Origin of the sequence: Streptomyces sp. R44 (assembly GCF_041053105.1) — a bacterium.
Taxonomy (GTDB): Bacteria; Actinomycetota; Actinomycetes; order Streptomycetales; family Streptomycetaceae; genus Streptomyces.
Genome location: NZ_CP163444.1, coordinates 1,069,116 through 1,126,786 on the forward strand (window position 1 = coordinate 1,069,116; position 57,671 = coordinate 1,126,786).

The window sequence follows — 57,671 nt, forward strand, 5'->3', positions numbered from 1 at the left end:
GTTCCGAGCTGGACGTCGACTACTGGTACCGCAACCTGCGCGAACCCGTCGCCTTCGAGCCCGCCGTACGAACGCTGCTCGACGCGGGGCACGAGCTGTTCATCGAGATGAGCCCGCACCCCGTCCTGGCGCTCGCCGTCCAGCAGACCGCGGAGGCCGCCGACCTGCCCGTCGCCGCGCTCGGCACCCTGCGCCGCGGCGAGGGCGGACGGCAGCGCCTGCTGCTCGCGTTCGGCGAGGCGTTCTGCCACGGCGCGGAGGTGGACTGGTCCACGGTCCTGCCCGCCGGCAGCGGCCGCGCCGAGCTGCCGACGTACGCCTTCCAGCGCCGCCGTCACTGGATCTCCGGACAGCCCCACGCCGCCCGGCCCCTGACGCCCCCCGCCACGCCGGCGCAGCAGACCGCGCCGCTCCCGGAGGACACCCCCGAGGCCGAGCCGGACCTCACCCTGACCGGCCCGGCCGCCCTGGAGCTCGTACGGGCCCACACCGCCGCCGTACTCGGTTACGACTCCGTCGCCGACGTCGAGCCCCGGCGGACGTTCAAGGAGCTGGGCATCGACTCGGCGATGGTCGTCGAGCTCCGCAACCGGCTCGTCACCGCCACCGGACGCAAGCTGCCCACGACCGTCGTGTACGACCACCCCAGTCCCGCCCGGCTGGCGGCGCTGCTCGCCGACGCCCCGCACGAGGCCGCGACGGCGCCCGAGGCCCGTACCGACGAGGACGACCCCGTCGTGATCGTCGGCATCGGCTGCCGGTTCCCCGGCGGGGTGGACTCCCCCGAGGCGCTCTGGCGGGTCGTCGCCGAACAGCGCGACGTCATCTCGGGCTTCCCGGCCGACCGGGGCTGGGACCTCGACGGCCTGTACCACCCGGACCCCGCCCACGTGGGCACCACGTACGTCCGCGACGGCGGCTTCCTCGAAGGCGCCGCCGAGTTCGACGCCGAGCTGTTCGGGATCTCGCCGCGCGAGGCGCTGGCGATGGACCCGCAGCAGCGCGCGTACCTGGAGGTGTGCTGGGAGGCCCTGGAGCGGGCGGGAATCGCCCCGGACTCGCTGCGCGGGACGCAGACGGGCGTGTTCGCCGGTGTGATGGCCCAGGAGTACGGTCCGCGGCTGGGCGAGGCGGGTGCGGGTGCCGCCGGGTTCGGCCTGACGGGGACCACGCCGAGCGTCACCTCCGGCCGCGTCGCCTACACCCTCGGTCTGCAGGGCCCGGCCCTGACCGTGGACACGGCGTGCTCGTCGTCGCTGGTCGCGCTGCACCTCGCGGTGCGCGCCATCCGGTCGGGCGAGTGCTCGCTCGCCCTCGCCGGTGGTGTGACGGTCATGTCGACGCCCGGCATCTTCGTCGAGTTCTCGCGGCAGCGGGGCCTCGCCACCGACGGCCGCTGCAAGTCGTTCTCGGCGGACGCGGACGGCACGGCCTGGGCCGAGGGCGTCGGTGTCCTGGTCGTCGAGCGGCTGTCGGACGCCCGCCGTCTGGGCCATGAGGTCCTTGCCGTGGTGGCCGGTTCGGCCGTGAACCAGGACGGCGCCTCCAACGGCCTCACCGCGCCCAGCGGCCCCGCGCAGGAGCGCGTCATCCGGGCCGCCGTCCAGGACGCCGGCGTCACCTTCGCCGGAGTCGACGCCGTCGAGGCGCACGGCACGGGCACGGTGCTCGGCGACCCCATCGAGGCACAGGCCCTCCTCGCCACCTACGGCAGCGAGCGCGACCGGCAGCCCCTCATGCTCGGCTCCCTCAAGTCCAACCTCGGCCACGCCCAGGCCGCCGCCGGAGTCGGCGGCATCATCAAAATGGTCATGGCCCTCCGCAACGCCGAGGTCCCCGCCTCCCTCAACATCAGCAAGCCCACCGAACTCGTCGACTGGGCCGACGGCGGCGTCGAAGTCCTCACCGAACCGCGCCCCTGGCCCGCCCGAGAAGGCAAGGTCCGACGCGCCGGCGTCTCCTCCTTCGGCATCAGCGGCACCAACGCCCACATCATCCTCGCCGAAGCCCCCACCGCGCCCCGCACGCCGGAGACCGGTGCCGGGGACGACGACGCCCAGCCGCTGTGGGTGCTGTCCGGGCGCACCGAACCGGCGCTGCGCGCCCAGGCCACCGCGCTCGTCGACGCCCTCGACACCCTCGACGAGGTGTCGGCCGCCGACCTCGGCCGTGCCCTCGCCACCACCCGTACCGCCCTCGACCACCGCGCGGCCGTCGCCGCCGAGGACCGCACGGAGGCCGTCGCCGCGCTGACCGCGCTCGGCCGCGGCGAACCGCACTCCGCCCTGGCCCTCGGCACGGCACGTACCGACGACGGTCTCGCCTACCTCTTCACCGGGCAGGGCAGTCAGCGCGTCGGCATGGGGCGCGAGCTGTACGAGGCCGAGCCGGTCTTCGCCGCCGCCCTCGACGCGGTCTGCGCCGAACTCGACGCCTGCCGCGCCTCCGTGCCGGGAACGCCGCCGGTCCGCGAGGTGATGTTCCACGACGCCGAGGCGCTCGACCGGACGGAGAACACACAGTGTGCTCTCTTCGCCCTCCAGGTCGCGCTGTACCGCCTCCTTGAGCACCGGGGTCTGGCCCCCGACGCCGTACTCGGACACTCCATCGGCGAGTTCGCCGCCGCTCACGTCGCGGGCATCCTCACGCTGTCCGACGCCTGCACCCTGGTCGCCGCGCGCGGCCGCCTGATGCAGGCGCTGCCCTCCGGTGGCGCGATGACGGCCGTCCAGGCCTCGCAGGACGAGGTGGCCGCGCTGATCGCGGGCCGCGAGCACGAGGTGAGCATCGCCGCCGTCAACGGCCCGCTGGCCGTCGTCGTCTCCGGCGACGTCGAGGCCGTCGAGGAGGTCGCCGCCTCCTTCGCCGCCCTCGGCCGCAAGACGCGCCGGCTCGTCGTCAGCCACGCCTTCCACTCCCACCGCATGGACGGGATGCTCGACGCGTTCGCCGCCGTCACCTCGGGGGTCGACTACGCGGAGCCCCGCGTCCCGATGGTCTCCACCGTCACCGGTGAGCCCGTCGAGGTCACCGCCGACTACTGGGTGCGGCAGGTGCGCCGTGAGGTCCGGATGTCCGACGGCCTGGCCGCCCTGCACGGGCTCGGCATGCGGACCTTCCTCGAACTCGGCCCGGACGGTGTCCTTTCGGCACTGGGCCAGGACTGTCTGGACGACGACGCGCTCGCGTTCGTCCCGGTGCTGCGCCGCGGCCGGTCCGAGCGCCGCACCCTGGTCTCCGCGCTCGGCTCGCTGCACGTCCGGGGCCGCAGCCCCGACTGGCGGGTCGTGTTCGGCGCGGGGCGCACGCCCGCCCTGCCCACGTACGCCTTCCAGCGCGAGCGCTACTGGCTGACCGCGCAGGGCACCGCCGGACCGGCGGGGCACCCGCTGCTCGGACCCGCCGTCGAGCTCGCCGAATCCGGGCAGGCCGTCCTGACCGCCCGGCTCGGCCGCCGCACGCACCCGTGGCTCGCGGACCACGCCGTCCTCGGCCAGGTCCTGCTGCCGGGCACCGCCTTCCTCGAACTCGCCGCCCGCGCGGGCTCGGGGACCGGCGCGCCACGCGTCGCCGAACTCACGCTCGTCGCCCCTCTGGTGATCCCCGAGGACGGCCGCACCGAGGTGCAGGTCGTGGTGGCCGCGCCCGGCGAGGACGGTCAGCGGACGCTGACCGTGCACGCCCGCGCCGAGACACCGGACGGCGCCGTCGAGCCGTGGACCCTGCACGCCACCGGCGCGCTCACCCCGCACGACGGAGCCCCCGCGCCGGCCGCGGCCCGGCCCGACGGCGAGGGCGAGTCCCTGCCCGTCGACGGCTGCTACGAGGACCTGGCCGCCTCGGGCTACGCCTACGGCCCGGTCTTCCAGGGCCTGCGCGCCGCACGGCGGCACGGCACCGACCTGCTCGCCGAGGTCGCCCTGCCGGCGTCCGTCACCGACGCCGCCTCGTACGGGCTGCACCCGGCGCTGCTCGACGCGGCCCTGCACCCGATCGTCATCACGGCGCTCGAAGACGGCGGCCGCCGGCTGCTGCCCTTCTCGTGGCGCGGCGTGACCGTCCACCAGCCGGGCGCCCGTGCCGTACGGGCGCTGATCACCGGCACCGGGCCCGACGCGGTGTCGCTGACGCTGCTCGACGAGTCCCACGCCGTGGTCGCCGAGGTCGAGGAGCTGGTCCTGCGCCCGGTCAGCGAGGAGGTGGCCGTCCCGCGCTCCCTCCACCGCCTGGACTGGAAGCCGGCCACGCCGGACGGGGAGGCGTCCCCGTCGGCCGCCGCGCTCGGCTCCGCCGACCTGGGCGTCGGTCCCCGGTACGACGACCTCACGGCCCTGGGCGAGGCCCTCGACGCGGGGCTTCCCGCCCCCGAGGTGGTTTTCGCCCCGGTCACGGAGCCCGGAGACGGCTCCACGGGCGGCTCGCTGCCCGCCGTGCACCGCGCGCTCGCGCTGCTCCAGGCGTGGCTGGCCGACGACCGGCTCGCCGACTCCCGCCTGGTGCTCGTCACCCGGGCGGCCGTGGCCACGGCGCCGGACGCCGACGCGGACCCCGGCCTCGCGGCCGTGTGGGGTCTGGCGCGCTCGGCGCAGACCGAGAACCCCGGGCGGGTCGGGCTCCTCGACGTGGAGACGGCGGAGGACTGCCGTACCGCACTGCCCTCGGTCGGATCCGAGCCTCAACTCGCCGTACGCGAAGGCGCTCTGCTCGTCCCCCGGCTCGGCCCGGCTTCGGCCGGCGGCGCCCTGGTGCCCCCGGCCGGCACGGCCGCGTGGCGGATGGTGGTGCGCGAGCGCGGAACTCTGGACCACCTGGCACTCGAACCCTTCCCGGAGGCCCTGGCGCCGCTGGGCGACGGTGAGGTGCGCATCGCGATGCGCGCCGCGGGCGTCAACTTCCGCGACGTCCTGGGCACGCTGGGTCTCTACCCCGGCGACCCCGGCCCCCTCGGTCTCGAAGGCGCCGGTGTCGTCACCGAGGTCGGGCCCGGTGTCACGGGTCTCGCCGTCGGCGACCGCGTCATGGGCCTGTTCTCCGGCGCGTTCGGCCCGACGGCCGTCACCGACCACCGGCGGGTCGCCGTCATGCCCGCCGACTGGACGTTCGCCGAGGCGGCGTCCGCGCCCATCGTGTTCCTGACCGCCTACCACGCCCTGGTCGACCTCGCCGGTCTGAGCGAGGGCGAGCGGGTCCTGATCCACGCGGCGGCGGGTGGCGTCGGCATGGCCGCCGTCCAGCTCGCCCGTCACCTGGGTGCGGAGGTGTACGGCACGGCCGGTCCCGGCAAGTGGGACGCGCTGGGCGACCTCGGCCTGGGCGGCGCGCACCTGGCGTCGTCCCGCACCCTGGACTTCGAGGCGGCGTTCGGCGCGGCCACGGAAGGCCGCGGCATGGACGTCGTACTGAACTCGCTCGCCGGCGAGTTCGTGGACGCCTCCCTCAGGCTGCTGCCGCACGGCGGTCGCTTCGTGGAGATGGGCAAGACCGATCTGCGCGACCCGGCGCTCGTCGCGGCCGGCCATCCCGGGGTGGACTACCGCTTCTTCGACCTGCTCCAGGAGCCGACCGAGCGGATCGGCGAGATGCTCACGGCCGTCATGGAGCTGCTGTCCTCGGGGGCTCTGACCCCGCTGCCGGTGAGCAGCTGGGACGTCCGCCGGGCACCGGAGGCCTTCCGGTACGTCAGCCAGGCGCGTCACATCGGCAAGGTCGTCCTCACCCTGCCCCCGGTCCTCGGCCCGGAGGGCACGGTCCTGGTCACCGGCGCCACCGGCGCCCTCGGCGGACTGGTCGCCCGGCATCTGGTCACCGAGCACGGCGCCCGCCGCCTGCTCCTGGTCAGCCGCCGCGGCGCCGACGCGCCGGGAGCGGAGGAACTCTCCGCCGAACTGCACGAGTTGGGTGCCGAGGTGGGCCTCGCGGCCTGCGACACCGCCGACCGTGACGCGCTCGCCCGGCTCCTCGACGGCGTCCGGCTCACCGCCGTCGTCCACGCGGCCGGCGTGCTCGACGACGGCGTGATCACCGCGCTCACCCCCGAGCGCCTGAACACCGTGCTCGCCGCCAAGGCCACCGCGGCCCGGCACCTGCACGAGCTGACCGAGGACCAGGACCTCGCGGCCTTCGTCCTCTTCTCCTCCGTCATGGGCGTCATCGGCGGCGCCGGGCAGGGCAACTACGCCGCGGCCAACGCCTACCTGGACGCCCTGGCCCAGCACCGCAAGGCGCGGGGGCTGCCCGCGGTCTCGCTGGCCTGGGGCATGTGGGCGGACACGGCCGGACGGCCGGGGGCCGCCGGAATGGCGGGCACCCTGTCCGAAGCCGACCGGGTACGCATCGCCCGCACCGGACTCGCGCCCATCGACCGGGCGGAGGGCCTGGCCCTGCTCGACGCGGCCCTGCGCCTGGACTCCCCCGCGCTCGTGCCCGCCCCCCTGGACCGTGCCGCGCTCGGCGCCCTCGGTTCCCAACTGCCCGCCGTCCTGCGGGACCTGGCACCTGCCGCCCCGCGACCGGCCCGGGCCACGGCGGCCACGGCCGCGCCCCGGGCGACGGAGACCCTGAGCGACCGGCTCGCCGCACTGAGCCAGGCCGAGCGGGAGGAACTGCTCCTCGACCTCGTCCGGGTGCAGACCGCCGCCGTACTCGGCCGGTCCTCCGCGACCGGCATCCCCGCCGACCGGCCCTTCAAGGACATGGGCTGCGACTCCCTCACCCTGGTGGAACTGCGCAACAGACTGCAGACCGCCGCCGGTCTGCGGCTGCCGGCCACGTTCCTCTTCAACTACCCGACGCCGCTCGCGGTCGTGGGCCATCTGCACACCGAACTGGCCCCGGCCGAAGCGGAATCCTCCACCGGATCCGGCGACTCCTCGGCCGCGTCCGGCCTGGTCGAACTCGACCGGCTGGAAAAGGCGCTCGTCGAGCTGCCGGACGACACCCAGGACGATGTGCGCGCCGAGATCGTCCAGCGGCTCCAGGCCCTCGCGGCCCGGGTGCCGGCTCAGCGCGCCCCTGCCGAGGACGATCTGTCCGCACGCGTCCAGTCGGCCTCGGTCGACGAACTCCTCGCGTTCATCGACTCCGAACTCTGATCCGACGTCCGCGAAGCCGGACCCTCACCCCTCTCATCCTGTTCGCCGCGGCGCGGCGTGCCCCCGGGCACGCCGCCCGGGCAGCCATGCCCGGAAATCCGCGCGCGCACGGCTCCACCACGTCTACGGGGGCTTCACCACCATGACAACAACGGACAACGACAAGCTCGTCGCCTACCTCAAGCGCCTCACCGTCGACCTCCACCAGTCCCGGCAGCGGGTCCGTGAACTGGAGGCCGGGACCAACGATCCGATCGTGATCGTCGGCATGGGCTGCCGGTTCCCGGGCGGCGTGGACTCGCCCGAGGCGCTGTGGCGCGTCGTCGCCGAGCAGCGCGACGTCATCTCGGGTCTGCCGACCGACCGGGGCTGGGACCTCGACGGCCTCTACCACCCCGACCCGGACCACTCCGGGACGTCGTACGTGCGCGACGGCGGCTTCCTGCACGGCGCCGCCGAGTTCGATCCGGCGTTCTTCGGGATCTCGCCGCGCGAGGCCCTGTCGATGGACCCGCAGCAGCGGCTGCTCCTCGAAGTGTCGTGGGAGGCCCTGGAGCGGGCCGGCATCACGCCCGGTGCGCTGCACGGCACGTCGACGGGCGTGTTCCTCGGAGCCATCGCCCAGGAGTACGGGCCGCGGCTCGGCGAGGCGAGCGCGGCCGCCACCGGGTTCGGGCTCACCGGTACGACGTCGAGCGTGGCCTCGGGCCGCGTCGCCTACACCCTGGGCCTGCAGGGCCCGGCCCTCACGGTCGACACGGCGTGCTCGTCGTCGCTGGTCGCGCTGCACCTGGCGGTCAACGCCCTGCGGTCCGGCGAGTGTTCGCTGGCGCTGGCCGGCGGTGTGACGGTCATGTCGACACCGGGCATCTTCGTCGAGTTCTCCCGCCAGAAGGGGCTCGCTCCCGACGGCCGGTGCAAGTCGTTCTCCGCGGACGCGGACGGCACGGCGTGGGCCGAGGGCGTCGGTGTCCTGGTCGTCGAGCGGCTGTCGGACGCCCGGCGCCTGGGCCACAAGGTCCTTGCCGTGGTGGCCGGTTCGGCCGTGAACCAGGACGGCGCCTCCAACGGCCTCACCGCGCCCAGCGGCCCCGCGCAGGAGCGCGTCATCCGGGCCGCCGTACAGGACGCCGGGGTGCCCTTCTCCGGAGTCGACGCCGTCGAGGCGCACGGCACGGGCACGGTGCTCGGCGACCCGATCGAGGCACAGGCGCTCCTCGCCACGTACGGCAAGGAGCGCGACGGGCAGCCCCTGATGCTGGGCTCCCTCAAGTCCAACCTGGGGCACTCCCAGGCGGCCGCCGGTGTCGGCGGCGTCATCAAGATGGTCATGGCGCTGCGCAACGCCGAACTGCCCGCCTCGCTGAACGTCAGCAGGCCGAGCGAGCTGGTCGACTGGGCCAACGGCGGCGTCGAGGTGCTCACCGCGCCGCGCCCGTGGCCCGCCGAGGAGGGCAGGGTCCGGCGCGCCGGCGTGTCGTCGTTCGGCATCAGCGGCACCAACGCCCACGTCATCCTCGCGGAAGCCCCCGTCGAGCAGCCGGCCGAGGCGGCCGAGGAGGCGACGCCGGACGGCTCCTTGGAGGGTTCGGGACTGCCGTGGATGGTCTCGGCGCGTACGGCGGACGCGCTGGCCGAGGCGGCCGGGCAGCTGGCCGCGTACGTACGGGAACGGCCCGAGCTCACCGCGGCCGACGTGGCGCTCTCCCTCGCCGTCGGCCGCTCCGCCTTCGAGTCCCGGGCCGTGGTCTCCGGCGCCGACGGGCGGGACGGGCTGCTGGCCGGTCTGGACGCCCTGGCCTCCCGGGAGGTCGACGGCGAGAACGGCGTGTCCCCCTCCCGCGCCGTGTTCGTCTTCCCGGGTCAGGGTTCGCAGTGGGTCGGCATGGCCACGGCCCTGCTCGACTCCTCGCCGGAGTTCGCGCGGGTCATCGCCGAGTGCGAGACGGCCCTCGCGCCGTTCGTGGACTGGTCCCTCACCGCCGTCCTGCGCGACGAGGACGGCGCCCCCGGCCTCGACCGGGTCGACGTCGTCCAGCCCGCCTCCTGGGCCATGATGGTCGGCCTCGCCGCCCTCTGGCGTGCCGCCGGTGTGAACCCGGTCGCCGTGGTCGGTCACTCGCAGGGCGAGATCGCCGCCGCGGTCGTCGCGGGCGGCCTGTCCCTGCAGGACGGCGCCCGCGTCGTCGCCCTGCGCTCCAAGGCCCTCCGCGTCCTGTCCGGCGGCGGAGGCATGGCCTCCCTGAAGGTCCCCGAGGACAAGGCCGAGGAACTGCTGGCGCCATGGAACGGGCGCATCTCCGTCGCGGCGGCCAACGGCCCCTCCTCGACCGTGGTCGCCGGCCGGCCCGAGGCCCTGGACGAGCTCCTCGCCCAGTGCGAGGCCTCCGGCCTGTGGGCACGCCGCATCCCCGTGGACTACGCCTCCCACTCCGCCCACGTCGACGAGATCCAGGACACCCTCGCCCACGAGCTGAAGGACGTCCGCCCGCAGTCCGGCCGCATCGCCTTCCACTCCACCGTCACCGGTGGCGTACTCGACACCGCCGAGCTCGACGGGGCCTACTGGTTCCGCAACCTGCGCAGCAAGGTGCGCCTCGCCGAGGTCGTCGAGCAACTGGCCGCCCCCGACGTCGTCTTCGTCGAAGTCAGCGCCCACCCCGTCCTCGTCTCCGGCATCACCGAAACCCTCGCCGACACCGGCGCCGTCGTCGGCACACTCCACCGCAACACCGGCGAACTCACCCGCTTCGTCGAATCCGCCGCCGAGGCCTGGTCCCACGGCGTCACCATCGACTGGCCGACCGTCCTCCAGGCCTACCGCGCCCACGCCGTGGAACTGCCCTCGTACCCCTTCCAGCGGCAGCGCTACTGGCTGGAGCCCGAACCCGCCTCCACCGACGCCCGCGGACTCGGCCTGGCCTCGGCCGGGCACCCGCTGCTCGGCGCCGTGGTCGAGCTGGTCGAGGAGGACCGGCTGGTCTACACGGGCCGTCTCGCGCTCGACACCCAGCCGTGGCTCGCCGATCACGCCGTACAGGGCACCGTCCTGCTGCCCGGCACCGCGTTCCTCGAACTCGCCATGGCCGTGGGCGCGCGGGTGGGCTGGCGACGGCTCGCCGAGCTGACCCTCCAGGCGCCCCTGCTGCTCCCGGCCGACGAAGCCGTACAGCTCCGGGTGACCCTCGAACCGCCGGCCGCGAACGGGCAGCGGGAGCTTGCCGTGCACTCCCGGCCGCAGGACGCCGACACGGGCGTCCCGTGGACGCGGCACGCCGCGGCGACCCTCGAACTCGACGACGAGTCCGCGGACTTCGACCTCGTCGAGTGGCCGCCCCCCGGCGCCCACGAGATCGACGTCGAGAGCCGCTACGACACCCTCTCCGAGGCGGGCTACGACTACGGCCCGGCCTTCCAGGGCCTGCGCGCCGCCTGGCGCTCCGGCCGCGACGTCTACGCCGAGGTCGCCCTGCCGGCCGAGCTGGACGCCACGGCCTTCGGCGTGCACCCGGCGGTCCTCGACGCGGCCCTGCACGCGGTCGGCCTGCTCCGCGAGGACGGCGGCACCGTCCTGCCCTTCTCCTGGTCCGGTGTCCGCCGCTACACCGAGGGCGCCGACGCCCTGCGGGTGTGGCTGAGCCCGCGGGGCGACGGGGTGGCCCTGCGCGTCACCGACGCCTCGGGGAAGCCCGTGCTGTCCGCCGGTTCCGTCACGATGCGGCCGTTCACCGCCGACCTGGCCGCCGGGCGCGGCACCGACTCGCTGTTCCGTGTCGAGTGGCAGCCGGTCCCCGCCGGCACGGCCGACGCCGAGGTGTGCCTGGTCGCTGATCTGGCCGACGTACCGGACGCGGTGCCGCAGGTCGTCGCCGTCCGATGTCCCGGCACCGACCGATGTCCGGACACGTCGCAGGACTCCGACAGCACCGGAGCCGATCTCGCCGGGGCCGCCCATCGGGCGGCGCGCTGGGCGCTCGCACTGGTCCAGGAGTGGCTGGCCGATGCACGCTTCGCCGGCTCCCGCCTGCTGGTGCTGACCGACGGCGCCGCGGGCCCCGAGGTCGACAGCCCCGCCCAGGCCACCGTGTGGGGCCTGATCAGGACCGCCCAGTCCGAACACCCGGACCGTTTCGCCCTGCTGGACACGGACGAGGCGCACGACGCCGGGACCGTGCCCGGGGCCGTGCTCACCGAGCCGCAGCTCGCCCTGCGAGCGGGCGCGCTCCTCGCCCCGCGGCTCGTCCGGCACACGTCCGTCGCCGATCCGACCGGTGGCACCCCGCTCGACCCGGACGGCACCGTGCTCGTCACCGGCGGCACCGGCGTGCTCGGCGCCTCGGTCGCCCGGCACCTGGTCACCGAGCACGGCGCCCGACGCCTGCTCCTGGTCAGCCGGCGCGGCGCCGACGCACCCGGAGCCGAGGAACTCGCCGCCGAACTGTCGGAGTCGGGTGCCGAGGTCACTCTCGCCGCCTGTGACACCGCCGACCGTGACGCGCTCGCCCGGCTCCTGGACGGCGTCCGGCTCACGGCCGTCGTCCACACCGCGGGTCTGCTCGACGACGGCGTCGTCGAGTCGCTGACCGCGGACCGGCTCGCGGCGGTCCTCCGCCCCAAGGTGGACGCCGCCGCGCACCTCGACGAACTGACCGCCGACCACGACCTCGCGGCCTTCGTCCTCTTCTCCTCGGTGGCGGGCGTGCTCGGCAACCCGGGCCAGGCCAACTACGCCGCCGGCAACGTCTTCCTCGACGCGCTCGCCGCGCGCCGCCGGGCCGCCGGCCGCCCCGCGACCTCGCTCGCCTGGGGCCTGTGGGCCGAACGCACCGGCCTGACCGGCCACTTGGACGACGACACCCTCTCGACGCGCGGCATCGCGCCGCTCTCCACCGAGCAGGGCCTCGAACTCCTCGACCGGGCGCTCGCCGACGACCACGCCGTGCTCGTACCGGCCCGCCTCGACCCGGCCTCGCTGCGCTCCGACGCCCTCGCCGGAACCCTGTCCCCGCTGCTCCGCTCCCTGGTACGGGTCCCCCAGCGGCGCTCCGGCGAGTCCGGCATGCGCCGCAAGCTCGGCAGGATGTCCGAGGACGAGGGCCGCCGCCTGCTGCTCGACGTCGTGCGCGCCCAGCTCGCCGCGGTCATCGGCAGCCAGTCGACGGACGGGATCGACCCGGACCAGCCGTTCAAGAGCTTCGGCATCGACTCGCTCCTCGCGGTGCAGCTGCGCAACCGCCTCAACTCCGCGACCGGTCTCCGGCTCCCGGCCACGCTGGTCTTCGACCACCCGACGCCGGCCGCCGTCGTGGACTTCACGCTCGCGCTCGCCCGGGAACGTGCCGAGAGCGCCCCCGCGCAGCCCGTCACGGCCGTCGCCCCTCGGACGGACGACGACCCGATCGTGATCGTCGGCATGGGGTGCCGCTTCCCCGGCGGGGTGGACTCGCCCGAGGCACTGTGGCGCGTCGTCGCCGAACAGCGCGATGTGATCTCGGAGTTCCCGGCCGACCGCGGCTGGGACCTGGACGGCCTCTTCCACCCCGACCCGGACCACTCCGGGACCTCGTACGTCCGGCACGGCGGGTTCCTCCACGAGGCCGCCGAGTTCGACCCCGCCTTCTTCGGGATCTCGCCGCGCGAGGCGCTCGCGATGGACCCGCAGCAGCGACTGCTGCTCGAAGTGTCGTGGGAGGCCCTGGAGCGGGCGGGCATCACGCCCGGCTCGCTGCACGGCAGTGACACCGGGGTGTTCGCCGGGGTGATGTACCACGACTACGGCGGTGGCGGCCGGCTTCCGGAGGAGGCCGAGGGCCACTTCCTGACCGGCACCGCCGGCAGTGTCGCCACCGGCCGGGTGGCCTACACGCTCGGCCTCCACGGCCCGGCCCTGACGGTCGACACGGCGTGCTCGTCGTCGCTCGTGGCGCTGCACCTCGCGGTCCGTGCCCTGCGGTCGGGCGAGTGCTCGCTCGCCCTGGCGGGCGGCGCCGCTGTGATGTCCACGCCCCACACCTTCATCGAGTTCTCGCGGCAGCGGGGCCTCGCCACCGACGGCCGCTGCAAGTCGTTCTCGGCGGACGCGGACGGCACGGCCTGGGCCGAGGGCGTCGGTGTCCTGGTCGTCGAACGGCTGTCGGACGCCCGGCGCCTGGGCCACAAGGTCCTTGCCGTCGTGGCCGGCACCGCCGTGAACCAGGACGGCGCCTCCAACGGACTCACCGCGCCCAGCGGCCCCGCACAGGAGCGCGTCATCCGAGCCGCCGTCCAGGACGCCGGCGTCACCTTCGCCGGAGTCGACGCCGTCGAGGCGCACGGCACAGGCACGGTACTCGGCGACCCCATCGAGGCACAGGCCCTCCTCGCCACCTACGGCAGCGAGCGCGACGGCCGGCCCCTCATGCTCGGCTCCCTCAAGTCCAACCTCGGCCACGCCCAGGCCGCCGCCGGAGTCGGCGGCATCATCAAAATGGTCATGGCCCTCCGCAACAGCGAGGTCCCCGCCTCCCTCAACATCAGCAAGCCCACCGAACTCGTCGACTGGGCCGACGGCGGCGTCGAAGTCCTCACCGAACCGCGCCCCTGGCCCGCCCGAGAAGGCAAGGTCCGACGCGCCGGCATCTCCTCCTTCGGCATCAGCGGCACCAACGCCCACATCATCCTCGCCGAAGCCCCCACCGAGGACCCGGCCGAAGTCCCCTCGGACGCGGACCGGTTGGACGGCGCGGTTCTGCCGTGGCTCGTGTCGGCGCGTACGGCGGACGCACTGGCCCAGGCCGCCGAGCGGCTGGCCGCGTACGTACGGGAACGGCCCGAGCTCACCGCGGCCGACGTGGCGCTCTCCCTGGCCACCGGGCGCTCCGCCTTCGAGTCGCGGGCCGTGCTGCCCGGCGCCGACGGCCGTGACGGGCTGCTCGCCGGCCTGGACGCCCTGGCGTCCGGGGAACTCGACGGCGTGACCGCGGCTGTCTCCGGCGCGAAGCCGGGCCGCACGTCGGGCGCTTCCGTCGTGTTCGTGTTCCCGGGTCAGGGTTCGCAGTGGGTCGGCATGGCCACGGCCCTCCTGGACTCCTCGCCGGAGTTCGCGCGGGTCATCGCCGAGTGCGAGACGGCCCTCGCGCCGTTCGTGGACTGGTCCCTCACCGCCGTCCTGCGCGACGAGGACGGCGCCCCCGGCCTCGACCGGGTCGACGTCGTCCAGCCCGCCTCCTGGGCCATGATGGTCGGCCTCGCCGCCCTCTGGCGTACCGCCGGTGTGAACCCGACGGCGGTCGTCGGTCACTCGCAGGGCGAGATCGCCGCCGCGGTCGTCGCGGGCGGCCTGTCCCTGCAGGACGGCGCCCGCGTCGTCGCCCTGCGCTCCAAGGCCCTCCGCGTCCTGTCCGGCGGCGGAGGCATGGCCTGGCTGAGCGTCCCGGAGACGCAGGCGGAGGAGCTGCTCGCACGCTGGGAAGGCCGTGTCTCCGTCGCGGCGGTCAACGGCCCGTCGTCCACTGTGGTCGCCGGTCAGCCCGAGGCCCTGGACGAGCTCCTCGCCCAGTGCGAGGCCTCCGGCCTGTGGGCACGCCGCATCCCCGTCGACTACGCCTCCCACTCCGCCCACGTCGACGAGATCCAGGACACCCTCGCCCACGAGCTGAAGGACGTCCGCCCGCAGTCCGGCCGCATCGCCTTCCACTCCACCGTCACCGGTGGCGTACTCGACACCGCCGAGCTCGACGGGGCCTACTGGTTCCGCAACCTGCGCAGCAAGGTGCGCCTCGCCGAGGTCGTCGAGCAACTGGCCGCCCCCGACGTCGTCTTCGTCGAAGTCAGCGCCCACCCCGTCCTCGTCTCCGGCATCACCGAAACCCTCGCCGACACCGGCGCCGTCGTCGGCACACTCCACCGCAACACCGGCGAACTCACCCGCTTCGTCGAATCCGCCGCCGAGGCCTGGTCCCACGGCGTCACCATCGACTGGCCCACCCTGCTCGCCCCCTTCGACGCCCGCACCGTCGAACTGCCCTCCTACCCCTTCCAGCGCACGCACTACTGGCTCGTGAACGAGCCCGCCGCGCCTCGCAGCGCACCGCGAACGGTGGCTCAGCCCATGGAGCCGGGCGACCTGTTGGGCGTCCGGATGCCGTCGTCGCCGCTCGCGCAGGCGCAGTTCGCCCCGCGGCTCGACCCGGTGGCGCACCCCTGCCTGGGCGACTTCGTGGTCGGCGGACGGCCGGTGGTCAGCGCCGGTGTGCTCGTCGAGTCGGTGATCGAGGCGGTGACCGAGTTCGCCGGGACCGGGCCGGTATCCGTGGAGGAGCTCGAACTCCCCGTCGACCTGGTGCTCGACCCCGTCGGCGTCGACCCGTCGACGGGCGGTGCCGAGCGCGCCGCGCAGCTCGTCCTGGACGCCGACCAGTTCCGCTACTACGCGCAGGACTCGGCGGGCGGTTGGCAGCTGCACGCGCACGGCCGGGCCAAGGCCGGTGCGCCGGCCGCGCCCACGGTGACGCTCGCCCCGGTGGGTTCGGGCCGCGAGCTGACCGGCGACGAGCTGTACCGGATGCTGTGGCAGCGCGCCCTCTACCTGGGCTCCGCCGCCCGCTGGGTGGAGCGGATCAGGCTCGGCCGGGGCGAGGCCACGGCCGAGCTGCGGTCCGCCCTGCCCGGCGAGGCGGAGCCGTATCTGATCCACCCGGGGCTCGTCGACGCCATGTTCCAGACGGCGCTGGTCTGCTTCCCCGCCGACGGCCCCGCCCTGGTGCCGGCCGGTCTGGACCGCTTCGTCCACTACGACCGCGGCGGCGCTCAGGACGCGCTTCGATGTCATGCCGAACTGTTCGACGACGGCACGCGGGCGCGTATCCGGCTCCTCACGGCGCAGGGCCGTCTCGTCGCGGAGGCCGACGGCGTGCGCTTCGTCCCGGCCCTGAACCGGCCGGCGACCGAGCTCGCCGCCATCCAGGCACCCGCCGCCGCCCAGGCGCCCACGGCCGACCTCGTGGCGCCGGTCGTGTCCGCACCGCGCCGGCCGGCCACGGTCCCGGCGACGCCGGCCCCGGCCGACACCACCGAGGCAGCGCCCGATGCGGTGCGTGCCCTCGTGATCCGCACCGTCGCCCAGGCCCTCGGGACCGTGGCGGCCCGGCTCGACACCGGGCAGTCGCTGCAGGCGCTCGGCCTCGACTCGCTGATCGCGATGAAGATCCGGACGGCCCTGAACCGGGAGTTCGACGTCCTGCTGCCGATGACGGCGTTCCTGAACGGCCGCAGCACCGAGGACATCGCCGGGGACGTACGCGAGAGCCTCGGCGCCGACAGCTCCGAAACAGAAGCGGAGGCCCCGCGGAGCGCCCCCGCCGACGACGACGCGGAGCGTTACGAGCCGTTCGGTCTGACCGATCTCCAGCAGGCGTACCTCGTCGGCCGCGGTGACGCCTTCGAGCTCGGCAACACCTCCACCTACTTCCAGATCGAGATCGACCTGGAGAACGTGGACCTGGACCGGCTCTCCGCGTCCTTCCGGGCGATGGTCGAGCGCCACGACATGCTGCGGGCCGTCTTCACCGCCGAGGGCGAGCAGCGCGTCCAGCGCGAGGTCCCCGCCTATGTGATCCGTGAGACCGATGTGTCCGCCCTGGCTCCGGCCGAGCGCGAGGCCGCGCTGACCGCCGTCCACGAGGAGATGCGGCACCAGGTCTTCGACACCGCGCGCTGGCCGCTGTTCGACGTGCGGGTGACCCGGACCGACGACCGGACGATCCGGCTGCACGCCGGGTTCGACGCCCTGATCATCGACGGTTTCAGCACGTCGATCCTGTTCAAGGAGTGGGCCGCGCACTACCGCGGTGAGGAGCTGCCGGCGCTGGAGCTTCGCTACCGGGACTACGTCCGGCAGGCCCGCGAGCTGGAGGGCGGGCCCGAGTACGACCGGGCGCTCGCCTACTGGCGTGACCGGCTCGACACCCTGCCGGCCGCGCCCCAGCTGCCGCTGGCCGTGGCTCCGTCGAGCCTGGACCGGCCGGTGTTCCACCACCGCGGTGCGACGCTCCCGAAGGAGGAGTGGGCCCGCTTCAAGGAGCACGCGGCGACGGCCGGGGTCAGCCCGTCCGCGGCGCTGTGCACGGCGTACTCGCAGGTGATCGCGGAGTGGAGCGCCACGCCCGACTTCTCGCTGAACCTGCTGTACTTCAACCGGCTGCCGCTGCATCCGCAGGTGAGCGACGTCATCGGCAACTTCTCCACCACGCTGATGCTGGAGATCCGCGACGCGGCCGAGGACACCTTCGCCGCCCGGGCGAGCGAGGTGCAGGCCCGGCTGTGGAGCGACATGGAGCACAGCCAGGTCAGCGGTGTGCAGGTGCTGAGGGAGCTGAACCGGGCCCGTGGCGCCTCGGTGCGTGCCGCGGCGCCGGTCGTCTTCACGAGCCTGGTGAACTTCGCGGGCCGGCAGGACACCGAGGAGCGCGGAGTCGTGCAGTACCTCGCGGGGATCGGTGAGAACGGCCGTCAGGTGAGCAGTTCGGTCCGCACCCCGCAGGTGTGGCTGGACCACCAGGCGGTCGAGGAGGCCGGTGAGCTCGTCCTGAACTGGGACGTGATCGAGGAGCTGTTCCCGGCGGGCTGCGTCGACGCCATGTTCGCCGCGTACCAGCGGATGCTGCACGAGCTGTGCCGCGACCCGGAGGCCTGGCAGCGACCCCGGCCGGCGCTCGTACCGGCGGCCGATCTGGAGGTACGGGCCGAGGCGAACGCCACCGACGGGCCCGTGCCCGACGGTCTGCTGCACGACGCGGTGCTCGCGCAGGCCGAGGCCACGCCCGACGCGCCGGCCGTCATCTCGCAGGCGCTGACCCTGACGTACGGGGAGCTCGACCGCAGGTCGAACCAGGTGGGGCACGCGCTGCGCGCCCAGGGGGCCGGTCCCGGCGACCTGGTGGCGATCGTCATGGACAAGGGCTGGGAGCAGGTCGTCGCGGCGCTCGGCATCCTGCGGTCGGGGGCGGCGTACGTCCCGATCGACGCCCGGGTGCCCGTCGAGCGGCTGCACGTGCTGCTCGACAGTGCCGGGATCAGCCAGGTCGTCACCCAGCCGTGGGTGGACGACACGGCGGACTGGCCGGAGGGCGTGGTCAGGACCGTGGTGCGCGCCGGGGACACGGGTGAGGACAGCCCGCTCGGCGAGTCCGGCGCCAAGCCGGGCGACCTCGCCTACGTGATCTTCACCTCGGGCTCCACGGGGCTGCCGAAGGGCGTGATGATCGAGCACGGCGCGGCCCTGAACACGGTCGTCGACGTCAACGAGCGGTACGGCGTCACCGCGGCGGACCGGGCTCTCGGACTGTCCGCGATGCACTTCGACCTGTCGGTGTACGACGTCTTCGGACTGCTGTCGGTGGGCGGCGCGCTGGTGCTGCCCGAACCGGCTGCGCACCGTGAGCCGGCCCGCTGGGCGGAGCTCGTCGCCGAGCACGGGGTGACGATCTGGAACAGCGTGCCCGCGCTGATGGAGATGTTCACCGAGCACGCCCTGTCGAACGGGCTCACCGGGCTGCCGGTGCGTCTGGTCATGATGAGCGGCGACTGGATACCGGTGTCGCTGCCCGGGCGGATCCGGCTGCTGCTGCCGGACGCCGAGCTGTGGAGCCTCGGCGGTGCCACGGAGGCGTCGATCTGGTCGATCCTGCACCCCATCGGCGAGGTCCCGGACGACTGCGTGAGCATCCCGTACGGCAAGGCGATGCGTAACCAGCGCTTCCACGTCCTCGACGGCACGATGCGGCCCTGCCCGGTGTGGGTGCCGGGCGACCTCTACATCGCGGGCGTCGGACTGGCCCGCGGCTACCTGAACGACGAGGTGAAGACCCGCGCGGCGTTCCTGCACCACCCGGTCACCGGCGAGCGGCTCTACCGCACCGGCGACATGGGTCGCTTCCTGCCGGACGGCACCATCGAGTTCCTCGGCCGTCTCGACTCCCAGGTGAAGATCCAGGGCTACCGGATCGAGCTGGGCGAGGTCGAGGCCGGGCTCACCCAGTGCGAGGGCGTGCGCTGCGCCGCGGTCGTCGCGGCGGGCGAGCAGCACGGGCCCAAGCGGCTCATCGCGTACGTCGTCCTCGACGAGGGCCGCGAGGACACCGAGGAGCAGATCACCGAGGCGCTGCGCCGGGTGGTCCCGGCGCACCTGGTGCCGCAGCGGGTCCTCGTCCTGGACGAGCTGCCGCTCAGCGACAACGGGAAGGTCAACCGGGCGGCCCTGCCCGCGCCGGACGAGGTCGCCGTGGAAGGCTCCGGGTTCGTCGCGCCGCGCGACGAGGTGGAGCGCCGGCTCGCGGAGATCTGGGCGGAGTTCTTCGGCGTCTCCGAGATCGGGGTGACCGCGAGCTTCTTCGACCTCGGCGGGGACTCGCTGCTCGCGGTCCGGCTGATGGCCAGGATCGCGCGCGGCCTCGGCCGCAGCCTGCCGCTGTCGACGCTCTTCGCCCGTCCGACGATCGAGCTGCTCGCCCGGGCGGTGCGTGAGGCCGACGGCGGCGAGACCGGCCGCAGGGCGCTGGTGCCGGTGCGCACGGGCGGGTCGCGGACTCCCCTGGTGTTCGTCCACCCGGTCGGCGGTGATGTGCTCTGTTACGCGGAGCTCGCCGAACTCCTGGGTGAGGAGCAGCCGTTCTACGCGCTCCAGGTGCCGGACACGGAGCTGACCAGCGTGGAGGCGATGGCCGCGCACTACGTCACGGCGGTCCGGGAGGCGCTGCCGGACGGTCCGTACCGGCTCGGCGGCTGGTCGATGGGCGGCGTGATCGCCCTGGAGATGGCGGCCCAGCTCACCGCGGCCGGCGCCGAGGTGGAGCTCCTCGCCGTGATCGACCTGATGGTCGAGCCCGGGCCGGCCGAGGGAGCGCCCGTCTCCGACGAGCAGTTGCTGTCCTGGTTCGCCCGGGACCTGGCGGGTCTCGCCGGGGTCGACTGGGAGCTGCCGGTGGAGGCCTTCGACGGCCGCCCGCCGGTGGAGGTGCTGCACGCCGAGGCGCGGGGAGCGGGGGCGCTGTCCGAGGACATCGACCTCGACACGCTCAGCGCCATCGTGGGCCGGTTCCGGAACAACTACCGGGCCCTGCTGGGCTACGCGCCCAGCGGCTTCGCCGGGCGGGTCGTGTCGCTGCGTGCGGCGGACGGCGGTGCGACGGTCGAGACCGCGAACCGGTGGATGCGGTACTTCCCCGGTGACGCCAGCCTCGTCGACGTACCCGGCGACCACTACACGGTGATGCGCGGCGAGCGGCTGCGCGTCCTGGCCGGCGAGCTGCGCCGGGCCCTCGACGCGCGGTGACCCGAACCGGCCGGGCCGCCCCGCGGGCGGCCCGGCCGGTCCACCCCGGACCGGTTTTCTGCCGGTCCGCCCCCGGACCGGTTTTCTGCCGGTCCGCCCCCGGACCGGTTTTCTGCCGGTCCACCCCCGGACCGGTTCCGCTCCGGTCCGGCCGAACCACCCCGGACCCGTCCCGCGGTTCCGCGGGCTCCAGGTCCACGAAGTGAGGACATTCCGTATGGGAAGAGATCAGGCCGATCCGACGAGGCGGCCGACGAGCGCGCTGCCGGCGACCGTGCCGGTCGCCGTCATCGGGGCGGGGCAGTCCGGCCTCGCCGCCGCCTACCACCTGCGGCAGGCCGGGATCCGGTGTGTGCTGCTCGACGCGGGGAGCGAGGTCGGCGAGACCTGGGCGCGGCGCTGGGACTCGCTGAAGCTGTTCACGTCCGCGCAGTTCTCCGGCCTGCCCGGTCTGCCCTTCCCCGGCGAGGGGGCGCACTACCCCGGCAAGGACGAGGTGGTGGCCTATCTGCGGGAGTACGCCGAGCGGTTCGAACTCCCGGTGCTGACCGACCATCGCGTGCTGTCGCTGCGCGAGGACGGGGACGGCTATCTGGTGACCACCGCGCACGGCGCGTGCCGGGCCGCCCAGGTCGTGATCGCGACCGGTGCGTTCGGTGCGGCGCGGCTCCCGGACTTCGCGGCCGGGCTGAGCCCGGACGTGCCCACGCTGCACACCAGCGAGTACCGGGGCGCCGGGCAGGTGCCGCCGGGGACGGTGGTGGTCGTCGGTGACGGCAACTCCGGGCGGCAGATCGCCGCGGAGCTGTCCGAGACGCACAGCGTGGTGCTCAGCTGCGGCGAGGCCGTCTCTCCGCCCCTGCCGCAGACGGTCGTCGGCCGGGACATGTTCTGGTGGATGAGCGTCCTCGGTGTGATGAGCCTGCCGGTGAACATGCAGGCACCGGACCCGATCGTCGGCGACCGGGTGCCGGAGCTCGTCGCGGCGGGCAGGATGCGCACGGTGGGCCGGATCACCGGGGCCGACGGCGCCGAGCTGCTCGTCGCGGACGGCGAGCGCGTGAAGCCGTCCGCGGTGATCTGGGCGACCGGTTACCGCACCGACTGGAGCTGGCTCGACCCGCGGATGCTGGACGAGGACGGGCAGCCCCGGCACACCGAGGGCACGGGCGTGCTGCCCGGCAGCCACTATCTGGGCCTCTACCGGATGCGTACCCGCGGCTCGGCGCTGATCGGCTTCGTCGGCCGGGACGCGGAGCGCGCGGTGGCGGCGATCACCGCAGGCCCGCAGAGCACCACGACCGACTCCGCCACGGCAGAAGGTGAGCCGTCATGACCACCGCCACCACCACGGAACTCGACGTGCTGGGCGCCCTGTTGGCGTTCGACTTCATCGGGTTCGCGCAGAAGTCCGCCGCGCTCGACCCCGCCGGCCCGCGGTACGGGCGCGCGGTCGGCGCCGCCTTCGGGATCGCGGCCCGTCGCCGCTTCCCGAAGGGCGCGACAGCCGAGGAGATCGACGGGTACGTCGGGGAGTTCCTCGGCTCCCTGGAGGCCGGCGCGGAGGACTTCGATCCCGCGGCCCTCGCCCGCCTGATCGCCGAGGGCCTGAACGAGGCCACGGCGGCGCGCGGCGGTGAGCACCCGGACCCCGAGCGGACGATGCAGGCGCGCCTCGTCCTGACCCTCCGGTGGGTACGGGAGCTGGGTCTCGGCCCCGACGAGCAGCGGCAGCTGCTGGCGGAGGCCGAGCGGCTGTCCGCGGCCTGAGTCACGGACGAGAGGCGGCGCCCCGGGTGGTCCGGGGCGCCGCCTCTCGCTCTCATTCCCGGGCCGCCCCGGGCCCGCCCGGTGTCCAGACGTCCAGCGTCCCGTCCCCGTACAGGGCGCGCACGGCCCGCTTGTCGTACTTGCCGACGCTGGTCTTGGGTACGGCGTCCACGAAGGACCACCGCTCCGGGATCCACCAGCGTGCCACCCGCCCGGCCAGGAACTCCCGCAGCTCGTCCCCGTCGACCCCGGCTCCGGGCACCAACGAGACGCAGGCCAGCGGGCGTTCCTCCCAGCGGGGGTCGGGCACGCCGACCACGACGGCCTCCAGGACGGCGGGGTGCTCGATGATCGCGTTCTCGAGCTCGATGGTGGAGATCCACTCGCCGCCGCTCTTGATGCCGTCCTTGAGCCGGTCGCTGACCACGACCCAGCCGCCCGGTTCGATCACGCCCAGGTCGCCGGTGCGGAGCCAGCCGTCGTGGAACTTCTCCGGGGAGTCCTCGGTGTGGAGGTACGAGCCGGTGACCCACGGTCCGCGGAGTTCGAGTTCGCCCACCGAGGTGCCGTCCCAGGGCTGTTCGCTGCCGTCCTCCGCGATCAGGCGCACCTCGACGAAGGGCATCACGCGGCCGCTCTTGGCCAGCCAGTCGACCTCGTCCTCGTCGGGGGTGTCGTGCGGGGGGACGGCGAAGGTGGCGAGGGGGCTGGTCTCGGTCAGTCCCCAGCCCTGCTTGAGGCGGACCCCGTAGCGGTCCTTGAGCGTTTTGAGCAGGGCGCGCGGCGGGGTCGCGCCGCCGCAGCCGGCGAGCCGTACGGCGCTCAGGTCCAGCGGGTGCTGTTCGCCGTGGTGGACCAGGCCGTTCCAGATCGTGCAGATCGCGGCGACCGCGGTGGGCCGCTCCTCGTTGATGATCCGGGCGAGGTCGGGGGTGTGCAGCTGCCGGCCGTTCATGATCAGGTCGGAGCCGGCCAGCCAGGCGGCGTACGGCCAGCCCCAGGCGTTGGCGTGGAACATGGGGACGATCGGCAGGACGCGGTCGCCGTCGTGCATCGCGAATCCGGCGCCGGCGGAGACGCCGAGCGTGTGCAGGGTGATCGAGCGGTGGCTGTAGGCGACGCCCTTGGGGTCGCCGGTGGTGCCGGTCGTGTAGCAGAGCGCCGCCGCTTCCCGTTCGTCCAGGTCGGGCCAGTCGAATCCGGGGCGTTCGGCCGCGAGGAGCTCGTCCCAGCGGTGGACGGCGATGTGCGCGGGGAGGTCCGGGTCCGGTGCGTCGCCGATGACGACGACGTGCCGTACGCCGCCCAGCCGGTCGCGCAGGGGTCCGAGCATGTCCAGGAGGGTCGCGTCGGCGAGGATGACGGCGTCCTCGGCGTGCTCGACGATGTAGCCCAACTGGTCGGGGTGCAGGCGGAGGTTGAGGGTGTGGAGCACCGCGCCCATGCTGGGAACGGCGAGGTAGGCGACGAGGTGTTCGGGCGTGTTCCAGGCCAGTGTGGCGACCCTTTCGCCGCGTTGCACGCCGAGCCGGGCGAGTGCGGCGGCGAGCTGCTCGGCCTGGCGGGCTATGTCGGCGAAGGACTGTAAGGAGCGTGCGGTCGGCCCGTCGGAACATCGGACCACCCGGCTCTCCCCGTACACGCGCTGCCCGTGCGCGAGGATGTCGCGGACCAGCAGTTCGCGGTCCTGCATCGTGCTCTTCATGGTGTGCGGCCCCTTGGAAGTGCGCGGTGAACAGGACGGGATCAGCCCAGGTACTGGATCTCTCCCAGCAGGGAGCTGCTGACGTGCTCGTGGTCCAGGAGGTTGACGCGGGCGTTCATCTTGCCGCTGCCGGCCGCGAACTCGTAGTTGCCCGAGCCGCCGATGATCTTGAAGGTGCCGGTGGGGTAGACCATGGTGTCCGAGGTCAGCGGGGCGGTGAGCGCGTAGCTGATGTTGAGCCGGTCACCGTTGGGCTGGGTCATCGTCGCCGTCCCCTTGATGTCGTACTTGCCGGGGATGGTCGCGGTGCACACGACTTCCTTCTGGGCCCAGGTGGCGGTGGTGACCGGTCTGCCGGTGGAGGTCCCCGTCCCGGTGACGTTGTAGCCGTTGCAGCCCACGGTGTCGGGATGCGGGGTGGCGACCACCGCGAAGTTGCTGGTGATCTCGACGGTGGGAAGGTACGTCCCGGCGACGATCGCCGAGGGGCCGGTCCCGGCGGCGACGGTGACGCCGGTCGTTCCGCCGGTGATCAGCAGCGCTCCGGCGACGACACCCGCGATGCGCGCGGACCAGTGACGGGCAACTGTTGCCATGTTCTCCCCCGAATGCGTCAGCTCAAGCCCAACTACCCTTTGCAGAAGGGCTGTTGGGCACAGCTTCCCCGATCGGGCACCCCTCCGTCGAGACGTTCGACACGCGCGTCGTGGACAGAAGGGCGGGGCCGGCTCCGACGGTGTCGAAGCCGGCCCCGAGGGCGCCGCACGCGCCCTTTCGCTCGTGGGATCAGATCTGCCAGCGGAAGCCCATGGAGCCGTCCAGGGCAGCGGTGACGTGGGCCTTGTCGAGCAGGTTGACCGTGGCGTTCATCTTGCCGCCGCCGACCGCCTCGTCGAAGCTGCCGTCGCCACCGGTGATGGTGAACGTGCCGGACGGGTAGACCATGTTGCTCGAGGTCACCGGCGCGCTGAGGTGGTAGGTGAAGTAGAGGTGCGAGCCGTCGGTCTGGGTGACCGTCACCTTGCCGTTGATGTCCCACTGGCCGGGAACGGTCGCGGTGCACGCGTCCTCGGTCTGGGACCAGGTGCCGGTGCCGGCGATCCGGTTTCCGGTGACGGTCCCCGATCCGACCACCTTGTAGCCGTTACAGCCGACGGTGTCGGGGTGCGTGCTCGTGGTCACCCCATAGTTGGCCGTACCGGTGAACGCGGTGGCCCCCGGAGGCGGCGTCGTGGCCGCGTTCGAGACGCCGGTCGTGGCGCCGACGATCAGTGCCGCTCCGGCCAGCGCGCCCGCTATGCGCGCCGACCGACGAAGAGCAAGTGTTGCCATGATTCCCCCCGCAAATGTCAGTTCTCGTCGAACTGGGCCCACTTGAAGGCCCGTTGACGATCAGTTTCCATGATCGGGGGCCCTTCCGTCGAGCCATTCAGGCCAGTGGTTCCGGAATCCGGTCACTCAACTCCTTCATACGGACAGCCGGCATGGCGCGAACGTTCGTTCCAGTCCATGCGGCGACCGTAGACGGTGCCGCCGGTGATCGGCCACCCCGCCACGCCCGGCTTCATCTGCGCACCGCTCTGGGCGAGTTGACCGGCACGGCTCCTGTTGGCAGAGTGGACAACAAGATATTGTCCACTCTGCCAACAGGGAGCGGCCATGCCCGCCGCACGACGCCGGCGCACCCCGGACCAGGCGCGCGCCGAGATCCTGGACGCCGCCACCGAGCTCATCGCACGGCACGGACCCGACGGTGTGGGGCTGCGCCGGGTCGCGGAGGCGGCCGGGGTCACGCACGGGCTCGTCACCCACTACTTCGGGACCTACCGGGCGCTCGTGAGGGCCGTCCTGGAGCGCGAGAACGAGCGCAAGCGGGAGCTCGTACGGGAACGGATGCGGGCCGACGGCAGCGTGCCGTACGCGGCCGGCATGACCGAGGTGCTCTTCGAGATCCTCGCCGACGAGCGGTACGTCCGGCTGTGGACGTGGTCCCAGCTCCACGGCTGGGACGGCGAGCCCGCCCCGGACTCCCCCACGAACCTCTCCCGCCTGGTCGACGCGATCGAGGACGGCGTCCGCTCGGTGCTCCCCCCGCCCGAGGGTCCCGACCGGGCGCGGATCGAGAGGGTCGTCCTGCTCGCCATGTCCGGCGCGTACGGCTACGCCCTCGGCCGGCGCTACTGGCTCGCCGACCTCGGCCACGACCCCGACGAGCCGGGGCACGACGCCGCCTATCGCACCGCACTCTCTTCCGTCCTCGCCGCCCATCTCGGAGGGTCGACATGAACCGGAACGACCTGGACATCCTCGCCTCGGACCGCGAGCGCCTCGACGCCGAGGAGCGACTGCGGGCCGCCGTCGAGAACGGCAGGCTGCCGCTCGCGGATCTCACGACCCGGCTCGACGAGGTGCACGCCTCCCGCACCCGGGGCGACCTGGAGCAGGCCTGCCACGGCCTGCCGCGGCCGGGCCCGCGGGACGCGCTCGTGGTGGACCGGCCACCGACCTCCCGCGGCTTCGTCGCGGGCGTCTTCGGCGGCTTCCAGCGCAAGGGCGCCTGGGTCGTACCGCCCCGGATGACGCTCTGGTCGATGTGGGGCGGCGGCGAGATCGACCTCTCCGAGGCGCGCTTCAGCAGCCAGGACACCGAGATCCGCGCCGTCGCCCTGTGGGGCGGCACGAAGATCGTGGTCCCGGAGGACATCGAGGTCGAGGTGCGGGGGCTCGGGCTCTTCGGCGTCTTCGACAAGCGCGCCGCACGCCGCATCGGCACGCCGGGCACACCCCGGGTGGTCATCAAGGGCCTGGCCCTCTTCGGCGCCGTCGTCACCCGCACCAAGAAGTAGCCGGGGGTCACGGCGGGATCGCCTCGATCGCGGCCCTCACGTGCCGGAGAACCTCCGGGAGTTGCCCCACGGGCGGCGTGGCCAGCGCCAGCCGCAGTGCCTGCGGGCGGTGGGGCCCGGTGGCGAAGGCGTCCGCGGTGGACACGAGGATCCCCGCCCCCGCGAGCACGGCCGCGACGTGGTCGGGGCGCTGGTGGGGCTCCAGGCCGAGCCACACCGTGTACGCGCTCGGGTGCGCGGTGACGTCCATGCCGTCGAGCGCGGCACGGGCGATGCCCTGGCGGACGGCCGCGTCCTCGCGGCGGTCGCACTCCAGGCGCGTCACCGTGCCGTCGGAGAGCCAGCCGGTGGCGAGCGCGGTGACGAGCCCCGGGGCTCCCCAGGCCGCCGCGCGCAGGCTCCGGGTGACCCGTTCCACGTGCGGAGCGGGCAGGACGGCGAAGCCGAACTGCAGGCCGGATGCCACGTTCTTCGACAGACCGGCGACGTAACAGGTGCGTTCGGGCGCGAGGGCCTGGACCGGCGGGGGCGGCGACGCGTCGAGGAACGCGTAGGTGCCGTCCTCGACGATCAGGCAGTCCCGCGACCGGGCGACGGCGACGAGCCGGTCGCGCTGCTCGCGGTCCAGGACCCAGCCGAGCGGGTTGTGCACGGTCGGCATCGTGTAGACCGCGCGGACGGGCCGGTCCCGGCACAGCCGGTCGAGGGCGTCCAGGTCCGGTCCCGTCGGCGTGACCGGGACCGGCGCCAGGTCGAGGCCGTGCGCCGAGGCGAGGAGCCTGATGCCCGGGTAGCTGAGCGCGTCGACGGCGAGGACGTCACCGGGCCGGGTGAGGGCGCGCAGGACGACGTCCAGCGCCTGTTGGGTCCCGCCCGTCAGCAGGACGTCCCGGGGCGCGGCGTCGATCCCCCGGTCGAGCAGGTACGTGGCGACGACCGCCCGGTCGCGCCGGCGTCCGCCCGGCGGATGCTGGTGGAGCAGCGCCTCGGCGTCACCCGTCGCGGCCAGCGCGCGCAGGGCCTGCCGGAGCAGGCCCGCCTGCCCGGGGGCCAGTGGCTGGTTGAACGACAGGTCCGCGGTCCGGGGCACGGGCAGCGCGCGCGAGGGTTCGAGCCCGTCGAAGCCGGACTGCTCGCGGACGAACGTCCCGCGCCCCGTCTCTCCCACGACCAGTCCCATGGCGGCGAGTTCGGCGTAGACGCGGGTGGCGGTGGCCAGCGCGATCCGCCGCTCGCGCGCGAGGGCGCGGTGCGTCGGGAGCCGGCTCCCCGCCGGGAGGGCGCCGGAGCGGATGGCGGCGGCGAACTCGTCGACGACGGCTTTGTAGGAGGGCGGTCGCATGCGGGGCACCTGCGGAGACGGGGAAGGGACAGGGGTTGTATCCAGGACAATAGATGGATCGTCCTGGACGGCGGCTCCTAGCCTCGGTGCGTCCGCACTCAGGCGAAACGGAGCATCCGGCATGACGGTCCGCACCGAGCGGGACGACCACGTCGTCACGATCACCCTCGACAGGGAACCCAAGCTCAACGCCCTCGACCATCCGACGATCGACGCCCTGCTCACCGCACTGGACCGTGTCGAGGCCGACGACCGCGTCCGGGCCGTCGTCCTGACCGGCGCCGGGCACAGGGCGTTCAGCGCCGGTGCCGACATCCCGTCCCTGGCGGGCAGCATCGCGGGCGGTCCCGAGCGGGCGCTGCGCGAGTTCGTCCGCCGGGGGCACGCGCTGACCCGGCGGATCGAGGAGTTCCCGAAGCCCGTGATCGTCGCGGTCAACGGCCTGGCGTACGGCGGTGGCTGCGAGATCACCGAGGCGGCGCCGCTCGCGATCGCCGCCGAGCACGCGACCTTCGCGAAGCCCGAGGTCTCCCTCGGCTTCCCCCCGCCCTTCGGTGGGTCCCAGCGGCTTCCGCGCCATGTCGGCCGCAAGCGCGGCCTGGAGATGATCCTGACCGGCGATCCGATCCCGGCGGTCCGGGCCGCCGAGATCGGCCTCGTCAACAGCGTCGTACCGGCCGACGAACTCCTCGGCGCCGCACACGACCTGGCCGGGCGCATCGTCCGTCACGCACCGACGGCCGTGGCGGCCTGCCTGCGCGCGGTCACCCGCGGCATCAACCTGTCGATCGACGAGGGCCTCGCCGTCGAGGCGGCCTGCTTCGCCGCCACCGTGCCCACGGACGGCGTACGGGACGGACTGCGGCGGTTCCTCGAACGGTGACGGCCGCTCAGCGCACCCCCTCCCAGAGTTGCCGTTCCCCCGCCCGCGGGTCGGCGACGGGGACGGGCCCGGGTGCGGCGCCGAAGGTCATCGTCGTACGGTCCACCTTGTCGTACGCCTTCCAGCCCGGACTGCCCGTCTTCGCGAAGCGGACCCAGGCCCCGTGCATCGCGTCCGCGAGGGCCTGGGGCGGGTCGGCGCCCAGCAGGGGCGCGTACGAGGGGTCGTGGAGGCGGTCGAAGACGAAGGGCAGTTCCAGGGCGTGGCAGGCGCCGAGGGCGCCGTCGAACTGCGGGGACCGCCAGGCGAATTCGTAGAGGTACGAGCCGGGCACGGACTCGGCGAGGCGGACGGCGGGGATCCGGTAGAACCAGTCCGTCGCCACCGCGTCGAGGAGCTCGCCCGGCGTGGCGTCCGGGCGGCCGGCCCGGTAGACGGGCAGGGCCTCGGCCGGGTCGAGGCCGTAGGCCGCGGTCATCGCACGGAGCCTGGGCTCGGGGAAGACGTGGAGGCGCTCCGTGGGGACCAGGAACAGGCGGTACTCCTCGCGGTTGCTGCCGATGAGGAGGTCGACCTCGCAGTCCGCGCCGGGGAGCGCGAGCCCGTCCCGCACCGGCTCGAAGGGCATCATGTCGAGGACGGCCTCGCCCCATCGCGCCGGATCCGGGTCGGCGGCCACGTCCGTACGCAACTCCGCCTGGGCCGCGAGGAGTTCGTGCCGGGGCACGGACGCGAAGGCCTCGGGGGTCGCGTCCTCGATCCCCAGTCTCTCCGCCAGGCGGGCCGCGATCAGTGCGGCCGACGACGGGCGCAGGAAGTGGTGGCAGGCGCCGCTCTGCAGGATCGCCCGGTGGAAGAGACCCCGGGCCGCTTCGGTGGTCAGGAGGGCGCCGATGCTCATCGCGCCCGCCGACTCGCCGAAGACGGTCACCCGGTCCGGATCGCCGCCGAAGGAGGCGATGTTGTCGCGGACCCAGCGGAGTGCGGCGATCTGGTCGAGCAGGCCCCGGTTGTCGGGGCGGCCCGGAAGGCGCAGGAAGCCGTCCGCGCCCAGGCGGTAGTTGGGCGTGACGCAGACGACGCCGTCGCGGGCGAAGGCGCTTCCGTCGTATCCGGACGCCGAGCCGGAGCCGTTGGTGAACGCCCCGCCGTGCAGCCAGACCATCACGGGGAGGCCGGCGCCCGGCTCCGGGGCCGGGGTCCGGACGCCGAGGTTCAGACAGTCCTCACCCGGGATGTCGTCCTCCGGGATGAGGGCGTCGAAGGGCGGGGCGTAGGGGGCGTGCGGTGCCGTCGGCCCGTGGGCGGTGGCGTCGCGTACGCCCGTCCAGGGCTCCGGCGGGGCGGGCGCCCGGAAGCGTCGCGGGCCGAAGGGCGGGGCGGCGTACGGGATGCCGAGGAAGGAGGTCACCCCGTCGGGGGAGGTCCGGCCGCGGACCTCCCCCTGCCGCGTACGGCAGACCGTCATGCCGACAGGACCTCCAGGAGTGCCGTGCCGAACTCCTCGGGGCGTTCGAGGTGGACGGCGTGCCCGGCGTCGGCCACGGCGACCTCCCGCACGCTCCCGCCGGCGGCGGCGTACCGGTCCAGGACGTGACGCGTCTGGGCCAGCATCGGCTGCGCCGGGATGCCCTCCCAGCCGGGCACCACGCCGATGGCGCCCAGGTGTGCCAGGTCGAACAGGGAGGTGTCGGAGACGATGATGTCGTCCTCGCCCCGGATCCACAGGACCGGCGGCTTGGGGTCGACGAGGTGCAGGTCGTCGACGCGGAAGTGGTTCGGTGCCATGCAGTTGAGGACGCCGCGCGTGCCGGGCGCGACGCCGGGCCAGGCGGTGGACGGCTTGCTGTCGCCCGGATAGTGGTCGTCGCCGAGGCGGGTCGCGAGCATGGACTCGACGTACGCGTCCTCGTGCTCGGTCTCGAACGGCGGCTTGACGTAGCAGGTCGTCAGGACGGTGCGCGGCGAGGCCTGGGAGTCCTGGCCGCGGTCGCCCTCGGCGAGCAGCCGGACGAACTCCGGGTTGGCCGTGCCGCCGCCCGATCCGGCCCCGTCCGGGGAGTTGAGGGTGCCGTCCGCTCCGTGCGTGCCGCCGAAGCCGTACGGGGAGACCGGACTGACCAGGGTGACGGAGCGCACCGCGGCCGGGTGGTCGCGCAGGAACTGCATGACCACCCCGCCGCCCATGGACCAGCCGACCAGGTGGGCCCGTTCGATGCCGAGGGCCGTGAGCAGCTCGGCGAGGTCGTCGGCGTAGTCCCGCAGGCCGCGCGTGGCGTCGACGGGCAGCGGGTCGGTGCCGCCGAAGCCGCGCAGGTCGACGGCGAGGGGACGGTACCGGTCGGGCAGCGTGGTGAGCGTGGAGTGCCAGAACGCGGAGGAGGAGACGTTGCCGTGGACGAAGACGACGGCTTCGCCCTCGGTCCTGGCCTCGGTGATCTGCTGGGTCAGCCGGCCGGTGGTGACACGGCGGGTGTGGAGCGGGGTCATGGCGTCGAGGTCCTTGTCACGTGTGGATCAGTCGCGGTGGATCGGTCGCGGGTGGATCAGCCGCGTGCGCATCGGTCGCGGGTGAAGCAGTCGCGGGTGGATCAGGAGAGCCAGGTGGCGACCTGGGCGGCGGCGGTGCTGTGCCAGCCCAGTTCGAGGTGGTTGGCCGAGGCGATGGTGGCCTTGCCGCCGACGGTGGGGATGCCGGTGCTGTCGAGGGCGCTGGAGACGAAGACGACGCCGTCGCTGGGGCCGCGGTTCTCGTTGAAGATGCCGACGATGTCGGCGGAGCCGCCGGCCAGGAGGTAGGTGGTGACGGAGGCGGGCACGCCGGCGCTGCGCAGCGGGGCGATCAGCGATCCGGCGTCGATGGCCGCCTGGATGCCGGTGCCGGCGGTGTAGAAGCCCTGGCCGCCGTAGTAGGTCGTGTACCAGTCCTGGGCAGCGCCGTCGACTCCGTACACCCCGTCCCAGCGGGCCAGCATCTGGCGCTGCCCGGGGTAGTTGTCCTGGCCGCCGGACGGGGTCATCGAGAACTCGGGGTGTGAGGTGTAGAGGCCGTAGCAGGTCATGTGGGAGTGCGGGGAGGGTGCGTTGACCTTGCCTCCGCACTCCGGCCAGATGGAGAAGTCGTGGGCCCAGCCGTGGGCGTACGGGTAGTCGTAGCCGCCGTTCGGGCCGCCGAGGGTGATCAGGCGGCGGACGTCACCGGCGTACGCCCGTCCCCAGGCGGGCTTCAGGGAGGACACGTACGCGCGGGTCGACATCTGGCCCTTGCTCCAGCCGACCAGGTCCACCGAGGTGACGCCCAGTTTCGCCTTGATGACGGCGATCGCGTCGCCGACGATCTGCGCCTGCATCAGGTTGTCGCCCTGCTTGTGCGCGAAGCCGACGGCGAAGACGCGGTGGCCCCGCTCGGCGAGGTACTGCATGAGGCCGGTGGAGGGGCAGGAGGCCGCGCCGCAGCCGTAGCCGCCCGATTCGCCGGGGTTGGCCCAGGCCCGGTCCGCGGTGTCGTTCGCCCCGTGCACCAGGAGGACGGGGGTGGAGCGGCTGCCGGTGTTCCAGCCGGGGGCCGAGTAGAGCAGGAACCGGCCGGAGGAAGGCCGGGAGACGCCGCCGAAGTACGTGACGCGCTTGCCGTCCTGGTCGCCGCGGCCGTCGGCCGGGAAGCCCTCGGTGCGGAAGCCGGTGGTCGTGTCGAGATAGCGCTCGACCCGTTCCCAGCCGTTGCCGACGGTCCCGGCCCCGTAGCTCGCCTCCAGGGTGAGGTACGGGGGAGGCGTCGCGCCGCTCGCGGCGGCGGGTGACGCCACCACGGCGGCCGCGACGACCCCCACCACGGCCAGGACACGGGCTGCGCGCAGCCGCCACCGGCGCCCCGGACTCCGTCTGTCGGCCATGTCGCGGCCTCCCCCACTCGTGCGCCCGTGGCGCGTCCCCCCGCTGCCCGTCCTGGCAGCGGGTCCGCCCACGGTAGGTGGGCCGACAGACCATGGGGCATGTGGTCACGCCACACAAAGCGAGCCGTCGGCATGGACGGTGACCGCAGGAGCAGGGGGCGCGGGTGCCCTACCGCAGGTAGCCGAGCACCGTCATCATCCCGGATTCCGCGTGGTAGACGTTGTGGCAGTGGATCATCCACAGGCCGGGGTTGTCGGCGTCGAAGTCGACGTCGAGCCGCTTGCCCGGCAGCACGATCGAGGTGTCCTTGCGCGCGCCGCCGTCCGCGAGCGCGTAGGTGTGGCCGTGCAGGTGCAGGGGGTGCCACATCGTCGTGCGGTTGACGAAGGACAGCCGGACCCGCTCGCCCGAGCGGACCGGGTGGCGCTGAGCGGGGTCGTACTTCTTGCCGTTGATGGCCCAGTCGTACGTCATCATCGAGCCGGTCAGCTCGAACTCGATCGTCCGGTCCGGACGCCCCGGTGCGAGCCGTACGGCCTCGGCGGCCTTCAGCTGCCCGCCGTGGACGACCTTGCCGTCGAGCTCCTTCGGGCGTGCGGAGGCGGTGGGCGCCGATCCGCCGCCGGTACGGAGGACGGCGAGGGCGGTGCGGTTCTTGCCCTCGGCGAGCGCGGTGAGCGGGAAGACCCCGTTCCCGACGGTGACGATGGCGTCGAGCCGCTCGCCCATGCCGAGCAGGAGCGCGTCGGCCTTCGCGTGCGCGACGGGGAAGCCGTCGGCGTGCGTGACCGTGAACGCGTGGTCGCCGAGGGCGACACGGAAGGCGGTGTCGCCGCCGGCGTTGATGACGCGGAGCCTGATCCGGTCGCCGGGCTTGGCCGTGAAGGTCTGCGGCTGGTCGGGCGTACGGCCGTTGACGAGGTAGTACGGGTGGCCGACGTCCCCGGCGTCCCCTCCGAGCAGCTCGCTCGTGGCGCCCATCAGCATGCGGGAGGGGCCGGCCGGCTTCGGCGACGGCGACCTCCTCGTGGTCATCGACATGCTCGACATGTCGTGGCCGGAGCCGCCGTGGTCCATGCCACCGGAGCCGGAGCCGGAGCCGCCGTGGTCCATGCCGCCCATGCCCTTGCTCAGCTCGGCGAGCACGGCGTCCGGGGTGGAGCCGTCGACGCCGTCGACCCAGTCGTCGAGGACGATCACCCACTCCTTGTCGTACGCCAGGGGCTCCTTGGGGTCCTCGACGATCAGCGGGGCGTACAGGCCGCGGTCCTGCTGGACGCCGGAGTGGGGGTGGAACCAGTACGTGCCGGGGTGGGAGACGGCGAAGCGGTGGTCGAAGGAGCCGCCCGGCCTGATGCCGCGCCCGGTGAGACCGGGGACCCCGTCCATGTCGTTGCGCAGCGCGAGTCCGTGCCAGTGAATGCTGGTGGCCTCGGGCAGATGGTTGGCGAGGGTGAGGGCGAGGGTGTCGCCCGCGGTGACCCGGATCTCCTTGCCGGGGAGGTCGTCCCCGTACGCCCAGGAGCGGACGGTCCGTCCGCCGCCGAGGTCGAGCGGGGTCTCGACGGCCGTGAGGGTGAACCTGCGCTCCGGGCCGGGGCGGCGGAGGGCCTCGGCCGCGCCGACCTCCTTGCCGTCCGGAGCGAGGTAGTCGGCGCCGGGCGACGTGCCTCCCGCGCCGGCGGAGTGGTCCATGCCGTTCATGGAGCCGGAACAGGCGGTGAGCAGACCGGTGCCGGCGGCGGCGAGGCCGGCGCCGAGGACGGTACGACGGGTGGGTCGGGACATGACGGGGGAACCTCTTGACGTGGTCGTTGCGTGAGCAGGGCGGCGTTCCGCTCGGTGCGTGGAGCGGCCGGTCCGCCTATATGCGCAACAGGGAGAGGCGGGTCAGGAGGGATCCGGGTGGCGTGGGCGGAGGGATCGCCCACAGGGCGTGGGCGATGCGCGCGGGCGGCGGTGCGCCGGCTCCGCGGCGGCGTACGAGCACGCCGCGGACGGACAGCAGGAGTCCGATCCCGGCTCCGAGCACGGCCAGGCACACGGCCGCGGCACCGGCCGCCCCGTGCGCGGGCGCGGGCTGCTTCGCATGGCCGGCGTGGGCCCCCGTGTGCTCCTCCGAGGCTGCGGACACGTGCCCGCCCGATTCGTGCGCGGCGTCCGCCCGCTCGCCGGGGTGACCGAGGACGTGCATCAGCACGATGCCGACGAGCAGCACGGCGGCGAGCACGAGACGGCTCCACCACGTCGCCGCCCTCGGGCGCCTCTTCACCTCTGACTCCACCCGGCCATCATACGGGGAGGGGGTATGCGACGGACTAGGCCGGGTCCGCCGCCTCGTCCTCGCGCGGGGCGGCCGAGGCCAGGATGCGGTCGAGCAGCGCGTCGAGGCCCTCCGTCAGCTCCTGGTAGCCGCCCTTCTCCGCCAGGGCGGGCACGGTCGCACGCAGCCGGGGAAGCTCGTGGGCCGGCATCAGGTGCAGGCCCAGGCGGAACGCCGGATCGGGCTCGTCGGGGTTGTCGACCATGGCCCGCAGGTCGCTGAAGATGTAGCCGAGCACCCAGGCGGTGACCGCCCGGTACGCGGTGACGACGCCCCGTTCGTCGAGCCCGGCGCGCTCGAGGAGGGCCAGGACCCGCTCGTGGGCCTTCAGGACCGCGAGTGGGCGGCGGGCCAGCGGGACGGCGAGGAGCCGGGTGGCGAGGAGCGGCACGACGTGCGGGTGGGCGAGGGAGACGCGGTACAGGGCGCAGGCGCCGCGCAGGAGTTCGGCGCGCCACGCGGGCAGGTCGGGCGATTGGCCGAGGGGGGCGGGCTCCTCGCGGTCGAGGTCCGCGTGCAGCTCGATGTAGAGCTGTTCGACGAGGCCGTCGAGGAGCGCGTCCTTGCTGGGTGCGTAGCGATAGAGCGCCATCGCCTCGACGTCGAGTTCGGCGGCCACCCGCCGCATGCTCAGGGCGGACAGGCCCTCGTGGTCCACGACGTCGAGGGCGGCGGCGAGCACGCGCTCACGGCTCAGCCGGCGCCGGCCGCGGCGGCGCTCCGTGCTGTGGCCGATGTCCACCTTCCGGCGGTCCGGCTGGGGGCTGCTGGCCATGGGGTGCCTCCGGCTCGACGTCGCACTGCGACTGGTACCGACTATATCCGAACGCCTTGAAGGCATATATTTACACCATAAGTGGACATTTATTGACAGGCATGACAAGGCGGCGCAATATGTATGTTTAACGCGTAGACGTACGGCGACAGCGCGTCTGCCCCGTCCTCCGCTGGAGGCCGCTGACATGGACGGCAACCGCATCACCCGCACCGAGTGCTCCGAGCTGAACGACCCGCAGCCACGCTCCCGGCCCCGGCTGACCCTGGTCATCCCGACGCGCAACGAGCGCGAATCCGTCCCGCTGCTGCTGAGTGCCCTGGAACCCGCCTTCGACGGGCTGCCCGTCGAGATCCTCTTCGTCGACGACAGCGACGACGACACCCCGGCAACGGCCGCGCGGCACGCCCCGGCCTGCCGGCTACCGGTCCGCATGCTCCACCGGGAGAGCGGCGCCCGGGAGGGCGGCCTGGCGGGTGCCGTCCTCGCGGGCGCACGCCACGCCCGGGGCGCGTGGGCCCTCGTCATGGACGCCGACCTCCAGCACCCGCCCCAGGCCGCCGCCGCCCTCGCCCGCACCGCCCTCGGACACGGCGTCGACATCGTGGTCGGCACCCGCTACGCAGGGTCCGGATCGACCGGGGACGGACTCGACGGCCCGACCCGGCGGCTCGTCTCCCGCGGCAGCACCGTGCTCGCCAAGACGGTCTTCCCGCACCGTCTCGCCGGCGTCAGCGACCCCATGAGCGGGCTCTTCGCCTTCCGCACCGCCGCGATCGACCTGGACCGGCTCAGCCCCCTCGGCTTCAAGGTGCTCCTCGAACTGCTCGTCAGGCACCCGGGCGCCCGCGTGGCCGAGGTCTCCTACCGGTTCGCGCCCCGCGCGGCCGGCACGTCCAAGGCCTCGCTGCGCGAAGGGCTGCGGTTCCTCCGTCACCTGGCCCGGCTGCGCCGGCCCGAGCCCGGCGGAAGTCGCGGCGGCGGCCGGCAGGCCGCACCCGACCGCCCCGGCCTCGGCACCACCGCCCGGTTCTTCGCCTTCGGACTCGTCGGCCTCAGCGGCATCGCCGTCAATACCGCCGCCCTCTGGTTCTTCCACACCGTCGTGGGACTCCATCAGCTCCTCGGCGCCACGCTCGCCACCCAGGTGTCCTCCCTGTGGAACTGGGCCCTCCTGGAGACGCTCGTCTACCGCGGCGGCCAGGGCGGCGGCAGGCGCGCGGCCCTCGTCCGCGGCATCGCCTTCCTCGCCCTGAACAACCTGCTGCTGCTCGGCCGCCTGCCCCTCCTCCAGGCGCTCGTCCTCGCCGGGGTCGGACTGCTCACCGCCAACGTCATCAGCCTCGTCGTGCTCTTCGTGGTCCGGTTCCTCTTCAGCGACCTGCTCATCTACCGCGGCCGCCGCGACGACGGAGCCCGCCGCGACCCCGTGCGCGTCCTCGTGGCCCCCGGCGCCACCCTCCCCGGAGCCCCGGAACCCAGCGCCACCACCACGGCGCCCGAGGCCCCCGAGGCCGCCCCGGCCCACCCCAAGCGCCCCCGGTACCTGACCTACCGCTACGACATCGCCGGCACCGTCACCATCGGCTCCCAGATACGCCTGCCCGAGCTGGAGTTCTTCCGCGCCCAGTGGGTACCGCCCGACTCCTGCGACATCACCGTCCGCGTCGGCGACGTGGGCCGCCGGTTCCCGCGCCACCGCGCGGTCATGACCGAGATCCCCGGCCGCGGCGCACCGCAGCCCACCACCGTGCAGTACGAGGAGCAGCTCGGCCGCCTCGGCGCCAACTTCCGCGTCGACATAGGCACCCCCATCGACGTCGTCGTCAGCCCGCTCCTCGCCCGCTCCCCGCACGTCGTCTACACCAACGTCCTGGAGGCGCTGCTGCGCTTCGTGCTCGTCTCCCGCGGCCGGATGCTGCTGCACTCCGCGTGCGTCGAGCTCGGCGGCACCGGCGTGATGCTCTCCGCGCTCACCGACACCGGCAAGACGTCCACGGTGCTGCGGCTGCTGAGCGAGCACGACGGGCGGTTCCTGTCCGACGACATGACCGTCGTCGACGCCGGCGGCAACGCCCTGTGCTTCCCCAAGCCGCTCACCATCAGCGCGCACACCCTGCACGCCGTGCGCTCGGACGACCTGACCCCCCGCGAGTGGCACCGGCTGCAGCGGCAGAGCCGCCTGCACTCCAAGGAAGGCCGCTCCTTCGCCTTCACCCTCGCCCGCCACAACCTCCCCATCATGGGCATCAACGCGGTCACCCAGATCGTCGTCCCGCCGCCGAAGTACGCCGTCGACCGGCTCGTGGACTGCCGGCTGAGCAGCGCGGTCAAGGTGACCGAACTGTTCGTCATCGAGCGCGGCGAGCCCCGCCTGAGCGAGCTCGGCCACGAGGAGACCGTCAGCCGGCTGCTCGTCAACACCGAGGACGCGTACGGATTCCCGCCCTTCCGGTACTTCGCCCCCGCCATCATCGTCGACGGGCTCGACCACGCCCGGCTGCGCAGCCGCGAGCGGGACGTCCTGTCCGGCTTCCTCTCCGGCGTCCGGACCCGCGTGCTGGCCTCCGACCGCTTCGGGTGGGCCGACGAGATACCCCGGCTCCTCGCCGTCGACCGGCCGTCGGTCAACGGCCGCCGGGTCCCCGGGGCCGAGGAGAGTCCGTGGCCGCACTGGGAGCCGGAGACACCCGGGGGCGCGGCACCGCAGCCCGTGCGCTCCGGCCTCGGGCCCCTCTCCACCGCCGTGCCGACCGACCCCCGCTCCTCCCGTACGAACGACCCCGGTGGGAGGACGCCATGAGCCGTCCCACGTACTCCCCCGCCGACACCGACGCGCGGACCACCACCCCCGGCCCCGAGGCCCACCGCAGCGTCCGCCCGCGCCGGCGCCCCACCGCCGACCGGATGGTCCGCACCGTCCTCCCGCTCACCGCCATCCTCGCCCTGGCCGCCTTCCTGCGGTTCTGGCAGCTCACCCAGATCGGCTTCAACAGCGACGAGGCCGTCTACACCGGCACCGCAGCCTCCCTGGCCGGCGACCCGGCCATGCAGCCGGTGTTCCCCGTCTTCCGCGCCCACCCCGTGCTGTTCACCGGCTTCCTGTCGCTCTTCCTGCGCGGCGGCACCGACGAGTTCACGGCCCGCGCGGTCGCCGCCGTCGTCGGCGTCGTGACCGTCGGCGTCACCTATCTCCTGGCCCGCAGGCTGTACGGCCGGGGCGCGGGGCTCGCCGCCGCGCTGCTGCTCGCCGTCATGCCGTACCACGTCGTGGTGACCCGTCAGGTGCTGCTCGACGGGCTGATGACGCTGTGCGCGACGGTGGCGCTCTACTGCGTCGTACGGTACGTGCAGGCCGACCGCGACGGGCTGCCCTGGCTGCTCGGCGCCGCGGGGGCGCTCGGGGCCGCCGCGCTCTCCAAGGAGACGGCGCTCGTGCTCGTCTGCGGCCTGTACGTGTTCTTCGTCCTCAGCCGCTCGGTGAAGATTCGCTGGCGGCACGCCGTACTCGCCACCGGCCTCCTCGCCCTCGTCGTCGTCGCCTTCCCGCTCGCGATGTGGATCTCGGGCCGCACCGCCACCGGCCAGCACTACCTGCAGTGGCAGCTGTTCCGGCGGGCCAACCACCCGATGGGCTTCTACGCCACCACGGTGCCGCAGGTCCTCGGCTGGGCCGTCCTCGCGGCCGCCGTCATCGGCCTCGTCTGGCTGCGCCGCCGCAACGGCTGGCGCGAGGCTCTGCTGCTGTGCTGGATCGCCGCGCCCGTGCTGTTCTTCACCCTGTGGCCCGTCAAGGGCTTCCCGTACCTGCTGCCGATCGCGCCGCCGCTCGCCGTGCTCGCCGGCCGCACCCTGGGCGCCCTGGCCGGGCTCAAGCCGCGCGTCGGCCGGCTGCGGGTGTCGCCCCGCCGGCTGTCCGCCGCCGGCGCCGTCCTCGTCGCGCTCGCCGTCGCGCTCTCCCTCGCCCTCCCCGCGGCCGGCCGGATCACCGCCACCCCGACCGGCTCGTTCCTCGCCGGTTCCGGCGGCCTCGCCGGCGGCCGAGAGGCCGGCCAGTGGGTGCGCGACCACGTGCCCGGCGGGGCACGGCTCCTCGCCGGCGGCCCCTCCGTCGCGAACGTGCTCCAGTTCTACGGAGGCAAACCCGTCTCGGCCCTCTCGGTGAGCGTCAACCGGCTCTACCGCAACCCCTCGTACACGCCGGTGCCCAACCCCGACCGCGCACTGCGCGACGGCGAGTTCCAGTACGTCGTCTGGGACTCCTACACCGCCCGGCGCGCCCCCTTCTACGGCGAGAAGATCCGGCAGCTGGTCGACAAGTACCACGGCAGGGCCGTCTACACCTCCCCCGTGCGGGTTCCCGCGTCCTCCGCCGACCCGACGCCCACTCCGGTCATCGTCATCTACCAGGTGCGTGTGCCATGAAGCCGCTGACCGTCCGTCTGCTGACAGCGCTGGCCGGCGCGGCACTGCTGCTCGGCCCCACCACGGCGGCGACCGCGACCGGTGCCGAACCCGGCCCCGACCCGGGCCGCGGCGCCGCCGCCGAACACCGCGCGACCACCCCCGTGCAGCACTTCATCTACGTGATGCAGGGCCCCCGGACCTTCGACAACTACTTCGGCACCTACCCCGGAGCCGACGGCATTCCCGCCGACGCCTGCCAGCCGCGCACCGTCGGCGGCCCCGCCTCCGACTGCGTGCGGCCCTACGCCCTGCACGCCAAGGCCCCCGCCCCGCTCGCCCCGAGCCGCAGCATCATCGCCCAGCAGATCAACGGCGGGCGCATGGACGGCTTCGTGTCCGCGTACACCCGGCAGGGCCGGGACGGCACGACCGTCATGGGCCACTACGACGCCCGTGACGTGCCGTTCGACTGGGCCGCCGCCGACCGCTACGTGCTCTTCGACAAGTTCTTCGCCTCCGTGCCCTACGGCACCGCCACCGAACGCTCCTACTGGGTCTCGGGAGCCGCCCCTTCGGCGGGCGGCCGCACCACCATCTTCGACCGGCTCCAGCAGGCCGGGGTCAGCTGGAAGTTCTACGTCGAGGACTACCGGCCCGGCGAGAACTACCACGCACCCGGCGCCACCCAGCCGGTACGCGCCCCGCTGCTCGGCTACGCCCGCTTCGTCGACGACCCCGCCCTCGCCTCCCACATCGTGGACCTGGACCAGTACTACCGCGACCTCGACAACGGCACCCTGCCGTCGGTGGCCTACATCGCCAGCTCCGGCTCCTCCGAGCGCTCCGCGCGGGCCATCCCGCCCGGCCAGAAGCTGATCCGCTCGCTGGCCACCCAGCTCGCCCTCAGCCCCTACTGGGACAGCTCGGCGCTGCTGTGGAGCCACGACGGCTCCGGCGGCTGGTACGACCACGTGGCCCCGCCCGCCGCCGCCGACGGCCCGCGCGGCCTGCGCGTCCCGGCCCTCCTGATCAGCGCCTACGCACCTGCCGGGCACATCGACCACCGAGTCCTCGACTCCTCGTCGGCGCTGCGCTTCATCGAGGACAACTGGAACCTGGCACCCCTCGGCGGACGGGACACCACCGCCGCGAGCCTCGCGGCCGCCTTCGACTTCTCTGCCGCGCCACGACCCCCCGAGGTGCTCGCCGTCCCCTCCGCGCGGCCCGTCGTCCGGCCGGTGAACGCCACCGTCGTGTACGCGGTCTACGGCGGCGTCCTCGGCACGGCCGCACTGCTGGTCGCGGGCACCGTCCTGCTCACCGCCCGCAGACGCTCCACGGCCCCCGCGGCCCCGGCCGACCGGCCGGCGTCCGGCCCGTCGGCTCCGCGCGGCGAGTCCGCTCCGTCCGGCCCGTCCGCTCCGTCCGGCCCGTCCGCTCCGTCCGCACCGTCGGCTCCCTCCGACCCCTCGGCGCAGTCCCGTGCGCCGGAAAGGAGCCGGCCGTGAACCGCCGTACCGCACGCCGCCACGCGGCCGCGCTCCTCGCCCTGCTGACGGCACTGCTCCTCGGCTTCGCCGGGCCGGCCGCCGCCGCCCACCCCGCCGTCGCCGCCACCGGCACCGGCACGCACCGAGCCGACCCGAACGTCACCGTCACCATCCGCACGGTCCCGGCGGTGCCCGGCGTCCGGCTGGTCTTCGGCGGCCAGTCCCTCGTCACGGGCTCCGACGGCACCGCCACGTACACCGGCGCCCGGACCGCGGACCGCCAGTCGCTGCGCCTGCTCGACACCTCCGTCGACACCCCGGACGCCCACTACCGCTTCACCCGCTGGGCGGGACAGCGCGACCCGCAACAGGCGTTCAGGAGCCACGTCGACGGGCTGCCGCTGCGCGCCGACTACACCATCACGGCCGGCTTCACCGTGCAGTACCCGGTGACCGTCGCCTTCACCGACCAGCACGGCGCGCCCCTGGACCCGTCCCTGGTATCGGCGGTGCAGGTCAGGAGCTCCGACGCGCGCATCACCGATCTGTCCGTGTCCGGGACCACCTGGCTGGACGGCGTCGTGCCCGTCTTCCGCAACAGCGGCCTGACGCCCGTTCCGCTCGACTACACCCTGCGGAGCCTCGTCTACGACGGCGTCCAGCTCGCCGGCGCCGGACGGCAGGGCTTCCGGCCCGGCCCCGACCGGCACCTGACGTTCACCGGCGCCTTCCACGACCTGACGGTCACCGCCCACGACGCGCTGTTCGGCTCCGCGACGGGCGACAAGGCCACCGTCACCGACCCCGCAGGGCACGTCACGACCGTCTCGCTCGGACCGGACCACACCGCCGTCCTGTCGCACCTGCCGCGCGGCCGGTACACCGTCGAGGTGAAGGCCCCCGGCGGCAGCGCGAACCCGCGCGAGATCCAGCTGTCCCAGTCGGTCACGGCCGACGTGACCGTGGTCAGCCTGACCGACGTCCTCGTCCTCGCCGGTGCCGGCCTGCTGCTCATCGGGATACCGGTCGTGATCCGGCTGAGGCGCCGGACCCGCCGCACCGCCGCGGGCCCGGCCCCCGGCAGCGGCCCCGGCACCGGCAGTGGCACCGGCAGCGGCGTCGGCAGCGGCAGCGGCGTCGGGCGGGGCGCCGGCGGCCCGCGTGAGCCCGTACCGGCGGAAGAGCCCGAGCAGCCGGAGGGAGCGGAGAAGGCGCCCCCCACCCCGTGCCCCGGGGCGGCGTCCCGATGATGCGGCGGCTCTGGGCCCTCCTCGCCGCACTCCTCCTGTGCTGGCCGGGCCTCAGCGCCGCATCGCCGGGCCCCCGGCCCGCCGTCGCGCCCCCGACCGGCGAGGTCTCCCGTCCGCCACTGCTCGCCTACTACTACCAGTGGTTCAGCCCCGGCTCCTGGCAGCGGGCCAAGACGGACCTGCCGCTCGCGGGCCCGTACTCGAGCGACGACACACAGGTGATCGACCGCCAGATCACCGAGGCCAGGTCCGCGGGGATCGAGGGGTTCATCGTCGGCTGGAAGCACGGCACCGTGAACGACCGGCGGCTGCGCAAGCTCGTCGAAGCCGCCGAGGCCAGGAACTTCAAGCTCGCCATGATCTACCAGAGCCTGGACTTCCACCGCCGACCGCTCCCCGTCGACCAGGTCGCCGCCGACTTCCGGTACTTCCGCGACCACTTCGCCGACAGCCCCGCCATGCTGCGCGTCGGCGGCCGCCCGCTGACCGTCTGGAGCGGGACCTGGCGCTATTCCCACGACGACGTCGCGACCGTCACCTCCGGCGTCCGCGGCGAACTGCAGGTGCTGGCCAGCGAGAAGAACGTCGACGGCTACCGGCGGATCGCCGACGTCACCGACGGCGACGCCTACTACTGGTCCTCCGCCGACCCCGAGACCACCCCCGGATACGCCGAGAAGCTCCAGGACATGGCACGGGCCGTGCACGCCGACCACAAGATCTGGCTGGCCCCCTGCTCGCCCGGCTTCGACGCGCAGCTCGTCGGCGGCACCAGGCCCGTCCCCCGCCGCGACGGTGCGACGCTGGCCGCCACGTACGCGGCCGCGCTGCGCTCCTCGCCGGACGCCATCGGGCTGATCAGCTGGAACGAGTTCTCCGAGAACACCCATGTCGAACCCTCCCGCGACCACGGCGACCGCTTCCTGCAGGTGCTGCGCGACCTCCGCGGAGCCCCCGCGGCCGCCGCGTACCAGGACAGCGGGAACAGCCCCGTCCGGCCGGTCGCCCGGCCGGACCCCTCCCGCGGCTACTGGGCGCTCGTCGGCGTGGCCGTGCCCCTGCTGCTCGTCACCCCGCTCGCGGTGCGCCGGCTGCGCGCCGCCCGGTCGTCCGGCCCCGCCCCTGGCGAGCAGCGGCGAACGGACCCCGGGCGAGCGGTCAGCAGGTCACCGGCGTCGACGTCCCCGCCGTGTTCCCGGCCAGATCGCGCGCCCTGACCTCGTAGGTGTACGAGGCCGGGCAGACGGCCGTCTTGTCGCTGAAGGTCAGCACCGTCTGCGGAACCGTGGCCAGGTACGTCCCGTCGCGGTACACGTCGTACGTCGCGAGCTGGGTGTCGTCGCCGCCCGCACCCCACGTCAGCTTCATCGTGGTGGAGGCGGTACGGGTGACCGTCAGGGGGGAAGGCGCGGACGGAGGCGTGCCGTCGGCGGAGAAGTCGTAGGACAGCGTGTCGAACGAGTTGCCGAGGGAGTCCGTCGGGGTCACCGTCAGCGTCGAGCCGAGGACCGAGACGAGCAGGAAGTGGTGGACGTTCGCGTCGGCAGCGGGGATCGGCACCGAGGAGGGGCAGCGCTTGCCCGCGTTGGCGCTGTAGGACCAGCCCAGGGCGTAGGCGTCCGTCGGGTCGCAGCCGTGGCCGCCGACCGAGCTGAGCTTGGCGCCGGCGCCGCCGGTCACATAGCTCGGCACGCCGCCGGGCGGGGCGACGTTGCGCTGGTAGATGTGCGCGTGGCCGTTGAAGACGAGGTTCACGCCGTTGTCGTGAAGCAGCTGTTCCAGGGTGTCGGTGCTGCCCGGGTTGTTCTTCAGGTACTCGTCGTCCGGCTCGGTGGGGTCGTCGGAGCGCAGCGGGAAGTGGAAGGCGGCGACCTTGACGCCGCCGGGGTGGGCGGCGAGGTCCTGCTGGAGCCACTGGTACTCGGCCGAGGAGGTCGTCCAATGGGCGGCCGCGTCGACCTGGTAGATGTCGCAGTGGTCGGTGCCCTCGCAGTTGTTCCCGTCGGCGTTGCCGACGTTGCCGTCGCTCCAGGACGTGTCGAGGACGTAGAACCGGACGCCGCCGCTGCTGAAGGCGTAGTACGTCGTCGGGTAGCTCGCCGGGGTGCTGCCGAAGAACGACGGGTAGCTGACCTGGGAGTAGACGCCGTTCGAGGCCGCCGTGACAGCGGGCTGCGGCCAGGTGGGCAGGAACGTGGTGTTGCGGCCGTGGTTGCCGTTGGTGGAGAACATCGGCAGGGTCTGGCCGGGCGCCGCGTAGTACTCGGGCGCGAAGACGCCGCTGATGTTGACGCCGGTCTGCTGGAGGTCGCCGTAGTTGGTCTGGTTGCCGCTGGGGTAGGCCACGTCGCCGGTGGACAGGGCGAAGCGGGCGCCGCTGGCGGCCAGCCGGGACATGACGTTGGCCTGGTCCTGGTTGAGGGCCCCGCTGTTGACGCCGTTGCTGGTGGTGTCGCCCCAGTCGCCGAGCACCGCGAACGTGAAGGGGGCCGGCGAGCCGTCCGGCACCATCGTGGTGAACGCGGGCGAGGAGTTGGTGCCGAGCAGGTCGATGGGGGTGGCGTCGCCGGTGAAGACCCGGTAGCAGTACGGGGTGTCGGGGCTGAGGTTCGGCACGGTCACCGAGTTGCTGTACTCGGTGACCCCGTTGACGGTCATGGTGGTGCCGAGGGTGGCGGACGTGACCGAGTTGGCCGTGCAGTTGCCGAGCGGCCCGTACTTCACGGTCTGCCGGCTGCGGGTGCTGGTCGCCCACGTCACCCGGACGGAGCCGGGTGTGAGATCCGTCAGGTAGGGGGCCCGGGTGAGGACCGGGGAGGCGCCGGGCAGGTCGGCGTGGGCGGGGGCGGTGCCGAGGGCCGCCGACAGGGCACCGAGCGCCACGGCGGCGCCGGCGAGGTGGAGGCCTCGGCGGTGGCGTCCGACGGATGCGAACACAGGCATTCACGGGTCCTTTCAGCCTCCGTCGCGGCCTGCCGGAGGCGTCGGCCAGGAGACGGTGGGGACGGAGGCACCGTCGGAAGGTAGGCACGCCCGGGGGCTTGGGCGGGTCGGCGCGGCCGGGCCGTCGTGACCGGGCCGTCGCATTCACCCGATCGGGGCGCGTGGTGTCTGCCGGTCGGGCGACAAGCCGTGTCCTTCGGTCCCGACCGCCGCCCGGTACGGGAAGAAGGGACAGGGCCCAGGCCCCGCACCCCTGCCTGGGGCTGCCCTTTCCGCCGCTCTCTTGGAGGCCCCCCGTGCCGGCACGCGACTCGCAGGACGCCACCCGCCGTCGGTCCGTCGGCCGGCTGCGGGCGATCCTGGCGGCGGCCGCCGTCGCCGCCTCGACGGCGGCCGCGCCCGCCGGTGCCGCGACTCCGGTGCCGCCGCAGCAGGACGACGCGACCGACCGTGCCTATGTCGCCAACGCCACCGCCAGGACGGTGTCGTTCCTGGACACCGACGACCGGACCGTCACCCACACGGTGTCCGTGCCGTCCGGCGCGGCCGATGTGGGCGTGTCCCGGCGGATGCACCGTGCCTATGTGCCGGGCGGCCATGACTCGCGCACCGTCAGCGTCATCGACACGAATCGGGCGAGGGTCGTCGGTCACATCCGGGTCGGTGACCGGCCCGAGGGAGTCGCCGTCAGCCGTGACGGCCGGCGCGCCTACGTCACCAACGCCGACTCCGGGACCGTCTCGGTCATCGACACGGCCGGGAACCGGGTCGTGCGCACGGTGCGGGTCGGCACCTTCCCCAAGGGCCTGGCGGTCTCCCCCGACGGCGGTCGCGTCTACGTCGCCAACCTGCTCTCCGGCAGCGTGTCGGTGATCGACGCCCGCCGGGGCCGGGTCGTGGCGACCGTGGAACTGGGCACCGGAACCGCCGCCTACGACGTGGCCGTCAGCCCGGACGGCACCCTGGCGTACGTGAGCACGGGCAACGGGACGGAGTACGTGTCCGTCCTCGACACCCGCGCGGCGACCGTCCTCGACTCCGTGCCGGTCGAGGCCGGCGCGGAGTCGCTGGCCGTGGCGCCCGACGGGTCGGAGGTGTACGTGTCCTCCGGCTTCGGGAACGAGGAGGTGTCGGTCATCGACACCGAGATGGGCACGGTCGCGCGCAGCTTCCGTGTGCCCGGCGGCGCGGAGGGCCTCGCGCTCGGCTACGAGGGGCGGCAGATGTACGTCGCGACCGGGCTCGGTTCGCGGTCCGCGGTCTACGTCGACACCGAGACCGACCGGGTCATGGGCAGCACGACGGTCGGGTCCGGTCCGATGAGCGTGGCCGTCGAGGCCGAGCCGGAGCCGGTGGCTCCGCGCGCCGGTACCGGACGGCGGGTGCACTGGCAGACCGGCCAGAAGCAGTCCGGCACGCGCTGAGCGCCGGCGCCGTGCCCATGACGACCCTCGCGACCGGAGTCGACTGGTGGTCGCCCGACTACTGGATCTCGACCTTCGGTCTGATCGGCATCCTGGTCATCGTCTTCGCCGAGTCGGGGCTCTTCGCCTTCCTCCCGGGCGACTCGCTGCTCTTCACGGCCGGCCTGCTCGTCGCCGACGGCCGGTACATCCACCAGCCGCTGTGGCTGGTGATCGTCCTCCTCGTGGTGGCCGCCGTGCTCGGCGACCAGGTGGGCTACGCGATCGGCGCGTTCTTCGGGCCCAGGCTCTTCAACCGGCCGGACTCCAGGTTCTTCCGACGGGAGAACCTGGACAGGGCGCACGAGTTCCTGGAGAAGTACGGGCCCAAGGCGATCGTCCTGGCCCGTTTCGTGCCGATCGTGCGGACCTTCGCGCCGATCGTGGCGGGGGCCGGGCGCATGAGGTACCGCACGTTCCTCACGTACAACGTGATCGGCGCCGTCGGCTGGGGCGCGGGCGTCACGCTCGCCGGTTACTGGCTCGGCCGGGTCGGCTTCGTCAGGGCCCACGTCGAGATCATCCTGATCGCGATCGTCCTGCTGTCGTTGGTCCCGGTGGTCCTCGGCGTCCTCAAGAGCCGCCGCAAGGCGAACGAATCCCCCACGGACAGCCCGCGGTCGTCTCCCCGCGACCGCTGACACGGCGGACGGCTGAAAGCCGGTCTTCCTGCGCACGGAGCCGACGCCCTGTCCTGTGACATCCGCTGACGTACGGGACATCTGAGGGCGCGATACCAGCCAACTCACCCTGACGTAATGACATGTTAACGCAACCATGGCACTCTTCTGAGCGTTCTCACGCAGAGATCATGCGCGTAACGCGCATGCCCTCAGCGGAAGTTGATGGCACATCACTTCATCGGTCCCCCACCGGACGGCTCGTCACCGATCCGCCCGATTCCCCAACGGCCGAGGCTCTCGGTCGTCTTCCAAGGAGCTCAGAGTGAGACGTTCCCCCCGAAAGGCTGTCGTCGCAGGAGTGCTGACAGCCAGTGCCGCGATGCTCGCCGCGGCGCTTCCGGCCGGCACCGCCCATGCCGGCACCGACACTCCGGTCCCGGCATGGGCCCGGAGCGCTTCCGCCGATGCCGCCCCCCGCGCGGGCGCGCTGCAGGTCAAGCTCAGCCCGACCGAACGGGCCGCCCTGATAGCCGACGCCACCGCCCACCGCGCCGCCACGGCCAGGGCCCTGGGCCTGGGCGCGCAGGAGGCACTGGTGGTCCAGTCCGTGCTCAAGGACGCCGACGGCACGGTGCACACCCGCTATGACCGCACCTACGGCGGCCTGCCGGTGCTCGGCGGCGAGCTGATCGTGCACACGGCCGCGAACGGCACCGTCAAGGACGTCACCAAGAACACCAAGGCCACCATCGCCGTCGCCTCCACGAAGGCCGCCAAGAGCGCCGAGTCGGCGAAGGCCGTCGCGCTGGGCAAGGCCGGGGCCCAGGGGGCCAAGTCCCCGAAGGCCGACCTGGTCCACCAGGTGGTCTGGGCCGGCTCCGGCAAGCCGGTCCTCGCCTGGGAGACCGTGGTCGGCGGGCTGCAGCACGACGGCACCCCCAGCCGGCTGCACGTCATCACCGACGCCGCCACCGGCAAGGCGCTCTTCGAGTACGACGAGGTCAACACCGGCATCGGCAACAGCCGGTACAGCGGCCAGGTCACCATCGGGACCTCGGGATCCGCCGGCGACTACACCATGAGCGACTCCGGCCGCGGTGGTCACAAGACCTACGACCTGGCCGGCTCCACGAACGACAACCAGCAGGGCACGCTGTTCACCGACGCCGACGACGTCTGGGGCAACGGCCTGCCGGCCGACCGGCAGACCGCCGGCGTGGACGCGCAGTACGGCGCCCAGCTGACCTGGGACTACTACAAGAACGTGCACGCCCGTAACGGCATCAGGAACGACGGCGTGGGCGCCTACTCCCGGGTCCACTACGGCGACGCCTACGTCAACGCCTTCTGGGACGACTTCTGCTTCTGCATGACCTACGGCGACGGCGCCAACAACGCCAATCCGCTCACCTCGATCGACGTGGCCGCCCATGAGATGACGCACGGCGTCACCTCCAACACCGCCCGCCTGATCTACAGCGGAGAGTCCGGCGGCCTGAACGAGGCCACCTCCGACATCTTCGCCGCCGCGGTGGAGTTCTGGGCCGGCAACCCCTCCGACGTCGGTGACTACCTGGTCGGCGAGAAGATCAACATCCGTGGCGACGGCAAGCCGCTGCGCTACATGGACCAGCCCTCCAAGGACGGCAAGTCCAAGGACTACTGGGATCCCGCCCTCGGCGACGCCAACGTCCACTACTCCTCCGGCCCGGCGAACCACTGGTTCTACCTGGCCTCCGAGGGCAGCGGCGCCAAGACGGTCAACGGTGTCGCCTACAACAGCCCCACCTTCGACGGGCTGCCGGTCACCGCGATCGGCCGGGACGCCGCGATGAAGATCTGGTACCGCGCGCTGACCACCTACATGACCGGCTCCACCAACTACGCCGGCGCCCGCCTCGCCACCCTCCGGGCCGCCGCCGACCTGTACGGCGAAGGCAGCGCCACCTACGTCCACGCCGCCAACGCCTGGGCCGCCGTCAACGTCGGCGCCCGTCTCCCCCTGGGCGTGCGGATCACGGCCCCCGGCAGCCAGTACACGGCGGTCAACACCGCCGCGAACCTGCAGGTCCAGGCCATCAGCACCAACTCCGGCCCGCTGACCTACTCCGCCACCGGCCTGCCCGCGGGCCTGTCGATCAACGCCTCCACCGGCCTGATCTCCGGCACCGCGACCACGCTGGGCACCAGCAACGTCACGGTCACGGCGAAGGACTCCACCAACGCCTCCGCCACCACCGCGTTCACCTGGAAGATCTACACGCCCGGCCCCTGCAACCCGGTGCAGCTGCTCGGCAACCCCGGCTTCGAGTCCGGCAACACCACGTGGACCGCCACCGCCGGCGTCATCGACAACGGCACCCAGACGCAGCCGCGCACCGGTACGTGGAAGGCGTGGATGGGCGGCTACAGCCAGGCGCACACCGACACCCTGTCGCAGACGGTGAACATCCCGGCCGGCTGCCCCGCCACCCTGACGTACTGGCTGCACATCAACACCGACGAGATCATGAACACGGTGTACGACACGCTGAAGGTCCAGGCGAACGGGACCACCCTGGCCACGTACTCCAACCTGGACAAGAACACCGGCTACGTGCAGAAGAGCTTCGACCTCTCCGCCTTCGCCGGGCAGAGCGTCACCCTGAAGTTCACGGCTGCGTTGGACTACGCCTATCAGACGTCCTTCATGCTCGACGACGTCGCCCTCACCGTCACCCCCTGACGCCCTCGGCGCGACCGAGGCCCTGACGGGCCTCCGCACGACCGCGCAGGCCACCCTTGCACAACTCGAAGCAGCTGACGATCAGTCAACTGACCTGCTGTGCAGGGTGGTTCCGCGCGCGCCTCCTTGATCGGTCCCGACCGGGCGGATCCCCGTCCGCCCGGTCTCCGGCCGATCCCTTCGGTCGAAGTCCTAGGAGTTCACTGTGAGACGTTCCCCCCACAAGGCTGTCGCCGCATGTGCGCTGATAGCCGGCGCCGCGATGGTCGCCTCCGCACTGCCCGCCACGGCCGCCTCCGCCACCACCACCGCCGGCGCAGGCGCCCGGACACCGGGCCAGGCCGCCGCCGTCAGCCCGGCACCTCGCGCCGGCGCGCTGGAGGTCGAGCTCACCTCGGCCCAGCACGCGGCGCTGCTGGCCGACGCACAGGCACACCGCGCCACCACGGCCCGCGCCCTGGGCCTGGACACCCAGGAGCAGTTGCTGCCGAAGTCCGTCCTGAAGGACGCCGACGGCACGCTCCACACCCGCTACGAGCGCACCTTCGCCGGCCTGCCGGTCCTCGGCGGAGACCTGGTCGTGCACACGGCCGCCGGCGGTGCCGTCAAGGGCGTCACCAAGGCCACCCGGGCGACGGTCTCCGTCGCCTCCACCACCGAGGCCAAGACGGCCGATTCGGCGAAGTCCTTCGCGGTCGGGCGCGCCCGGGCCGAAGGCGCCACGTCCCCGAAGGCCGACTCGGTCCGCAAGGTCGTCTGGGCCGCGACCGGCAGCCCCACCCTGGCCTGGGAGACCGTCGTCGGCGGGCTGCAGCACGACAAGACCCCTTCCGAACTGCACGTCGTCACCGACGCGAAGACCGGAGCCAAGCTGTTCGAGTACCAGGCCGTCAAGAACGGCATCGGCAACAGCCAGTACTCCGGCCAGGTCACCCTCAACACCTCGGGGTCCGCCGGCAACTACAGCCTGATCGACAGCACCCGCAGCGGCCACAAGGTCACCGACCTCGACCACGCCACGGACGACCCCTTCGGCGGCAACATCCCCGTCGGCACGACGTACACCGACTCCGACGACGTCTGGGGGACCGGCGCGGGCGCCAACGGGCAGACCGCCGCCGTGGACGCGGCGTACGGCGCACAGCTGACGTGGGACTACTACAAGAACGTCCATGCCCGCACGGGCATTCGCAACGACGGCGTCGCCGCGTACTCCCGCGTCCACTACGACAACATCTACCGCAACGCGTTCTGGTGGGACGCCTGCTTCTGCATGACCTACGGTGACGGCTACTACAACACGAGCGCGCTCACCTCGATCGACGTCGCGGCGCACGAGATGACGCACGGCGTCACCTCCAACACCGCCCACCTGGTCTACAGCGGCGAGGCCGGCGGCCTGAACGAGGCCACCTCCGACATCCTGGCCACCGCCGCGGAGTTCTGGGCGAACAACTCCTCCGACGTCGGTGACTACATGATCGGGGAGAAGATCAACTACGACCTCGACGGCAAGCCGCTGCGGTACATGGACCAGCCGTCCAAGGACGGCGGGTCCAAGGACTCCTGGTACTCCGGTATCGGCAACATCGACGTCCACTTGTCCTCCGGCCCGGCCAACCACTGGTTCTACCTGGCCTCCGAGGGCAACGGCGCCAAGACGGTCAACGGTGTCGGCTACAACAGCCCCACCTCCGACGGCCTGCCGGTCAATCCGATCGGCCGCGACGCCGCCGCGAAGATCTGGTACCGGGCGCTGACCACCTACATGACCAGCAACACCGACTACGCCGGCGCCCGCGCCGCCACCCTCCAGGCCGCCGCCGACCTGTACGGGGCGAGCAGTCCCACCTACAAGAACGCGGCCAACGCGTGGGCCGCGGTCAACGTCGGCCCCCGCATCACCCAGGGCGTGACGCTCACCAACCCCGGCAACCAGGTCTCCGCGACCGGCACGGCGGTGAGCCTGCAGGTCCAGGCCACCAGCAGCAACGCCGGGGCGATGACCTACACGGCCACCGGCCTGCCCGCCGGCCTGAGTCTCAACACCTCCACCGGCAAGATCACCGGGACCCCCACCACGGCCGGCACCACCACCGTCACGCTCACCGTCACGGACGCCACCGGCGCCTACGACGTCGTCTCGTTCTCCTGGCTCACCTACTCCGGCGCCTGCACCACGACGCAGCTGCTCGGCAACGCGGGCTTCGAGTCCGGCAACACCGCGTGGACCACGACCGGTAGCGGCCCGGTCATCACCAACGACACCTCCTGGCTGCCCACGCGCACCGGCACCTGGAAGTCGCTGGTGGGCGGCAACGGTTCCACGGCCTCCGACACGCTGACGCAGACGGTGTCCGTGCCCTACGGCTGCAAGGCCACGGTCAGCTTCTGGATGCGCATCGTCACCAACGAGGGCACCACGTCCATCCCGTACGACAAGATGACCGTCACGGCCAACGGCACCACCCTGGCCACGTACTCCAACCTGGACAAGAGCACCGGCTACGTCCAGAAGACGGTCGACCTCGCCCCGGTCGCAGGACAGAACGTCACCCTGACCTTCAAGAGCGCGGAGGACGGGTCCATCCCGACCTACTTCCTGATCGACGACACCGCGTTCACCGTCCACAGCTGACCCACGCCGGGAGCGGGCGGGCCGACGGCCGCCGCCCGCTCCCGGCGACCCTCACACCGTCGAAGCCGCCTGCCGGGCCGCGGTCACGGCGGGAAGGGGGACGTGCCGAAAAGGGAGTCGAGCACCTCGCCCCCATGGCCGACGACGAGACAGTCCGCGGCCACCGGTCCCCGCGCAAGCTCCGCGAGCCGGGCCAGGGCCGCCGCTTCGGAGGGAAGCTCGGCCGGGTCGAGACCCAGCGCCCGGGCCGCGCGGTCGCGTCGCTGGTCGAGATCGGGCAGGTCCTCCCGCAACTCATCGGCAACCGAACGGAGTTCTTCGGCGGTCTTGCCGGGAGCGTCCCGCCACCACGGCGCCACGAGACACAACCGCACCAGCTCCGGCAGCCCGAGCGCGAGCAGGTCGGCCTCGCCGTCGAGGCTTACGTACACCACCGGGCGTTCCTCTCCGCCTTCGCCCACGAAACAGAAGGCGTCCCCCGAGCCCGAACGCGCGAACTGGTCGAGGCTCGCCCCGGAGGCGAGCCGGACTCCGGCCTCCAGCGTGTGGGCGGCGGGGTTCGTCGCGTCGAAGTCCGCCACTTCGGCGAAAAACGCGATGCACCGCCGGTCGGCGCCCAGGAGGGGCAGCATCGCGCCCGGCGCATCGGGGCCGGCCGCCGCGTTCGATCCGCTCACTCTGCCACTGTAAGCCTGGCCCCGGCAGCGGGCAGGCCAGCGCAAGACAGAGCCAGGCTTGCTCAGTGCTGCTCACAGGAGCTATAAGTACTCCATAATCGAGCACTGTTCATGCAAGAAACGGATCGGTTCATGAACGTCATCGCTCTGGAGGTCGGCGGGGCGCACATCAAGGGCTGTGTCCTCGGCCCCGACGGGGTCCTGCGGGAACGGGAGCGCTGGTTCACCCGCCCCGAGCGAGGACCGGACGCCGTCCTCGAGACCGTGCTCGAATCCGCCGCCACCCTTGCCCACCGCGGCCGCGCGGTGGCGGCGGGGATCGTGGTGCCCGGCGTCGTCGACGACACGGCCGGAAGCGCGGTTCTCGCCGGTGCACTGGGATGGCGGGGCATGCCGGTGCGGGACTGGGTGGCCGAGCATCTCGACATGCCCGTGGCCTTCGGCCATGACGTGCGCGCCGGCGGACTCGCCGAAGCCCGCCTCGGCGCCGGCCGCGCCAGCCGGAACTTCCTGTTCGTCTCCATCGGCACGGGAATCGCCGCCGCGTGGATGCTCGACGGTCAGGTGGTACCGGGGAGTCGAGGCGGAGGAGGCGAACTCGGCCACCTCGTGGTCCGACCCGGCGGCGCACTCTGCCACTGCGGTGGGCGAGGTTGCCTGGAGACCGTCGCCTCCTCCGCCGCGCTCGCTCACCGGTACTCCCGGCTCACGAAATGGCGTGGCGTCGGAGCGGGCGAGCTCTACCACCGCGCCGACTCGGGCGATGCCGTCGCCCGCGCCGTCTGCGCGGAGGCCATGGAGGTTCTGGCAGCCACCCTCGCGACAGTCGTCACTCTGTACGCTCCCGAGCTCCTGGTCATCGGCGGCGAACTGGGGAGCGCCGGCGGGGGACGCCTCGCACCGCTACGGGACGCCTTGGCCCGGCGGCTGACCTTCCAGGCCATGCCCGAGGTGCTGCCCGCCGCCTTCGGGGATCGCTCGGGGTGCATGGGAGCGGCCCTCCTCGCCCAGGATCTTCAGCGCGAGGCCGCTGCCGCCTGACGGCCGCGGCAGGGCGCGGCTCGCGCTCCCTACTCGCCGCGCGCCTGCTCCGCCATGAAGGCGTCATCGGCGATCTTCCGCAGGGCTTTCGCGGGGCTTCCCTTGTCGGTCATCGCGCTGCCGATGGTCCGTTTGGTGCTGTCTCCCACGGCTGCCCATGACGTCTTGCCCACGGGAGGCAGGACCGACGTCGGCAGCTCGTGCAGGAACTCGCGGAGGTCCCGGTGCCGAGGGTCCGCCTCCAGCTGCTGGGTGACCGAGACGGTCACCGGCAGCAGGTTGTTGCGCACCGCGAACTCACGGACGTTCTCGTCGCTGAAGACGAAGTCGAGGAAGCTTCCGATCTCCTCGCGGTGTCCGTCGTGCTTGAACGCCATGATCCAGTCGACCACCGCGGGCGCGGAGTGGGACTCGCCGTCCCGGCCGGGCACGGCCACCTTGCCGACCTTGATGCCCGCGGCCAGCGCCGGCTGGAGCAGCGAGGGGTGTCCGTTGACCATGCCCACCTCGCCGCGTACGAACGCCGCGTAGGCGTCCTTGCGATCGAGGCGTTCGGGTGGGACGGGACCCGTGAGCCCCGTCTTCACGAGGTTCTCCTTGACCCAGTTCAGGCTGTCGATGTTCTTCTGTGAGTCGATCTCGTAGGAGCCGTTCAATCCGGTGTAGCCACCGCCCGCTCCGAGCATCCAGGCCATCGCCTCGATCTGTGCCTCCTCGGGTCCCAGCGGCACCGCCACCGGGTAGGCGATTCCGGTGCGGCTCTTCAACTGCTGTGCCGCGTCCTTCAGTTCGTCCCACGTGGTGGGGGGCTTGTCGATGCCCGCCTGGGCGAACGCCTTCTCGTTGTAGAAGAGCAGCCTCGTCGAGGACGTGAACGGCATGCCGTACTGCTTCCCTCGGTACCGCCCCTCTTCGGCGAGCGCCGGCAGGAAGTTCGCCTCCACGGGAATCGAGAGCAGGTCGTCGACGCGGTAGAGGTCGCCCTGCTCGGCGAACTCGGCGTAGGAGGCGATCTGCGCCATGTCGGGCGCCTTACCGGCCTTGACCATGTCCGCCACCTGGCGGTCGATGTGGTCCCAGGACACGATCTCCACTTCGATGGTGATCCCGGGGTGGGCGGCCTCGTAGGCACGGACGAGTTCTGCCCAGTACCGCTCGGTGCTGTCGGACCGGCCGGCCGCCACCTCGTAGTCGGCGGCCACCAGCCGCAGTGTGACTTCTTCGGAGGTGTCCGCGCAGCCTGCCGACGATACGCAGAGCACGAGAGCGGCAGCGGCTGCGGTCAGGGCGTGTCGTTGCTTGAACACGGGTTCTTCCCTTTGCTGTGCGCCACGGAAAGGCCCGCTCCCCTGCCGGTTGTCGGGCGTACGGCAGGGGGCGGGCCGGCGACGGGTTACTTGACGGAGCCGGCGGTCAGGCCGGAGACGACCTTGCGCTCGATGAGCGCGAAGAGGATGACCACGGGCACGATGGCGATGACCGAGCCGGCGAACAAGTAGTTCCACTGGACGGTGTAGTTGCCGATGAAGCTGTTGATGCCCACCGTGAGGGGCTGGTTCTCCGGCACGGTGGAGAGCGTCAGGCCCATGACGAACTCGTTCCACGCGGCGATGAAGGTGAAGATCATCGCGGTGACGACGCCGGGCATCGCCAGGGGCAGGGTGATCCGCAGGAGCGCGCCTCCCCGCCCGAGGCCGTCGATCATGGCTGCTTCTTCGAGTGCCTCCGGGATCGAGGAGAAGTACGCGGTGAGGATCCAGATCGCGAAGGCCAGGTTGAAGGCCCCGTTGCAGAGGATCAGGGTCCAGACCGAGTTGAGCATGTCCAGCTGGTAGAACTCGCGGTAGAGGCCGACCAGCAGCGACGTCGGCTGGAACATCTGGGTGATGAGCACCAGCAGCAGGAAGAGCTTGCGGCCGCGGAACTTCATGCGGGCGGTGTAGTACGCGGCGGGGATGGCCACAAGGAGGACGAGCAGGGTCGATCCGGCGGAGACCAGCAGGGTGACGCGGAGGTTGTCCCACAGGTGGGATTCGCGCCATACGTCGATGAAGTTCGCCCATTCGAACTCGCTCGGGAGGTAGGTGGCGTCCCTCAGTTCGTGAGCCGGCCGGAGCGCGGTGACGACCATCTCCAGGTACGGGAAGAGGAATACCGCGGCCAGGAGCCACGCGGCCGCCGTGATCAGCAGGGTGCGGGGCGAGACGGCCCGCGGGCGCCGGGCCCGCGCGGGCGTGGAGGGGGTCTCCGGGTCGAGCCGGGGTGCGGTGGAGCGTCCGACGGTGAGGGTGCGTTGGGTCATCGGTTCTCCTCCTGGTTCCAGCCGCTGGCCTTGAGGAAGAGGACGACCATGACCACGACGAGGGCGAAGTTGACGACGGACATCGCCGCGGACTGGCCGATGTCGGCGTTCTTGAGCTGGTACATGAAGACCGTGGTGGTGGCGGTGTCGCTGTCCGGGCCTCCGCGGGTCATG

The 57,671-nt window shown here is 73.0% G+C and carries 31 protein-coding genes and 1 pseudogene (2 of these 32 cut by a window edge); 17 read left to right on the plus strand and 15 right to left on the minus strand.

The genetic code is table 11. The annotated features are described in order from the left end of the window. From AB5J54_RS05070 to AB5J54_RS05085, 4 genes are all read left to right on the plus strand, one after another. A protein-coding gene (locus AB5J54_RS05070) for an SDR family NAD(P)-dependent oxidoreductase (RefSeq protein WP_369142678.1) crosses the window boundary here: on the plus strand, window positions 1-7,091 show its 3' portion. 2,317 nt of this gene lie to the left of the window's left edge; only the last 7,091 of its 9,408 coding nucleotides appear in the window; its start codon lies off the left edge, out of view; it ends in the stop codon at window positions 7,089-7,091. A gap of 142 nt (window positions 7,092-7,233) precedes the next feature. Beyond that, window positions 7,234-20,400, plus strand: coding sequence for an amino acid adenylation domain-containing protein (locus AB5J54_RS05075; protein ID WP_369142679.1), 13,167 nt, complete (start codon window positions 7,234-7,236; stop codon window positions 20,398-20,400). Window positions 20,401-20,617: 217 nt separating this feature from the next. Then, complete coding sequence (locus AB5J54_RS05080) at window positions 20,618-21,736, plus strand: flavin-containing monooxygenase (RefSeq protein WP_369142680.1); 1,119 nt, start codon at window positions 20,618-20,620, stop codon at window positions 21,734-21,736. Continuing rightward, window positions 21,733-22,170: a hypothetical protein gene (locus tag AB5J54_RS05085; protein WP_369142681.1), complete on the plus strand. Its 438-nt coding sequence runs from the start codon at window positions 21,733-21,735 to the stop codon at window positions 22,168-22,170. Before AB5J54_RS05080 ends, AB5J54_RS05085 begins: the two co-directional genes overlap by 4 nt. Before the next feature lie 52 nt (window positions 22,171-22,222). On the opposite strand, the gene AB5J54_RS05090 is transcribed toward AB5J54_RS05085, so the two are convergent. From AB5J54_RS05090 to AB5J54_RS05100, 3 genes are all read right to left on the minus strand, one after another. Further along, the gene (locus tag AB5J54_RS05090) at window positions 22,223-23,875 is read right to left on the minus strand and encodes a long-chain fatty acid--CoA ligase (RefSeq protein WP_369142682.1); all 1,653 of its coding nucleotides are present in this window, start codon (window positions 23,873-23,875) and stop codon (window positions 22,223-22,225) included. 41 nt (window positions 23,876-23,916) lie between these two features. Beyond that, window positions 23,917-24,471, minus strand: coding sequence for a hypothetical protein (locus tag AB5J54_RS05095; RefSeq protein WP_369142683.1), 555 nt, complete (start codon window positions 24,469-24,471; stop codon window positions 23,917-23,919). Between the two features lie 190 nt (window positions 24,472-24,661). After that, the gene (locus AB5J54_RS05100; RefSeq protein WP_369142684.1) at window positions 24,662-25,207 is read right to left on the minus strand and encodes a hypothetical protein; all 546 of its coding nucleotides are present in this window, start codon (window positions 25,205-25,207) and stop codon (window positions 24,662-24,664) included. A 327-nt stretch (window positions 25,208-25,534) separates the two neighbouring features. Here AB5J54_RS05100 and AB5J54_RS05105 point away from each other — a divergent pair, with 327 nt between their 5' ends. Together AB5J54_RS05105 and AB5J54_RS05110 are read left to right on the plus strand one after the other, a co-directional pair. After that, a complete protein-coding gene (locus AB5J54_RS05105; RefSeq protein WP_369142685.1) occupies window positions 25,535-26,161 on the plus strand; it encodes a TetR/AcrR family transcriptional regulator in 627 nt (208 codons plus the stop codon). Next, on the plus strand, window positions 26,158-26,721 hold the full coding sequence (locus tag AB5J54_RS05110) for a DUF1707 domain-containing protein (RefSeq protein ID WP_369142686.1): 564 nt from the start codon (window positions 26,158-26,160) through the stop codon (window positions 26,719-26,721). Before AB5J54_RS05105 ends, AB5J54_RS05110 begins: the two co-directional genes overlap by 4 nt. 7 nt (window positions 26,722-26,728) lie before the next feature. Here the strand turns inward: AB5J54_RS05110 and AB5J54_RS05115 are convergent, their stop codons facing one another. Further along, complete coding sequence (locus tag AB5J54_RS05115; RefSeq protein WP_369142687.1) at window positions 26,729-28,063, minus strand: PLP-dependent aminotransferase family protein; 1,335 nt, start codon at window positions 28,061-28,063, stop codon at window positions 26,729-26,731. A gap of 121 nt (window positions 28,064-28,184) precedes the next feature. Between AB5J54_RS05115 and AB5J54_RS05120 the strand changes: the two genes are divergently transcribed. Then, complete coding sequence (locus AB5J54_RS05120) at window positions 28,185-28,946, plus strand: crotonase/enoyl-CoA hydratase family protein (RefSeq protein WP_369142688.1); 762 nt, start codon at window positions 28,185-28,187, stop codon at window positions 28,944-28,946. Window positions 28,947-28,953: 7 nt separating this feature from the next. Here AB5J54_RS05120 and AB5J54_RS05125 read toward each other — a convergent pair whose 3' ends face one another. The 6 genes from AB5J54_RS05125 to AB5J54_RS05150 form a co-directional block, all read right to left on the minus strand. Continuing rightward, the gene (locus tag AB5J54_RS05125) at window positions 28,954-30,414 is read right to left on the minus strand and encodes a carboxylesterase/lipase family protein (RefSeq protein WP_369142689.1); all 1,461 of its coding nucleotides are present in this window, start codon (window positions 30,412-30,414) and stop codon (window positions 28,954-28,956) included. After that, entirely contained in the window at window positions 30,411-31,436 is a 1,026-nt protein-coding gene (locus AB5J54_RS05130; protein WP_369142690.1) for an alpha/beta hydrolase, read from the minus strand. Before AB5J54_RS05130 ends, AB5J54_RS05125 begins: the two co-directional genes overlap by 4 nt. A 101-nt stretch (window positions 31,437-31,537) precedes the next feature. After that, the gene (locus tag AB5J54_RS05135) at window positions 31,538-32,839 is read right to left on the minus strand and encodes an esterase/lipase family protein (protein WP_369142691.1); all 1,302 of its coding nucleotides are present in this window, start codon (window positions 32,837-32,839) and stop codon (window positions 31,538-31,540) included. A gap of 169 nt (window positions 32,840-33,008) precedes the next feature. Beyond that, window positions 33,009-34,628 (minus strand): multicopper oxidase family protein, encoded by a 1,620-nt coding sequence (locus tag AB5J54_RS05140; protein WP_369142692.1) that lies wholly within the window; start codon window positions 34,626-34,628, stop codon window positions 33,009-33,011. A gap of 76 nt (window positions 34,629-34,704) precedes the next feature. Beyond that, window positions 34,705-35,124 (minus strand): hypothetical protein, encoded by a 420-nt coding sequence (locus AB5J54_RS05145; protein ID WP_369142693.1) that lies wholly within the window; start codon window positions 35,122-35,124, stop codon window positions 34,705-34,707. A 34-nt stretch (window positions 35,125-35,158) separates the two neighbouring features. Next, on the minus strand, window positions 35,159-35,938 hold the full coding sequence (locus AB5J54_RS05150) for a TetR/AcrR family transcriptional regulator (protein WP_369142694.1): 780 nt from the start codon (window positions 35,936-35,938) through the stop codon (window positions 35,159-35,161). 187 nt (window positions 35,939-36,125) lie between these two features. Between AB5J54_RS05150 and AB5J54_RS05155 the strand changes: the two genes are divergently transcribed. The 5 genes from AB5J54_RS05155 to AB5J54_RS05175 are packed head-to-tail and all read left to right on the plus strand — an operon-like array spanning window position 36,126 to window position 44,302. Then, window positions 36,126-38,741, plus strand: a complete 2,616-nt coding sequence (locus tag AB5J54_RS05155) for a glycosyltransferase (protein WP_369142695.1) — start codon at window positions 36,126-36,128, stop codon at window positions 38,739-38,741. After that, window positions 38,738-40,363, plus strand: coding sequence for an ArnT family glycosyltransferase (locus tag AB5J54_RS05160; protein WP_369142696.1), 1,626 nt, complete (start codon window positions 38,738-38,740; stop codon window positions 40,361-40,363). Before AB5J54_RS05155 ends, AB5J54_RS05160 begins: the two co-directional genes overlap by 4 nt. Then, window positions 40,360-41,853 (plus strand): alkaline phosphatase family protein, encoded by a 1,494-nt coding sequence (locus tag AB5J54_RS05165; RefSeq protein ID WP_369142697.1) that lies wholly within the window; start codon window positions 40,360-40,362, stop codon window positions 41,851-41,853. The genes AB5J54_RS05160 and AB5J54_RS05165 overlap by 4 nt, the downstream gene beginning before the upstream one ends. After that, entirely contained in the window at window positions 41,850-43,085 is a 1,236-nt protein-coding gene (locus tag AB5J54_RS05170; protein ID WP_369142698.1) for a hypothetical protein, read from the plus strand. The genes AB5J54_RS05165 and AB5J54_RS05170 overlap by 4 nt, the downstream gene beginning before the upstream one ends. After that, window positions 43,061-44,302, plus strand: coding sequence for an endo-1,3-alpha-glucanase family glycosylhydrolase (locus tag AB5J54_RS05175; RefSeq protein WP_369142699.1), 1,242 nt, complete (start codon window positions 43,061-43,063; stop codon window positions 44,300-44,302). The genes AB5J54_RS05170 and AB5J54_RS05175 overlap by 25 nt, the downstream gene beginning before the upstream one ends. On the opposite strand, the gene AB5J54_RS05180 is transcribed toward AB5J54_RS05175, so the two are convergent. Further along, the gene (locus AB5J54_RS05180) at window positions 44,244-46,028 is read right to left on the minus strand and encodes a fibronectin type III domain-containing protein (RefSeq protein WP_369142700.1); all 1,785 of its coding nucleotides are present in this window, start codon (window positions 46,026-46,028) and stop codon (window positions 44,244-44,246) included. The genes AB5J54_RS05175 and AB5J54_RS05180 overlap by 59 nt on opposite strands. A gap of 296 nt (window positions 46,029-46,324) precedes the next feature. On the opposite strand from AB5J54_RS05180, the gene AB5J54_RS05185 reads away from it, so the two are divergent. The 4 genes and pseudogenes from AB5J54_RS05185 (at window position 46,325) to AB5J54_RS05200 (ending at window position 53,477) form a co-directional block, all read left to right on the plus strand. Continuing rightward, window positions 46,325-47,452 (plus strand): cytochrome D1 domain-containing protein, encoded by a 1,128-nt coding sequence (locus AB5J54_RS05185; RefSeq protein ID WP_369142701.1) that lies wholly within the window; start codon window positions 46,325-46,327, stop codon window positions 47,450-47,452. A 17-nt stretch (window positions 47,453-47,469) separates the two neighbouring features. Beyond that, window positions 47,470-48,081 (plus strand): annotated as a pseudogene (locus tag AB5J54_RS05190) (VTT domain-containing protein); the annotation flags it as partial. 412 nt (window positions 48,082-48,493) lie between these two features. Beyond that, window positions 48,494-50,839, plus strand: coding sequence for a M4 family metallopeptidase (locus tag AB5J54_RS05195; protein ID WP_369149225.1), 2,346 nt, complete (start codon window positions 48,494-48,496; stop codon window positions 50,837-50,839). Between the two features lie 205 nt (window positions 50,840-51,044). After that, entirely contained in the window at window positions 51,045-53,477 is a 2,433-nt protein-coding gene (locus tag AB5J54_RS05200) for a M4 family metallopeptidase (RefSeq protein WP_369142702.1), read from the plus strand. Between the two features lie 83 nt (window positions 53,478-53,560). On the opposite strand, the gene AB5J54_RS05205 is transcribed toward AB5J54_RS05200, so the two are convergent. Then, window positions 53,561-54,154 (minus strand): hypothetical protein, encoded by a 594-nt coding sequence (locus AB5J54_RS05205; protein ID WP_369142703.1) that lies wholly within the window; start codon window positions 54,152-54,154, stop codon window positions 53,561-53,563. 132 nt (window positions 54,155-54,286) lie between these two features. Here AB5J54_RS05205 and AB5J54_RS05210 point away from each other — a divergent pair, with 132 nt between their 5' ends. Continuing rightward, on the plus strand, window positions 54,287-55,195 hold the full coding sequence (locus tag AB5J54_RS05210) for an ROK family protein (RefSeq protein ID WP_369142704.1): 909 nt from the start codon (window positions 54,287-54,289) through the stop codon (window positions 55,193-55,195). Between the two features lie 29 nt (window positions 55,196-55,224). On the opposite strand, the gene AB5J54_RS05215 is transcribed toward AB5J54_RS05210, so the two are convergent. The 3 genes from AB5J54_RS05215 to AB5J54_RS05225 form a co-directional block, all read right to left on the minus strand. Next, the gene (locus AB5J54_RS05215) at window positions 55,225-56,502 is read right to left on the minus strand and encodes an extracellular solute-binding protein (protein ID WP_369142705.1); all 1,278 of its coding nucleotides are present in this window, start codon (window positions 56,500-56,502) and stop codon (window positions 55,225-55,227) included. Window positions 56,503-56,588: 86 nt separating this feature from the next. After that, entirely contained in the window at window positions 56,589-57,497 is a 909-nt protein-coding gene (locus tag AB5J54_RS05220; RefSeq protein WP_369142706.1) for a carbohydrate ABC transporter permease, read from the minus strand. After that, window positions 57,494-57,671: the 3' end of a carbohydrate ABC transporter permease gene (locus tag AB5J54_RS05225; RefSeq protein ID WP_369142707.1), read on the minus strand. Its footprint extends 740 nt past the window's final position; 178 of the gene's 918 nt are visible here — the last part of the coding sequence; the start codon falls outside the window, past its right edge — the gene reads right to left on this strand; it ends in the stop codon at window positions 57,494-57,496. The genes AB5J54_RS05220 and AB5J54_RS05225 overlap by 4 nt, the downstream gene beginning before the upstream one ends.

Bases quoted from the DNA above. Each gene is read 5' to 3' on its own strand.
- AB5J54_RS05075 (WP_369142679.1), top strand. From the start codon at position 7,234: ATGACAACAACGGACAACGACAAGCTCGTCGCCTACCTCAAGCGCCTC.
- AB5J54_RS05080 (WP_369142680.1), top strand. From the start codon at position 20,618: ATGGGAAGAGATCAGGCCGATCCGACGAGGCGGCCGACGAGCGCGCTG.
- AB5J54_RS05085 (WP_369142681.1), top strand. From the start codon at position 21,733: ATGACCACCGCCACCACCACGGAACTCGACGTGCTGGGCGCCCTGTTG.
- AB5J54_RS05090 (WP_369142682.1), bottom strand. From the start codon at position 23,875: ATGAAGAGCACGATGCAGGACCGCGAACTGCTGGTCCGCGACATCCTC.
- AB5J54_RS05095 (WP_369142683.1), bottom strand. From the start codon at position 24,471: ATGGCAACAGTTGCCCGTCACTGGTCCGCGCGCATCGCGGGTGTCGTC.
- AB5J54_RS05100 (WP_369142684.1), bottom strand. From the start codon at position 25,207: ATGGCAACACTTGCTCTTCGTCGGTCGGCGCGCATAGCGGGCGCGCTG.
- AB5J54_RS05105 (WP_369142685.1), top strand. From the start codon at position 25,535: ATGCCCGCCGCACGACGCCGGCGCACCCCGGACCAGGCGCGCGCCGAG.
- AB5J54_RS05110 (WP_369142686.1), top strand. From the start codon at position 26,158: ATGAACCGGAACGACCTGGACATCCTCGCCTCGGACCGCGAGCGCCTC.
- AB5J54_RS05115 (WP_369142687.1), bottom strand. From the start codon at position 28,063: ATGCGACCGCCCTCCTACAAAGCCGTCGTCGACGAGTTCGCCGCCGCC.
- AB5J54_RS05120 (WP_369142688.1), top strand. From the start codon at position 28,185: ATGACGGTCCGCACCGAGCGGGACGACCACGTCGTCACGATCACCCTC.
- AB5J54_RS05125 (WP_369142689.1), bottom strand. From the start codon at position 30,414: ATGACGGTCTGCCGTACGCGGCAGGGGGAGGTCCGCGGCCGGACCTCC.
- AB5J54_RS05130 (WP_369142690.1), bottom strand. From the start codon at position 31,436: ATGACCCCGCTCCACACCCGCCGTGTCACCACCGGCCGGCTGACCCAG.
- AB5J54_RS05135 (WP_369142691.1), bottom strand. From the start codon at position 32,839: ATGGCCGACAGACGGAGTCCGGGGCGCCGGTGGCGGCTGCGCGCAGCC.
- AB5J54_RS05140 (WP_369142692.1), bottom strand. From the start codon at position 34,628: ATGTCCCGACCCACCCGTCGTACCGTCCTCGGCGCCGGCCTCGCCGCC.
- AB5J54_RS05150 (WP_369142694.1), bottom strand. From the start codon at position 35,938: ATGGCCAGCAGCCCCCAGCCGGACCGCCGGAAGGTGGACATCGGCCAC.
- AB5J54_RS05155 (WP_369142695.1), top strand. From the start codon at position 36,126: ATGGACGGCAACCGCATCACCCGCACCGAGTGCTCCGAGCTGAACGAC.
- AB5J54_RS05160 (WP_369142696.1), top strand. From the start codon at position 38,738: ATGAGCCGTCCCACGTACTCCCCCGCCGACACCGACGCGCGGACCACC.
- AB5J54_RS05165 (WP_369142697.1), top strand. From the start codon at position 40,360: ATGAAGCCGCTGACCGTCCGTCTGCTGACAGCGCTGGCCGGCGCGGCA.
- AB5J54_RS05180 (WP_369142700.1), bottom strand. From the start codon at position 46,028: ATGCCTGTGTTCGCATCCGTCGGACGCCACCGCCGAGGCCTCCACCTC.
- AB5J54_RS05195 (WP_369149225.1), top strand. From the start codon at position 48,494: ATGCTCGCCGCGGCGCTTCCGGCCGGCACCGCCCATGCCGGCACCGAC.
- AB5J54_RS05210 (WP_369142704.1), top strand. From the start codon at position 54,287: ATGAACGTCATCGCTCTGGAGGTCGGCGGGGCGCACATCAAGGGCTGT.
- AB5J54_RS05220 (WP_369142706.1), bottom strand. From the start codon at position 57,497: ATGACCCAACGCACCCTCACCGTCGGACGCTCCACCGCACCCCGGCTC.